Origin of the sequence: Ferranicluibacter rubi, from assembly GCF_011603255.1 — a bacterium.
GTDB classification, from domain to species: Bacteria; Pseudomonadota; Alphaproteobacteria; order Rhizobiales; family Rhizobiaceae; genus Ferranicluibacter; species Ferranicluibacter rubi.
In genome coordinates this window covers 284991-341743 of sequence record NZ_JAANCM010000001.1, presented here as the reverse complement: position 1 = coordinate 341743, position 56753 = coordinate 284991, and the positions used below count along the sequence as shown (strand labels likewise).

50 protein-coding genes, 1 tRNA gene and 1 riboswitch (2 of these 52 cut by a window edge) are annotated in these 56753 nt (G+C 64.1%); of the genes, 28 read left to right on the top strand and 23 right to left on the bottom strand.

The genetic code is table 11. The features are described from left to right. On the bottom strand, positions 1–98 hold the 5' end (the start) of the coding sequence (locus G8E10_RS01575; protein WP_167126226.1) for a GcrA family cell cycle regulator. The gene continues 475 nt to the left of window position 1, outside the view; the window shows 98 of its 573 coding nt (coding positions 1–98); it begins with the start codon at positions 96–98; its stop codon lies beyond the left edge, outside the window. A gap of 437 nt (positions 99–535) precedes the next feature. Here G8E10_RS01575 and G8E10_RS01570 point away from each other — a divergent pair, with 437 nt between their 5' ends. From G8E10_RS01570 to G8E10_RS01560, 3 genes are all read left to right on the top strand, one after another. Then, positions 536–1735 (top strand): aspartate aminotransferase family protein, encoded by a 1200-nt coding sequence (locus G8E10_RS01570; RefSeq protein ID WP_167126223.1) that lies wholly within the window; start codon positions 536–538, stop codon positions 1733–1735. Positions 1736–1826: 91 nt separating this feature from the next. Continuing rightward, positions 1827–2744 (top strand): ornithine carbamoyltransferase, encoded by a 918-nt coding sequence (gene argF, locus G8E10_RS01565; RefSeq protein ID WP_110727133.1) that lies wholly within the window; start codon positions 1827–1829, stop codon positions 2742–2744. Between the two features lie 206 nt (positions 2745–2950). After that, entirely contained in the window at positions 2951–3937 is a 987-nt protein-coding gene (locus G8E10_RS01560; protein ID WP_167126220.1) for an Hsp33 family molecular chaperone, read from the top strand. A gap of 52 nt (positions 3938–3989) precedes the next feature. On the opposite strand, the gene apaG is transcribed toward G8E10_RS01560, so the two are convergent. Further along, complete coding sequence (gene apaG / locus G8E10_RS01555; RefSeq protein ID WP_110727130.1) at positions 3990–4382, bottom strand: Co2+/Mg2+ efflux protein ApaG; 393 nt, start codon at positions 4380–4382, stop codon at positions 3990–3992. Between the two features lie 155 nt (positions 4383–4537). Beyond that, the gene (locus G8E10_RS01550; protein ID WP_167126217.1) at positions 4538–5731 is read right to left on the bottom strand and encodes an O-succinylhomoserine sulfhydrylase; all 1194 of its coding nucleotides are present in this window, start codon (positions 5729–5731) and stop codon (positions 4538–4540) included. A 45-nt stretch (positions 5732–5776) separates the two neighbouring features. Then, positions 5777–5855: riboswitch (SAM riboswitch) on the bottom strand. A gap of 73 nt (positions 5856–5928) precedes the next feature. Here G8E10_RS01550 and G8E10_RS01545 point away from each other — a divergent pair. Together G8E10_RS01545 and G8E10_RS01540 are read left to right on the top strand one after the other, a co-directional pair. After that, positions 5929–7023, top strand: a complete 1095-nt coding sequence (locus tag G8E10_RS01545; protein WP_110800201.1) for a 2'-deoxycytidine 5'-triphosphate deaminase — start codon at positions 5929–5931, stop codon at positions 7021–7023. Positions 7024–7099: 76 nt separating this feature from the next. After that, positions 7100–7173, top strand: a tRNA-Gly gene (locus G8E10_RS01540). Positions 7174–7501: 328 nt separating this feature from the next. Here G8E10_RS01540 and G8E10_RS01535 read toward each other — a convergent pair. From G8E10_RS01535 to G8E10_RS01525, 3 genes are read right to left on the bottom strand one after another with little or no spacing between them, the layout of a single operon-like run. Beyond that, positions 7502–9187, bottom strand: coding sequence for a glycerol-3-phosphate dehydrogenase/oxidase (locus G8E10_RS01535; RefSeq protein WP_281517389.1), 1686 nt, complete (start codon positions 9185–9187; stop codon positions 7502–7504). A 35-nt stretch (positions 9188–9222) separates the two neighbouring features. Continuing rightward, positions 9223–9999, bottom strand: a complete 777-nt coding sequence (locus G8E10_RS01530) for a DeoR/GlpR family DNA-binding transcription regulator (RefSeq protein WP_167126211.1) — start codon at positions 9997–9999, stop codon at positions 9223–9225. After that, positions 9996–11534, bottom strand: a complete 1539-nt coding sequence (locus tag G8E10_RS01525) for an FGGY-family carbohydrate kinase (protein ID WP_167126208.1) — start codon at positions 11532–11534, stop codon at positions 9996–9998. The genes G8E10_RS01530 and G8E10_RS01525 overlap by 4 nt, the downstream gene beginning before the upstream one ends. 267 nt (positions 11535–11801) lie before the next feature. On the opposite strand from G8E10_RS01525, the gene G8E10_RS01520 reads away from it, so the two are divergent. Further along, the gene (locus G8E10_RS01520; protein WP_110800198.1) at positions 11802–13244 is read left to right on the top strand and encodes a sensor domain-containing diguanylate cyclase; all 1443 of its coding nucleotides are present in this window, start codon (positions 11802–11804) and stop codon (positions 13242–13244) included. A 60-nt stretch (positions 13245–13304) separates the two neighbouring features. Here G8E10_RS01520 and G8E10_RS01515 read toward each other — a convergent pair whose 3' ends face one another. Next, complete coding sequence (locus tag G8E10_RS01515) at positions 13305–15227, bottom strand: glycosyltransferase family 2 protein (RefSeq protein WP_110800197.1); 1923 nt, start codon at positions 15225–15227, stop codon at positions 13305–13307. Positions 15228–15385: 158 nt separating this feature from the next. Between G8E10_RS01515 and G8E10_RS01510 the strand changes: the two genes are divergently transcribed. Then, entirely contained in the window at positions 15386–16159 is a 774-nt protein-coding gene (locus G8E10_RS01510; protein WP_245420029.1) for a transporter substrate-binding domain-containing protein, read from the top strand. A 20-nt stretch (positions 16160–16179) separates the two neighbouring features. Here the strand turns inward: G8E10_RS01510 and G8E10_RS01505 are convergent, their stop codons facing one another. The 3 genes from G8E10_RS01505 to G8E10_RS01495 all read right to left on the bottom strand — a co-directional run bounded on the left by G8E10_RS01505 (position 16180) and on the right by G8E10_RS01495 (position 18134). Beyond that, the gene (locus tag G8E10_RS01505) at positions 16180–16590 is read right to left on the bottom strand and encodes a tellurite resistance TerB family protein (RefSeq protein ID WP_110800195.1); all 411 of its coding nucleotides are present in this window, start codon (positions 16588–16590) and stop codon (positions 16180–16182) included. Between the two features lie 118 nt (positions 16591–16708). Then, positions 16709–17461 (bottom strand): hypothetical protein, encoded by a 753-nt coding sequence (locus G8E10_RS01500; RefSeq protein WP_110800194.1) that lies wholly within the window; start codon positions 17459–17461, stop codon positions 16709–16711. A gap of 13 nt (positions 17462–17474) precedes the next feature. Beyond that, complete coding sequence (locus tag G8E10_RS01495) at positions 17475–18134, bottom strand: S24 family peptidase (RefSeq protein ID WP_110727112.1); 660 nt, start codon at positions 18132–18134, stop codon at positions 17475–17477. A 255-nt stretch (positions 18135–18389) separates the two neighbouring features. Between G8E10_RS01495 and G8E10_RS01490 the strand changes: the two genes are divergently transcribed. Next, the gene (locus G8E10_RS01490) at positions 18390–19484 is read left to right on the top strand and encodes a calcium:cation antiporter (protein ID WP_343289617.1); all 1095 of its coding nucleotides are present in this window, start codon (positions 18390–18392) and stop codon (positions 19482–19484) included. A gap of 90 nt (positions 19485–19574) precedes the next feature. Here G8E10_RS01490 and mntR read toward each other — a convergent pair whose 3' ends face one another. Further along, positions 19575–20024, bottom strand: coding sequence for a manganese-binding transcriptional regulator MntR (gene mntR / locus G8E10_RS01485; RefSeq protein WP_113149243.1), 450 nt, complete (start codon positions 20022–20024; stop codon positions 19575–19577). A gap of 262 nt (positions 20025–20286) precedes the next feature. On the opposite strand from mntR, the gene G8E10_RS01480 reads away from it, so the two are divergent. The 4 genes from G8E10_RS01480 (at position 20287) to G8E10_RS01465 (ending at position 24523) form a co-directional block, all read left to right on the top strand. Further along, the gene (locus G8E10_RS01480) at positions 20287–21654 is read left to right on the top strand and encodes an Nramp family divalent metal transporter (protein ID WP_110800192.1); all 1368 of its coding nucleotides are present in this window, start codon (positions 20287–20289) and stop codon (positions 21652–21654) included. A 76-nt stretch (positions 21655–21730) separates the two neighbouring features. Then, positions 21731–22162 (top strand): DUF4174 domain-containing protein, encoded by a 432-nt coding sequence (locus G8E10_RS01475; RefSeq protein WP_167126205.1) that lies wholly within the window; start codon positions 21731–21733, stop codon positions 22160–22162. 101 nt (positions 22163–22263) lie between these two features. Next, positions 22264–23295 (top strand): glycerophosphodiester phosphodiesterase family protein, encoded by a 1032-nt coding sequence (locus G8E10_RS01470; protein WP_167126202.1) that lies wholly within the window; start codon positions 22264–22266, stop codon positions 23293–23295. A 175-nt stretch (positions 23296–23470) separates the two neighbouring features. Then, positions 23471–24523 carry a Tim44 domain-containing protein gene (locus G8E10_RS01465; RefSeq protein WP_167126199.1) on the top strand — a complete coding sequence of 351 codons (1053 nt, stop codon included), beginning with the start codon at positions 23471–23473 and terminating at the stop codon, positions 24521–24523. A 132-nt stretch (positions 24524–24655) separates the two neighbouring features. On the opposite strand, the gene G8E10_RS01460 is transcribed toward G8E10_RS01465, so the two are convergent. The 3 genes from G8E10_RS01460 to G8E10_RS01450 all read right to left on the bottom strand — a co-directional run bounded on the left by G8E10_RS01460 (position 24656) and on the right by G8E10_RS01450 (position 30025). Then, a complete protein-coding gene (locus tag G8E10_RS01460; protein WP_167126196.1) occupies positions 24656–26869 on the bottom strand; it encodes an FAD-dependent oxidoreductase in 2214 nt (737 codons plus the stop codon). Positions 26870–26882: 13 nt separating this feature from the next. Further along, positions 26883–28091: an acetyl-CoA C-acetyltransferase gene (locus tag G8E10_RS01455; protein ID WP_167126193.1), complete on the bottom strand. Its 1209-nt coding sequence runs from the start codon at positions 28089–28091 to the stop codon at positions 26883–26885. 137 nt (positions 28092–28228) lie between these two features. Continuing rightward, entirely contained in the window at positions 28229–30025 is a 1797-nt protein-coding gene (locus G8E10_RS01450; protein ID WP_167126190.1) for an acyl-CoA dehydrogenase C-terminal domain-containing protein, read from the bottom strand. A gap of 380 nt (positions 30026–30405) precedes the next feature. Between G8E10_RS01450 and G8E10_RS01445 the strand changes: the two genes are divergently transcribed. From G8E10_RS01445 to G8E10_RS01430, 4 genes are all read left to right on the top strand, one after another. Next, a complete protein-coding gene (locus G8E10_RS01445) occupies positions 30406–34218 on the top strand; it encodes a peptidoglycan-binding protein (RefSeq protein ID WP_425530808.1) in 3813 nt (1270 codons plus the stop codon). Between the two features lie 195 nt (positions 34219–34413). Next, a complete protein-coding gene (locus tag G8E10_RS01440) occupies positions 34414–35340 on the top strand; it encodes a sulfite exporter TauE/SafE family protein (RefSeq protein WP_092931993.1) in 927 nt (308 codons plus the stop codon). Then, positions 35340–36140 carry a TIGR02186 family protein gene (locus G8E10_RS01435; RefSeq protein ID WP_110727094.1) on the top strand — a complete coding sequence of 267 codons (801 nt, stop codon included), beginning with the start codon at positions 35340–35342 and terminating at the stop codon, positions 36138–36140. Before G8E10_RS01440 ends, G8E10_RS01435 begins: the two co-directional genes overlap by 1 nt. Positions 36141–36262: 122 nt before the next feature. Beyond that, positions 36263–36499 (top strand): Lrp/AsnC ligand binding domain-containing protein, encoded by a 237-nt coding sequence (locus G8E10_RS01430; protein ID WP_110800183.1) that lies wholly within the window; start codon positions 36263–36265, stop codon positions 36497–36499. Positions 36500–36709: 210 nt separating this feature from the next. Here G8E10_RS01430 and pdeM read toward each other — a convergent pair whose 3' ends face one another. From pdeM to G8E10_RS01415, 3 genes are all read right to left on the bottom strand, one after another. Beyond that, the gene (gene pdeM / locus G8E10_RS01425; RefSeq protein WP_167126184.1) at positions 36710–37438 is read right to left on the bottom strand and encodes a ligase-associated DNA damage response endonuclease PdeM; all 729 of its coding nucleotides are present in this window, start codon (positions 37436–37438) and stop codon (positions 36710–36712) included. Continuing rightward, on the bottom strand, positions 37438–40035 hold the full coding sequence (locus G8E10_RS01420; RefSeq protein ID WP_167126180.1) for a ligase-associated DNA damage response DEXH box helicase: 2598 nt from the start codon (positions 40033–40035) through the stop codon (positions 37438–37440). Before G8E10_RS01420 ends, pdeM begins: the two co-directional genes overlap by 1 nt. A gap of 84 nt (positions 40036–40119) precedes the next feature. Continuing rightward, positions 40120–40758, bottom strand: a complete 639-nt coding sequence (locus tag G8E10_RS01415; RefSeq protein WP_245507100.1) for a YitT family protein — start codon at positions 40756–40758, stop codon at positions 40120–40122. A 148-nt stretch (positions 40759–40906) separates the two neighbouring features. Here G8E10_RS01415 and G8E10_RS01410 point away from each other — a divergent pair, with 148 nt between their 5' ends. Next, positions 40907–41116 carry a hypothetical protein gene (locus G8E10_RS01410; RefSeq protein WP_110727088.1) on the top strand — a complete coding sequence of 70 codons (210 nt, stop codon included), beginning with the start codon at positions 40907–40909 and terminating at the stop codon, positions 41114–41116. Positions 41117–41178: 62 nt separating this feature from the next. Continuing rightward, a complete protein-coding gene (locus G8E10_RS01405) occupies positions 41179–41478 on the top strand; it encodes an Rmf/CrpP family protein (protein ID WP_167126176.1) in 300 nt (99 codons plus the stop codon). A gap of 32 nt (positions 41479–41510) precedes the next feature. On the opposite strand, the gene G8E10_RS01400 is transcribed toward G8E10_RS01405, so the two are convergent. Beyond that, positions 41511–42143 carry a YitT family protein gene (locus G8E10_RS01400; RefSeq protein ID WP_132446125.1) on the bottom strand — a complete coding sequence of 211 codons (633 nt, stop codon included), beginning with the start codon at positions 42141–42143 and terminating at the stop codon, positions 41511–41513. Between the two features lie 199 nt (positions 42144–42342). After that, the gene (locus tag G8E10_RS01395) at positions 42343–43302 is read right to left on the bottom strand and encodes a class I SAM-dependent methyltransferase (protein ID WP_167126174.1); all 960 of its coding nucleotides are present in this window, start codon (positions 43300–43302) and stop codon (positions 42343–42345) included. A 207-nt stretch (positions 43303–43509) separates the two neighbouring features. Between G8E10_RS01395 and G8E10_RS01390 the strand changes: the two genes are divergently transcribed. Genes G8E10_RS01390 through G8E10_RS01380 form a run of 3 tightly spaced genes read left to right on the top strand, consistent with a single transcriptional unit; the run spans position 43510 to position 45698 of the window. After that, positions 43510–43776 carry a DUF6460 domain-containing protein gene (locus tag G8E10_RS01390; protein ID WP_132663956.1) on the top strand — a complete coding sequence of 89 codons (267 nt, stop codon included), beginning with the start codon at positions 43510–43512 and terminating at the stop codon, positions 43774–43776. 1 nt (position 43777) lies between these two features. Further along, on the top strand, positions 43778–44284 hold the full coding sequence (locus G8E10_RS01385) for a CAP domain-containing protein (protein ID WP_132663954.1): 507 nt from the start codon (positions 43778–43780) through the stop codon (positions 44282–44284). 43 nt (positions 44285–44327) lie between these two features. Further along, a complete protein-coding gene (locus tag G8E10_RS01380) occupies positions 44328–45698 on the top strand; it encodes an MATE family efflux transporter (protein WP_167127083.1) in 1371 nt (456 codons plus the stop codon). Here G8E10_RS01380 and G8E10_RS01375 read toward each other — a convergent pair. Further along, the gene (locus tag G8E10_RS01375) at positions 45677–46762 is read right to left on the bottom strand and encodes a quinone-dependent dihydroorotate dehydrogenase (protein WP_167126170.1); all 1086 of its coding nucleotides are present in this window, start codon (positions 46760–46762) and stop codon (positions 45677–45679) included. The genes G8E10_RS01380 and G8E10_RS01375 overlap by 22 nt on opposite strands. Beyond that, positions 46759–47109, bottom strand: coding sequence for a DUF952 domain-containing protein (locus G8E10_RS01370; RefSeq protein WP_167127081.1), 351 nt, complete (start codon positions 47107–47109; stop codon positions 46759–46761). Before G8E10_RS01370 ends, G8E10_RS01375 begins: the two co-directional genes overlap by 4 nt. A 205-nt stretch (positions 47110–47314) precedes the next feature. On the opposite strand from G8E10_RS01370, the gene G8E10_RS01365 reads away from it, so the two are divergent. Both G8E10_RS01365 and G8E10_RS01360 read left to right on the top strand, forming a co-directional pair. Next, positions 47315–47782 carry a hypothetical protein gene (locus tag G8E10_RS01365; protein ID WP_425530807.1) on the top strand — a complete coding sequence of 156 codons (468 nt, stop codon included), beginning with the start codon at positions 47315–47317 and terminating at the stop codon, positions 47780–47782. A gap of 85 nt (positions 47783–47867) precedes the next feature. Continuing rightward, on the top strand, positions 47868–48515 hold the full coding sequence (locus G8E10_RS01360) for a response regulator (protein ID WP_167126167.1): 648 nt from the start codon (positions 47868–47870) through the stop codon (positions 48513–48515). Positions 48516–48556: 41 nt separating this feature from the next. Here G8E10_RS01360 and G8E10_RS01355 read toward each other — a convergent pair whose 3' ends face one another. Further along, a complete protein-coding gene (locus G8E10_RS01355) occupies positions 48557–52054 on the bottom strand; it encodes a hybrid sensor histidine kinase/response regulator (RefSeq protein WP_167126164.1) in 3498 nt (1165 codons plus the stop codon). A gap of 213 nt (positions 52055–52267) precedes the next feature. On the opposite strand from G8E10_RS01355, the gene mscL reads away from it, so the two are divergent. Together mscL and G8E10_RS01345 are read left to right on the top strand one after the other, a co-directional pair. Further along, positions 52268–52705, top strand: a complete 438-nt coding sequence (gene mscL / locus G8E10_RS01350) for a large conductance mechanosensitive channel protein MscL (protein ID WP_110800171.1) — start codon at positions 52268–52270, stop codon at positions 52703–52705. A 107-nt stretch (positions 52706–52812) separates the two neighbouring features. After that, positions 52813–54021, top strand: coding sequence for a pyridoxal phosphate-dependent aminotransferase (locus G8E10_RS01345; protein ID WP_167126161.1), 1209 nt, complete (start codon positions 52813–52815; stop codon positions 54019–54021). Between the two features lie 33 nt (positions 54022–54054). On the opposite strand, the gene G8E10_RS01340 is transcribed toward G8E10_RS01345, so the two are convergent. Beyond that, positions 54055–54369, bottom strand: a complete 315-nt coding sequence (locus G8E10_RS01340) for a chorismate mutase family protein (protein WP_110800169.1) — start codon at positions 54367–54369, stop codon at positions 54055–54057. A gap of 619 nt (positions 54370–54988) precedes the next feature. Here G8E10_RS01340 and G8E10_RS01335 point away from each other — a divergent pair. From G8E10_RS01335 to secD, 3 genes are all read left to right on the top strand, one after another. Further along, entirely contained in the window at positions 54989–55867 is an 879-nt protein-coding gene (locus G8E10_RS01335) for a dimethylarginine dimethylaminohydrolase family protein (protein ID WP_167126158.1), read from the top strand. Between the two features lie 188 nt (positions 55868–56055). Further along, complete coding sequence (locus G8E10_RS01330; protein ID WP_167126155.1) at positions 56056–56541, top strand: hypothetical protein; 486 nt, start codon at positions 56056–56058, stop codon at positions 56539–56541. Positions 56542–56630: 89 nt separating this feature from the next. Further along, positions 56631–56753: the start of a protein translocase subunit SecD gene (secD, locus tag G8E10_RS01325; protein ID WP_132446149.1), read on the top strand. 2412 nt of this gene lie beyond the right edge of the window; the window shows 123 of its 2535 coding nt (coding positions 1–123); the start codon lies at positions 56631–56633; its stop codon lies beyond the right edge, outside the window.

The following is a 56753-nucleotide window of genomic DNA, read 5'->3' as shown; positions in this document are numbered from 1 at the left end:
CGGCTGACGCCGCCGAGCTGCGCCGCGATCTGGCTCGCGCTCAACCCCTCGGCCCAGAGCTTCTTCAGTCTCTCAACCCGCTCGTCAGTCCAATTCATGGTCGTCTCCGTTCCAGGCCGTTCATGAAGGACGAATCCCTCACCGCGCCCCGGATGGCTCCGAAGCTGCAACGCCTTGACTCTTTTGGTGACTAGGTCCGCCGCATGCGTCTAGCAATTATTTGCTAACCTAGAGACGGGGTGACTCCCTGACAAGAGTCCGGTGAATCGACCCGAATCGATTTTTGGGTTTTCCCCAACTTGCTGTCACCGCGTGATATATTTGCAAGGCCTTTTCTCCAGAAAGCATCGCGCCCGAAAAACGCGCGACAAGGCTGTAATTCCGGGACTTTTGTTGACAGCGGCACCTGAAATACCGATAGTGCGCTCGCCGCCGTCAGGGCGGTATTTTTAATTTCGGGCCGGCACTGCCGGTCTCTGCAAAACAGATCGAACCTTCCCGCAGCCCGCGCGGACAGGACGAGGAGATTGGCACGATGGCCGAGACAACCCCGCTTTACGAGACCTACATGCGCGCGCCGCTGCGCTTCGAGCGCGGCGAGGGTGTCTGGCTGGTGGCGGAAGATGGCTCGCGCTATCTCGATTTCGCCGCCGGCGTCGCGGTCAATTCGCTCGGCCACGCCCATCCGCATCTGGTGGCGGCGTTGAAGGATCAGGCCGAAAAGGTCTGGCATCTGTCGAACCTCTACGAAATTCCCGGCCAGGAAAAGCTTGCCAAGCGCCTGACCGACAACACCTTCGCCGACAAGGTCTTCTTCACCAATTCCGGCGCGGAAGCGCTGGAATGCGCCATCAAGACCGCGCGCCGCTACCAGTTCGCCAAGGGCCGGACGGAGCGTTTCCACGTCATCACCTTCGAAGGCGCGTTTCACGGCCGCACGCTCGCGACGATTGCAGCCGGCGGACAGGCGAAGTATCTCGAAGGCTTCGGCCCCAAGGCGCCCGGCTTCGTGCAGGTCCCCTTCGGCGATCTCGATGCCGTCAAGGATGCGATCACCGAGGAGACCGCTGCGATCCTGATCGAGCCGATCCAGGGCGAGGGCGGCATACGCCCGGCACCCAAGGCCTTTCTGCAGGCGCTGCGCGACCTCTGCGACGAATACGGCCTGATGCTGATCTTCGACGAAGTCCAGTGCGGCGTCGGCCGGACCGGCAAGCTCTTCGCCTATGAATGGTCCGGCATTGCGCCGGATATTCTGGCGGCCGCCAAGGGTATCGGCGGCGGCTTTCCGCTTGGCGCCTGCCTTGCGACGGAAGAGGCCGCATCCGGCATGGTCGCCGGCACGCATGGCTCCACCTATGGCGGCAACCCGCTCGCCATGGCCGTCGGCAATGCCGTGCTCGACGTGGTTCTGGGCGACGGCTTCCTTGAGCACGTCCGCGATGTTTCGCTCGTCTTCCGCCAGGGCCTGGCGTCGCTTGCCGACCGCTTCCCCGACGTGATCGAGGAAATCCGCGGCGAAGGCCTCATGCTCGGCATCAAGGCGGTGGTTCCCTCCGCGGACCTGCTGAAGGCGATCCGGGCGGAAAAGATGCTGGCCGTTCCTGCCGGCGAAAACGTCATCCGTCTGCTGCCACCGCTGATCACCACCGCGGAGGAAGCCCGCGAGGGCCTCGCCCGCATCGAGCGCGCCAGCGAGACGCTGACGGCCGTGAAGCAGCGCGCGACCGCTTAAGGCCGCGCCACCCCACACCCAGGATTACCGACACCCAGGCCCGGACAGGGGGCTGAAGCCCCGATGGGACAAGGACAGGACACGCATTTCCATGGCTGATACCCGGCACTTCCTCGATCTCTCCGCCATGTCGGCCGAGAACCTGCGCTCCATCATCGATGATGCGCGGGTGCGAAAGGCAGCGACCAAGGCCGGGACAGCCGAGAAGCCGCTGGCCGGCAAGATGCTCGCCATGATCTTCGAAAAGCCTTCGACGCGGACCCGCGTGTCCTTCGACGTCGGCATGCGGCAGCTTGGCGGCGAGACGCTGTTCCTGTCGGGCACGGAAATGCAGCTCGGTCGCGCCGAGACCATCGGCGATACCGCCAAGGTCCTGTCGCGCTATGTCGATGCGATCATGATCCGCACGACGGACCACAGCCGCCTTCTCGAACTTGCCGAACACGCCACCGTGCCCGTCATCAACGCGCTGACGGATACGACGCACCCCTGCCAGATCATGGCTGACATCATGACCTTCGAGGAGCATAACGGCCCCGTAAAGGGCAAGACCATCGCCTGGACCGGCGACGGCAACAACGTGCTGCACTCCTTCATCGAGGGCTCCGCCCGTTTCGGTTACACGATGAAGATGGCCGTGCCGCTCGGCTCCGAGCCCGACGACAAGATCCTCAACTGGGCGCGCAACAATGGCGGTAACGTCGTCCTGTCGCACGATCCGGAAAAGACGGTGGCCGGAGCGGACTGCGTGGTGACGGACACATGGGTGTCGATGAACCAGGAACATCGCGCCCGCGGCCACAATGTCTTCCAGCCGTATCAGGTCAATGCCGCCCTGATGTCGAAGGCGGATGAGAACGCACTGTTCATGCACTGCCTGCCGGCGCATCGTGGCGAGGAAGTGACCGACGAGGTGATCGACGGCCGCCAGTCCGTCGTGTTCGACGAGGCCGAGAACCGCCTGCACGCGCAGAAGTCGATCCTTGCTTGGTGCCTCGGCGCGCTCTGAGGTTTGCCATCGGCTCGCAGGGCTCAAGCCTTGAAAACCGGCATCCGGCTCCCGATCTAGGGCCAAGCGGGATGCCACGGTTTTTTGCTGGCATTTCATATCAATCCAATAGAATGGAGTTGCGGCTTGCGATTCCCGGACCTGTCCGGGGAGCCGTCATCTGCGTTCGGGCTCGCCGTGGCGGGTCTTGCATGAGGAGTATGGACATGGTGGACAAGGGACCGGATCTCGGCGAATTCGGCTATGCGGGCGATGACCGCGTCGTGCCCTTTCAGGTGGAAGGTCTCGATGTGCGCGGCCGCGCCGTCCAGCTCGGGCCGATGCTGGACGCCATCCTCGAACGTCACAATTATCCGCTTCCGGTCGCGCGCCTCGTGGCCGAAACGGTGGTGCTGACGGTGCTGCTCGGTACCTCGCTGAAGTTCGACGGCAAGCTGATCATCCAGACGAAGAGCGACGGTCCTGTCGATCTCGTCGTCGCCGATTTCTCGACGCCCGACCGCGTGCGGGCCTATGCCCGCTACGACGAGGAGGCCTTGGCCAGCGCCATCGAGAAGGGCGAGACCGATTCACAGGCTCTTCTCGGACAGGGCGTTCTCGCCTTCACCATCGATCAAGGCGAGTTCACCCAGCGCTATCAGGGCATCGTGCCACTCGACGGCGCCTCGCTCGAGGAGATCGCCGGCGTCTACTTCCGCCAGTCGGAGCAGATCCCAACCAAGGTGCGCCTCGGCGTCGCCGAGCTTCTGGATCGCGACGAGAATGGAAAGCCGCGTCACCGCTGGCGTGCCGGCGGCATGGTCGCGCAGTTTCTGCCGGAAGCGCCGGACCGCATGCGCCAGCAGGATCTGCATGGTGGCGATGGTGACGAGAGCTTCGATGGCAGCGTGGACGATCTGTGGGACGAAGCCCGCGTGATGGTGGAGACGATCGATGCCGACGAGCTGACCGACCCCACGGTCGGTACCGAACGGCTGCTCTTTCGACTGTTTCATGAGCGCGGGGTACGGGTCTATCCGCCGCAGGCGGTCTACGACCAGTGCGCCTGCTCGCGCGAGAAGCTTCGCGATGTCCTCGCTAGCTTTAGCCAGGAGGAGATCGAAAGCACCGTGGAGGATGGCGTCATTTCGGTGACCTGCGAGTTCTGCTCGACCACCTACACCTTCGAGGCGACGGAAGTCCGTCCGCAGTAAGCCGACCCGGCGAGACCTCGCCGAATAGGCTCCCGGCTCTTGCGGCCGGGGGTCAGTTCAGCGTGCGGCTGAGGCCGGGCAGATCCAGCGAGAAGGCGGGAATATCCACCGTGAAGGTCTCACCTTCGGGCGTCTCCATTGCGTAGTGGCCGAACATCACGCCGGATGGCGTGTCGAGCGGGCAGCCGGAGGAGTATTCGAACGTGTCGCCGGGGTTGAGCACCGGCTGCTCGCCGATCACGCCGGGGCCGTTCACCTCGTCCACCTGCCCGTTTTCATCGGTAATGTGCCAGTAGCGCGTCATCAGCCGCACCGTCTTGACGGAGCGGTTGGAGATCAGGATCCGGTAGCCCCAGACGTAGCGCCCGTCTTCGGGATCGGACTGATCCTCCAGATAATAGGGCTCTACGGTGACCTCGATGTCCCGTGTCAGCGCGCGATACATGATGCAAAACCTTTCCAGTCGCTGAGCTCTATTCTAGAGCCAGATGGTTTCCCGAAGAATAACGCCCGCGGAAAGTGTGTTGCAGCGCGGCACAAAGAAAAATCGCGCCCGTGAGGCGCGATTTTCAAGCGTTTAGCGATGGCAGAAGAGGTGACTCAGGCCGAAACGGCCTTGAGCGCCCGAGCGAAATCCTCGATCAGGTCGTCGCTGTCCTCGATCCCGGCCGAGAGGCGCACGGTGCCGTCGGAAATCCCGAGCTCGGCGCGGGCGTCCTCGGCAAGGTTCTTGTGTGTCGTCGTCGCCGGATGCGTGATCAGGCTCTTGGCGTCGCCGAGATTGTTGGAAATCTTGACGATCTCGAGCGCGTTCTGCAGCGCGAACGCCGCATCCTTGCCACCCTTCATCTCGAAGCAGACCAGCGTGGAGCCGCCTTTCATCTGCTTGGCGATAATGTCGGCCTGCGGATGATCTTTCCGGCCGGGATAGATCACGCGGGCGATCTGGTTCTGCTCGGCAAGAAAATCGGCAACCTTCGCCGCGTTCTCGCTCTGCTGGCGAACGCGCAGCGGCAGGGTTTCGATGCCCTTCAGAAGCGTCCAGGCGTTGAACGGCGACAGGGCAGGGCCCGTGTGGCGGAAGTAGTCGTGCAGATGCTCGTCGATCCAGTCCTTCGACGACAGGATGACGCCGCCGAGGCACCGGCCCTGGCCGTCGATATGCTTGGTGGCGGAATAGACGACGACATGCGCGCCGAGTTCGAGCGGCTTCTGCAGCAGCGGCGTCGCAAAGACGTTGTCCACCACAAGCTTGGCACCCGCTGCATCGGCAAGCTTGGCCACGGCCGCGATATCGACCACTTCCAGCGTCGGATTGGTCGGGCTTTCCAGGAAGAAGACCTTGGTGTTCGGGCGGATCGCCTTTTCCCAGTTCTCGATGAACCGGCCATCGACCAGCGTGCATTCGATGCCATAGGACGGCGCCAGCGTTTCCACGACCCAGCGGCACGAGCCGAAGAGCGCGCGGGCCGCAACGATATGATCGCCGGCCTTCAGCTGGCAGAGGATGGCCGCCGAGACCGCCGCCATGCCCGAGGCCGTGGCGCGCGCATCTTCGGCGCCTTCCAGCAGGCACATGCGCTTTTCGAACATGTCATTGGTGGGGCTGCCGTAGCGGGCATAGATGAAGCCGTCCGTCTCGCCCTTGAAGCGCGCTTCCGCGGCTTCCGACGTCTCGTAGACGAAGCCCTGCGTCAGGAAGATCGCCTCGGAGGTTTCGCCGTGGCTGGAGCGGGTGGTGCCGCCGTGAACGAGCTGTGTCGCCGGGCGCCAGGTGTTGTTTGCCGTGCTCATCAATTGTCTCCTTCCAGAAACAAAAAAACCGGTCGCGTAAAGCAGACCGGTTCGAGCCCGGTCTTTTTAGCCATTTGTTTAACGTGGCTGCAAGCCGACCGGCCAAATCACCACGGGATAAGTTCCCATACGTCTTCGCCCCGCTTGCGTCAATCGGCCGTATTTGGTTTTGTCGGCCTCTAAAAAAGGATGATGGCATGGCGCGCGAAACGGGCATTCTGGCGGATAGCGCAATCGCTTCGCTGTTCGAGCAAGGCCGTCTTCTCAGCGAAGGGCCGCTGGACGACGACCAGATCCAGCCGGCGAGCCTCGACCTGCGGCTCGGCGCCCGGGCCTTCCGCGTGCGCGCGAGCTTCATGCCCGGCCCGGGACATCTCGTCGCCGACAAGCTCGATCGCCTCAAGCTGCATGTGATCGACCTGAGCGAAGGCGCGGTGCTCGAAACGGGCTGCGTCTACATCGTGCCCCTGATGGAAAGCCTCGATCTGCCGCCATCCATGTCGGCCTCGGCCAACCCGAAAAGCTCTACCGGCCGGCTCGATATCTTCACCCGCGTCATCACCGATCGTGCGCAGGAGTTCGACAAGATCCCCGCCGGCTATCGCGGCCCGCTCTACCTCGAAATCAGCCCGCGCACCTTTCCCATCATCGTGCGGCGCGGCTCGCGCCTGTCGCAGATCCGCTTCCGGATCGGCCATGCACTGCTGACCGAGACCGAAGTTCTCGAGCTTCACCGCACCGAGACGCTGGTGGCGAGCGATACTCCGAACGTGTCCGGCGCCGGCATCGCGCTGTCCATCGACCTCAAGGGCACCGGCCCCGACGGGCTGATCGGCTATCGCGGCAAGCACCACACGGCGGTGGTGGATGTGGACCGCAAGGGTGCGCACGGGATCTACGATTTCTGGGAGCCGCTCTACAGCCGCGGTGCCGACGAACTCATCCTCGATCCCGACGAGTTCTACATCCTCGTCTCGCGCGAGGCCGTGCACGTGCCGCCGCTCTTTGCAGCGGAAATGACGCCGTTCGACCCGCTGGTCGGCGAGTTCCGCGTCCACTATGCCGGCTTCTTCGACCCCGGCTTCGGCCATGCGCAGGCCGGCGGCACCGGCAGCCGCGCCGTGCTCGAAGTGCGCAGCCACGAGGTGCCCTTCATTCTCGAACACAGCCAGATCGTCGGCCGCCTCGTTTACGAACACATGATGGAGCGCCCGAAAGGGCTCTACGGCCTTGGCGTCGGCTCGAACTATCAGGCGCAGGGCTTGAAGCTTTCCAAGCATTTTCGCGGCTGATAAGCGCGTTTCGAAGCCTCGTATTCTCGCTTGAGGATTGACACGCCGCCGCATCTGTTGGATGTCTGGCGCATCGGCGGGTGTAGCTCAATGGTAGAGCAGCAGCTTCCCAAGCTGAATACGAGGGTTCGATTCCCTTCACCCGCTCCAGCTATCTCAGGGGTTCGAGCGAAACGGCGTATCACTGAGCCGCTTCCTGGAACAAAAATCTCGATCAGAATGATTCTGCGAAGAAAATTCGGCTTCGACTTGAAGTCGTCACATTCGGCTCCTATATCTCTCTCATCGGCAACCGGTCGAGCGTTTCGAAAAGAGATGTTCTCGGGTCCGATACAAGCTTTCGTCGATTTGACCACGGATGTACTGGCAACTTGATAAAAGCGAATGAGGAAGGTCGGTGCGGTTTCGCCCCGGCCTTTTTTATTGTCCGAGGCGATCTCGAGATATTGGCGCACATCAAGCGATGGGACCCCGGCGACTAAGCCAGGGTCACGCCATGCAGTCGCGAGAGTTCGTCTCTGACGCTCTCGATCTCCTGCTCTATCCTCGCCGCATTCCAATCGAGCGCCTGCCCGGCAATCTCCGCGATACGGCGAAGGAGACGCAGCGTCAGCGTGCCCGTGACGGCAAGCGCCGTGCGGCGAAGCACGATATCGGCGAGCCGTCCCACCTGCTCGTGGCGTACGAGATAATCGATCTCGCCCTCGACATGGTCCGGCGCGTCGGGAAGGGGCGCTGCGCTCGATGCGGCGATGTGCAGAGCGACAGTGCGCGCCGTCGTTCCGTAGCGGGCAAACAGCGCCACCGTTTGCGCCTGGGAAAGGCCTGACGTCGCGGCGATATCGGCCACCAGCCGGTGGCGTGCAGCATTGTCACCCGGATAGTCGCGGCCTCCGCCGATGGGCATGGCTTCCGTCGAAACCGTGCGCACCCGACCAAGACGTTTCAGCACGGTGTCAGCCACCTCTTCCGCATAGCCGCGAAACGTCGTCCACTTGCCGCCGACCAACGACAGAACGGGGAACGGACGGTCGCCCGTTGGCTCCAGCACCGGCGTCACGTGATCGCGGCTGATCAGGCCGGGATCGCTCGCATTATTAGCCGGCAAAGGACGGATGCCGCTATAGGTGTAGACGATCTGGCTGCGGTCGAATTGCATCTTCGGCAGGAGCTTGCCAAGGCTGTCCAGAAGATACTCGATCTCGTCATCTTCGCAGCGCACGCTGTCCGGCTGGTCGGCCTTGATGTCGGTCGAGCCGACCATCGCGCGGCCGAGATAGTCGAAGACGAGGCAGATGCGGCCGTCATCGGCCTCGAAGTAGATCATCCGGCCGGCGAGTTCCTTCAGCAGCGCATCGTGGCGCAGCAGGATGTGCGAGCCCTTGGTGCCCCCGATCATGCGGGAGGTCTCGCCGAGCGTCGCATTGACCGTGTCGATCCAGGGCCCGCCGGCATTGACCACGAGCTTCGGCTTCACGCGCAACTGCGCGCCGTCGAGCAGGCTGGAAATAATAAGCGTATCGCCGGCGCGGCTTTCCAGACGTGCATGATTGACGGCCGCGGAGGTGGGGCTCGCCGCGAGGCCGTCGCGCACCAGTTCGGCCACCAGTCGCTCGGGATGCGTTACGGTCGCGTCGTAATAGGTGCCGGTGGCCACGATGCGCGGCGTCAGCGCCGGCAGGCTGCGCAGCGATGCGGCCTTGCCGGCCATCGTGTGCCGCGGCATCACCCGCTGGCGGGCGCCATAGGCGTCATACATCGAAAGCCCGGTCTTGATCAGAAGCGCGCCGCGGCTGCGCGGCGTTCCCTTGGCACCGAAGAGCGTGCGCACGGCCGACCAGACGCCTTTCGTCCACGAGAAGATCGGAATGACGGTCGCGAGCGGCTTCACATAATGTGGCGCGTTGCGCAGCAGCAGGTTACGCTCATAGGTGGATTGCGCGACCAGCCGCAGCTCGCCCGTTTCCAGATATTTCAGCCCCCCATGGATCAGCCGCGAGGGTGCGGCACTCGTGCCGGAGCCGTAATCCGACTTGTCGAGGATGAGGCAGGTGAGCCCCTGTGCGCAGAGATCGCGAAACAACCCGGCGCCGTTGACGCCGGCGCCGATGATGACGACATTGACGGTGCCGGTTCTGGCGATCGCTTCCATGCGCTCGGCCATGCCGCCCGGCCAGCGCGTCTCGTTGACGGTTTCGCTCATGATGTCCTGCCTGTCTTGGTGATGCTGAGGGGAACGCCGCGTGCAAGAAGATCGGCGCGGACGCTGTCTGCCAGCCGGTCGGTGGCCAGCACGGCATCGAAGGCCGTGAGGTCGGCAAAGACGTTCAGGGCGACCTTGCCGAATTTGGAGGAGTCGAGCAGCAGGATGCGGCGCGAGGCCGCGGCCATCATCGCCTGCTTGACCTTTGTCACCTGCGCATCCTGGATGAAGGCCGTGCCGCCTTCCACCGCCGAGGCCGAGCAGAAGAACACGTTGGCCCGCAGCGCTGCCACGGCGCGCTCGGTTATCAGGCCGATGAAAGCATTGAACGTGCGGTGATAGGTGCCGCCGAGGCAGAGCACCTCGATTTCGTCGTTGTCGATCAGCCTGTTGGTAGAGACGAGCCCGTTGGTGATCACCGTCAGCGGCCGCACGCCGACGAGAAGGTCGGCAAGGGCGGCACCGGTGGTGCTGTCGTCGAGCATCACCGCCTGTCCCGGCTCCACATGGGCAAGCGCGGCGCGCGCCAGCGCTGCCTTCTCCGCTTTGCCCACGGTCTCGCGGTAGCGGAAGGCGCTCTCGTAAAGGCCTGATGGCTGAACGGTGACGGTGCCGTGCAGCTTGCGCAGCACGCCCTGATGGGCGAGGCGATCGACATGTCGGTGGATGGTCATGCGCGACACGCCGAAATGCGTGACGAGATCCTCGATGCGTGCCTGTCCGGCCTGCATGATGTAGTCGGCGATCTCGTCCCGGCGCGCATCGGCTTTCATGTCGCGATGGCCTTCCGCGAGCCTTCCGCCAGCCGTTCGATGGCCCGCCAGTGCGGCTGCATCGCTTCCGCCATCTCGCGGTAAAGGGTGTACCGTGCCGCAAGGGCCGCCCTTCGCTCAGCGTTCGGCGTGTGGCTGCGCAGGATCGTCGTGGTCTGGCGTGCGCCGGCCTGCGGGCTGTCATAGAGGCCGATGGCTGCCCCTGCCGTCAGTGCCGCACCCCAGGCTGCGGCCTCATCCGCCGAGGTCACATGCACCGGCAGGTCGAGCGCGTCGGCAAACATCTGCGACAGCGCAGGGTTTCGCGCGCCGCCGCCCGAAATCCGCGCCTCCGTGATCGGCATGACGCTCCGCAGGTCGTCCACATGAGCCTTGTGGTTGAAGACGATGCCTTCGAGCACGGCCTTCAGCATGTCGCCGCGATCGTGCCAGCCGTGAACGCCGAAAAAGCCGGCGCTCGCCGTGCTGCCATAGGGCGAACCGAACAGGTAGGGGTGGAACAGGATATCGGACGGACGACCGAAGGCGGCATCGAGTTCCGGCTTCAGAAGCTCGTGAACGCCAGCGCCGCTTTTCGCGGCTTCGCTCTGCTCGGCGCGGCAGAACTGGTCGAGGAACCAGTCGTAGTTGGCCGTGGATGCCGGGGAAACGGCCATGTTGTTCCACTGTCCGGGCTCGATGGCGCTTCGGCAATGCCAGCGCGGATCGGTCACCGGCCGGTCCGTTACCACTTCGTTGATCGAATAGGTGCCGGCAACGATCGACAGCAATCCCGTCTCATGCCCGCCGATCCCCAGAGCCGAGGCCGTCACGTCGTGCAGCCCGGCAGCGACCGGCGTTCCCTCCAGAAGCCCCGTCAGCGCAGAGGCCGCGGCCGTGACGCCGCCGACGATCGCGGCCGATGGCGCCATATCGGGAAGCGCGTTCCACAAGGCATCCAGGCCGAACAGCGCCAGCGCGTCGCGGTCGAAGGCCTGTGTCGCGACATTCGTGAAGGAGATGCTCGCCTCCGTCCGGTCCGTACCGATCGTGCCGGTCAGGCAGAAGCGGAGCCAGTCCTTGCAGGCCAGCACATGACCGATGCCGGCGAACCGTTCCGGCTGGTTGTCGCGAATCCAGGCAAGGATGGCCGATGGCGCGGAAGCATGCGGAGACTGGCCGGTGAGTTCGAGTGCCTGCGCGGCGATCTCCGTCGCGTTCCACGCATCGGACAATGCACCGGCGCGGCTGTCAAGCGACAGGATGCCAGGCCCGAGCGGCCGGCTGTCGCGGCCGAGCACGTAGACGCCATCGCCATGCGCCGTCGCAGCAACTGCTTTAATGTCTGACGGACGGCAGCCGGCTGTCGTGATCGCTTCGCGGATCGCCTCGGCCGTGGCCGTCCAGAGCCCATCCATATCGCGCTCCACCCAGCGCGGATGCGGAAGGGACTGCGCGACCCGGCGCCGCGCCACGGAAATCGGCGTTCCATCCGGCCGGAAGACGACGGCCTTCGTCACCGTCAGCCCATTGTCGATGCCGAGCAGGCAATCCATCGTATCGTCCTCCCATCCCCACCCGAAAGCTGCAGCCTTCGGTATGGGGGTAACATACGGATGTGTGATATTCCCGTCAATTGGCGTGACACGACCGTGACTTTCAAAGGGATGTCACGCAAGTTCTTCAAGGCAATACCCCGAAAGGCCGGTTTTGCGTGCGGCGCAGCATCGGTCGCGTTGCAAGATCGTCTTTTCTTGGTTACGGCTTTAAGGGTCAGTCAAAAATGACACATCGATTCAACAAGGATCCATGATTTCGTGACGATGGAAGACGATGTAGCCCAAACGTTCGATCTGGCGCCTGTCGCCATGTGGATCGAGGATTTCAGCGGCGTCCACGCCTTGTTCGAGACATGGCGTGGAGAGGGCGTCGAGAACATCTCCGCTTTTCTTGCCGAAGATCCCGCGCGTGTCGCAGCCTGCTCCAGCCGCATCAAGGTACTGAAGGTCAACAAGCGGACGCTGGACCTGTTCGAGGCGCGCGACCTCGATCATCTCGTCGAAAACCTCGGCCTCGTCTTCCGCGACGACATGCTGACCAGCCATATCAGCGAACTCTCGCAGCTCTTCGACGGCAAATCCGCCTTTTCCAGCAATGCCATCAATTACACATTGGGCGGGCGCAGGCTCGACATCCAGCTGAGAGGCAATGTGCTTCCGGGCCACGAAGGAACGCTGGCCCGGGTCCTTCTGACCACGGAAGACGTGACGGCGCGCGAAACAGCAGCCCGCGCGGAGCGGGAAAGCCGCCAATATGCGGAAGGGATCTTCGAACACTCCCCGGTCTCGCTCTGGGTGGAAGATTTCAGCCGGATCAAGATCTTGCTGGACGACGTGCGCCGGCGCGGCATCGTGGACTTCCGCGTGTTCACCGATGTTCATCCCGAGTTCGTCACGCAGTGCATGAGCGAGATCCGGGTGATCGACGTCAATCAGGCGACGCTCGATCTTTTCGGGGCTCCCGACCGCCGGACGCTGTTCCATCGGCTCGCCGAGATCTTCCGCGGCAACATGCAGCAGCATTTTCGCGAGCAACTGATCGAGCTATGGAACGGCAATCTGTTTCACCATCGCGAAGTCGTCAACTATGCGCTCGACGGGTCCGAGCGGTTCGTGCTGCTGCAGTTTTCCGTGCTGCCGGGGCACGAGGACGACTGGTCGCTGGTCCAGGTCGCCCTGACCGATATTACCGCCCGCAAGAAGGCCGAAGCCTATCTGGAATATCTCGGCAAGCACGACGTTCTGACCAAGCTGCACAACCGTGCCTTCTACATGGAGGAGCTGAACCGGATCGAGCGGAAGTCGCTACGCCCGGTGTCCGTCGTCATTCTCGATCTTAACGGTCTGAAGGAGGCGAACGATCAGCGCGGCCACGATGCCGGCGATGCGCTGCTGCGGCGTTTGGGTGAGGTGTTGAATGAGGCGGTGAGCGGGCCCAATCGCGCCGCGCGCATCGGCGGCGACGAATTCGCCCTGCTCATGCCCGGTGCCGACGAGATGGCGGTGGCCGCGATGATCGAGAGCATCGACGATCTCCTGAAGATCAACAACCAGTTCTATCCCACGGGCACGCTCAGCGTCTCCATGGGCCGCGCAACCAGTTCGGCCACGGAGAGCATGGAAGCCCTGGTCAAGCGCGCCGATATCGACATGTACAAGCAGAAGCAGGCCTATTACAGCCGCGCTGCGGCCAATCGGAGGCGCTGAGCGGCCGGCTCTCGTCCGCATTGTCCGACGCCGAAACGATTCCGCTCCGGCTGGAATGCTCTATGGCGCCGTCGGCCGATGCGGGGTCTTGTTCCAGACGAACGGCTTGCGATAGAGCTCGATGATGGCGGCCCAGGCCGCGCCGGAAATCATCAGCCAGTAGACGGATACGGCCCGCCATCGTCCACCCACCGCCCGCCACTCGTCGGCGCTCATCGACTTGCGGCCGAGCTGGATCACGATGGCGTAGCTTCCGATGACATTGAGGATATCGAGGAGCATCAGGCAGGAGGCAAGGATCGTGTCTCCGCTCGAAAGGTTGCCGGCCAGCAACGTCCAGCCGAGATAGAACAGGAAGGCGATGGTCAGCGGATGGCTGAGCGCCGACAGGATCATGCCGGCCACGAGGATCTGCGAGGTTGCGAAGGCCTTCCATCCCATCTGTCGATGGAGATGTCCGGGGTCGCGCATCATCACGAGCCACGTCTGTAGCCAGCCCTTGTACCACCGCGTCCGCTGAGCAAACCAGGCTGCCGTGTCCGTCGGCGCGTCCTCAAGCGTCGGGCGGAGGATCATCTGCGACCGGTAGCCTAGCCGATGGAGCCGCATGCCGAGATCCGCGTCCTCCGTCGTATTGAAGGGATCCCAGCCCCCGACCGCCTTGAGCACATCCACACGAAAATGGTTCGAGGTGCCGCCGAGTGGCAGAGGGAGACCGGCAGAGGACAGGAAGGGCAGGAGCCCGCGAAACAGCGCGGCATATTCGAGCGCGAACATCGCACTGAGCCAGCCCGCTTTAGCATTCGTGACGACCAAAGGCGACTGGAGGCACGCAACGCGCGGATCCGCGGCAAGAAAAACGGCATGAGCCTCCCGCAACTGCCCCGGGTCCGGCCGGTCCTCCGCGTCGTAGATGGTGAGAAACGCACCGCGCGCACCGGGCAGGGCATAGCTCAGCGCCTTCGGCTTCGTGCGCGGCCCGGCCGGGGGAACGCGCACGATCTCGTATTCGGAGGACAGCGAAAGGGCTTCCAGCGCCGCAAGCGTTTCGCCATCGTCAGCCTCGCAGATCAGCTTGATATCGAGGCGCGACCGGGGCCAGTCGAGACGGTCGAGGGCTCCGACCAGTTGCGCCACCACCTCCGTCTCGCGGTAGAGAGCGACGAAGATCGAGTAGACCGGGAGAGGCCCCGTCTGCTGCCCCTCGAGCCTCTCGACGGATGGCAGCTTTGTTACGGCTTTTTTCACATGGAGGAGAGCTCGCGCACGCAGGAAAAGCTGGCAGAAATAGAGGCTGGTCAACAGGAGATGCGTGACCAGCAGCCAGACGAGAGGCGCGAGAAAAGCGGAGAAAACGAAAAGCGAAAGCCCGAGCCCGGCATAGAATCCTTGCTTGCCCCAGAAGACGATGCGGGCGCTATGCAGCGGCGCTGCCTCGAAGAGAAGGCTGACCGTGTCGCGCACGCGCCGCTCCCGGCCCGCCGCCCAGGCAGCTGTCCGCACCGCACGCGGCGTCGACACGGCCAGGATCTCGGCAAGCGCCGGTCGTCGATCAAGCGTCAGCGCGAGGTCGTGGATCTGGCTGAGTTTGGGCACGATGACGGTGATCGCCGGACGGCTGGAATGGTAGAGGCGCAGCATGTCCGGTAAGACGAGCTGCGCATCCAGCGTCTCGGCATCATGAACCTGATCGACATCGATCTCCGCCATGAAGGGTAGCCCGAGCAGATCCGCCAGCGCCTCGAAATACAGCGTATCGACGATCTCGCCGGAGGCCAGAAGCTCTTCCTCGGCGGTTGTTCCGTTTTCCTGTGCCCTCAGCATCATGCGGGCGATCGTCGGCTTGCCGATGCCGAGCTTGAGAAGCAGGCGTCCTTCGCGCAACAGATCGACCGAAAAGGCGGGTAGAGGCGTGTTTTCCGAAACGGCACGCGCTCTTCGAGTAGCCATTCCCGGCAGCGACGGGTAGTCTAGGACACGCATGAACACCTCGTCGCAGACAGCGTCGGCCCTTGAAGACCTGAAGCCGGAATTTGATGAGAATGATACGGATTTTCTCAATTCAACCGATCATTAGGATAATCTTAATCATCTTTGTGACGGCTTGGATAGGGGGTATCGCAGTGCACGCGGCAGAGCCCATGCGCGAGCTGCCTTTGTCCTTCGACGCCCGCGAGCGGATCGCAAAGCCGGATCTCAGTGGGCTTGCACGCTTGCGGTTCCTGACCACCGTCGATTTCCCGCCGTTCAACTTCATCGATCAATCGCAGAAGCTGTCCGGCTTCCACGTCGATCTCGCCCGCGAGATCTGCCGGGTTTTGGAGATCGAGACGAAGTGCCAGATTCAGGCCGTAACCTTCGAGGAACTGCAGCCGGCGCTGGAGGAGGGGCAGGGCGAGGCTGTCCTTGCGGGCGTTGATATGACGGACGACCTTCGCCAGCGCTTCGCCTTCACGCGGCCGTTCCTGCGTCTCCCCGCCCGCTTTGCCGCTCGGACATCACCCAGCGCGGCAGCCAAAGTCGAGCTGTCGGCAATCCTTGCAAAGCCGGTCGGCGTCGTCGCGGGCACGACGCATGAGGCCATGTTCAAGGCGTTCTTTCCGGCAGCCACCGCACAGGCCTTTCCCGATCGGGCGGCCATGCTGCAGGCCTTGAAGGCGGGCACGGTGAATGCGGTCTTCTCGGACGGCATGCAGCTGTCCTTCTGGGCAGCCTCGGCCGATGCGGCAGCTTGCTGCACGCTCGTCGGAGGCGCCTATGTCTCCGAGCACTTCCTCGGCGAAGGCCTGGCGATCATGAACCGGAAGGGCGATCCGGCCCTGACGCAGGCGCTGGATCACGCGCTTCTTGAGCTATCCCGCAGCGGCCGCCTCAACGAAATCTATCTGCGGTATTTCCCGACCGGTATCTACTGATCGCGCTTCCGGGCGTCTATTCAGTGCCGCATGCGGGCCTGCGCGCCACGCTCGATGGCGGCGCAGACGAGCTTGTCGAGGCCGAGACGGTCGCGCAGCAAAGCAAGGAGCCGCAGCTCCTCCGTGCGGATATTGAGATCGACCGCCGCAATATCGACGGCCAGCGCATAGGCCGTCTCGAACAGCCGCGGCGGCAGTGCTTCCCGCACCAGCTCCAGCAGAATATCCAGCCCCTCGGGTGCCGACAGCAGGGTCGCGCAGCGCTGTGCCACGGGCACGAGGTCGTCTGCGTCGAAGTCGTCGAAGACGGGCAGGATACGGGAGAGCTTGCCGATCCGCTCCAGCTCCTCGTCGCTCATGGCGCTATCGACCGCGGACATCATGACCATGACGTGGATCAGGGCTTCCTGGTGGGTCAAAGTTTGGGACATGCGATCTCCGGGGTTCATCCGCCCCGCACGTATAGTCGCTGAAGGCCTGTTGCAAGACATCTGCCGGAGACGCCGAGCCTTTGGAAGGTCTACCTCAGGCGGTACCTCGTTCGAGACATCAAGGCGCAACACCCTGAGAAGGCAGTGAGGGCTCCGTGCCGACGCGGTAGAAACCCTTTGCCGTAGTCTTCGCGGATGCTACCGCTGCCGTCAGGGCGGTATCGTCTCCGTCCACCTCCGCCCAGCCATTACGGGCAAGCCAGAGCGCGGGATCATCGGTGCCGACCGTGCAGCGCGCCGTCACCGTTCCGCTCCATCCGCCTTTCGGCGTCTGGCAGGTGAAGGCCCGGGCGCGAATGAAATTGCGAAAGGCGGTGCGGGCAACGGTGCCACACGGCCAGTCACCCGTCGTCGCCCGGCAGATCCGGCCGGCCGATTGCGGCTTGACGCCCGCGATCTGGATCGTTCGTCCCTCGAACTGGACAAGACCGGCCGACAGAGCAACGGGATGCCGGAGAATGGTCTCCTCCAGCGTGGCCGGATCGACCGGCACCTCGCTTGGCGGCTCCAGGGATTCCGAGTCCACCGCCGGCGGCTCGGGAACCGGGACCGGTGTCACGTCAACCTCCGGCGTCTGCACGTCGGGAGAAAACGGCATCGCCTCCGTGTCGGGATCGGCGGGGACATCATTACTGACAGCAGGATCTTCGCCGATCGTCGGCACGTCGCTGAGATCGGGCGTTTCCAGCGTCATTTCCGGTACGGCCGTGCTCTCCGCTCCCGTGATCGCCGACTTGCCCGCCAGAAGCAGGCCGAGGGTCAGGACGACGCAGAGCGTGGGGCCGCCAATACGAAGCAGGGAACGTTGCATGAGGAAAACGGTCCTACTGGCTCGCCCAGATGATCCGGGCAATCCACTCCACCTCGGAAAGGTCGAAGCTGCGGTTCGGATGTTCGGGATTGAGGGAGTGAAGATCGATACCGCGCGCGCTTTGCCGCATCAGCACCTTGGCCATGACCTCGCCTTCGGTGGTCTTGACGACGACACGGTCGCCACGGCGAACCTGCGCGCCTGGCTCCACGATCAGCACATCGCCATCCCGGTAAAGCGGCTGCATGCTGTCGCCCTGAATCTCCAGCGCGTAGACGCCCGTTTTCGTGCCGGCCGCGGGAAAATCGACCACATCCCAGCCCTGGCCCGCGGGAAAGCCGCCATCGTCGAAAAAGCCGCCGGCACCCGCCTGCGCAAAGCCGAGGAGCGGAATGGCACTGGACGGAGCCAGCGTTTCCGCGCTGTCGTAGCCCTTGCCGCCGTCCGGCCGCAGGAATTCCATGAACTGCCCGATGGTCGAACCTGTCGCGTCGAGAACCTTGGCGATGGATTCCGTGGATGGCCAGCGCTCACGTCCATCGGCGGACTGGCGCTTGGATTTGTTGAACGACGTCGGATCGAGGCCGGCACGCCGGGCAAGTCCCGACGGCGACATCTGGTGCCGCTCCGCCAAGGCGTCTATCGCATGCCAGATACGCTCATGTGACAGCATCGTCCCGGGGTCCTGGTAATCTTGGTGTCCTGGTCAAGGTGTCCGGATGACATGTCCGGGGAAGCGGAACCTCTCCTCTATCCGGCAGGAGACTAGCCAAAAAACAGCATTAAGTAAAGAATGCGAGGAAAATAATCCTTGTCCGTCCACGCGCAGCGCTTTTAATGAAATGCGTCTGCCGGCACCTATACTTGCATTTCTCGACGACGTCAGGCCGACCCAGTCGCATTCCAGCATCCAGACGAGCGAGGCGCCGTGCTCTCTACCCTCATCCGCTCAGAGCGGCTCATCCTCGTTGCCATTGCTGCCGGTATCGCCGGTTTTTCCGCAGAGCACACGCTGATCGGCATGGGGCAAGTGGCATCGCTCGCCGGTGCCGTGTTCCTCATCGCCGCCATCATTCTCGCCTCCATGCGGGTGGCGCACCATGCGGAAATCCTCGCGACCAAGGTTGGCGATCCCTATGGCACGATGATCCTGACGCTGTCGGCCGTGCTGGTCGAGGTGGTCATCCTCGCGATCATGATGAGTTCGCCCGAGAGTTCGCCGACGCTGGTGCGCGATACGATCTATTCCGCCGCCATGCTCGATATCAACGGCATTCTCGGCATCGCCGCGCTTCTGGGTGGCCTGAAGCATGGCGAGCAGCCCTATAACGATGATTCCAGCCGCACCTATTGCGTCATGATCCTGACGGCCATGAGCATTTCTATGATCGTGCCGGAATTCATTCCGCAAGCGAAGTGGCACTTCTATTCCGCCTTCACCATCGTCGCCATGATCATGCTCTACGCCGTGTTCCTGCGCATGCAGGTCGGTGCACACAGCTATTTCTTCAGCTACAGCTATCCGAAGACGCGTCGCGAAAGTGCTGGCGGCCATGTCGAGGAGCCCGAGAGCACGACGCTCTCCATCGGCGTTCTGGTTTTCGGCATCGTCGTCATCGGTGTTCTCGCCGAGATCATGTCGACGCTGCTCAATACGGGCCTGGAGGGCACCGGCGCGCCGCCGGTTCTCGCCGCCATCGTGGTCGCTGCCATCTCGGCCGCGCCCGAGATCATGACGGCCATGCGCTCGGCGCTCGCCAATCACATGCAATCGGTGGTCAACATCGCTCTGGGTGCCTCACTATCGACGGTCATCCTCACCGTCCCGGTCATGGAGGCCATCGCGCTTTACACAGGCCAGCCGTTCATCATGGCGATGACCCCGGTGCAGACGGTCATGATCACCATCACGCTGATCGTCGCCGCCATCAACCTCAACGATGGCGAGACCAATGCCATCGAAGGCATGACCCATTTCGTGCTGTTCGCCACCTTCATCATGCTGTCCTGCCTCGGGCTCTAGAGAAATTCCAGCAAAAGTGCGCAGCGGTTTTGCGTCCGGAATTGCGTTAAAACAATGAGATAGAGCGTTTCCGCGATTCGCGGAAACGCTCTAGGACCTGTCCGCAATCAGACGGCGGAAAGCGGCGAGCGTCTCGTCGCTGACATGGTGCTCGATGCCTTCGGCATCGATGCGGGCCGTCTCCGGGCTGACGCCGAGACAACGCAGAAACTGCTCCACGGTCTGGTGACGCTCGCGGCTTTCGGCCGCCATCTTCTGCCCGGCCTCCGTCAGGAACACGCCGCGATAGGGCTTGCGAGAGACGAGGCCATCGGCGGCGAGCCGTGCCAGCATCTTAGCAACGGTCGGTTGCGCCACGCCGAGACGGGCGGCGATATCCACCTGACGCGCCTCGTTGCCGTCATCGATCAGGTCGGCGATGAGCTCGACATAGTCCTCGACCAGAGCGCCGCGCCGCGCTTCCCGTGTCTGGCGAAAGCCCTCGGAGTGAATGTCGGCGTCCGGAAGGGGATCCGCGCGGGGAATGGTTCGACGCGCCACGTATTCCTGATCCTTCCAGTTCGTATGCCTGAATGGGCATGGCATCGGTTTTTGCGTGTCTAGCATGCGCGCCGGATTTGCCGAATGGCTTTATCCGCTCTTCCACCGTCACAATTCGGGCACCGCCACAATGCGTGCACCGCTACAATGACACCGCACTGCGGAAAAAAGCAAGATCGATGAAATATAGCATATTGCATAATGTTGGGGCCTGCCCTAATTTTCCGCCTTTGACGCCTTGCCGCATCCGGAGACTGCCCCGATGGCCACCCCCGACGCTTCACTGAACCAGCGCGAGACCCGCTCCAGCTGGCGGTTCAACCATTCGGAAGAGGAGGGACGCCAGAGTCTCGCCGATGTGCATTCGACCGTCGCGGTGCCCACCGGCGGCACGTGGTTCCGGCGGTTCCTTGCATTTGTCGGCCCGGGTTACATGGTGTCGGTCGGCTACATGGACCCCGGCAACTGGGCGACCGACATCGCCGGCGGCGCCCAGTTCGGCTACACGCTGCTGACCGTCATTCTGCTCTCCAACCTCATGGCTATTCTGCTGCAGGCGCTGGCGGCGCGCCTCGGCATCGCCACGGGCCGGGATCTGGCGCAGGCCTGTCGCGATGCCTATCCAAAGCCCGTCGGCTTCGTTCTCTGGATCGCCTGCGAACTCGCCATCATCGCCTGCGACCTTGCGGAGGTCATCGGTACGGCGATCGCGCTGAAGCTGCTGTTCGGCATTCCCCTGATCGCCGGCGCGCTGATCACCGCGCTCGATGCCATCCTGCTTCTTTATCTGATGCAGAAGGGCTTCCGCTTCCTGGAAGCCTTCGTCATGGCGCTGCTCGGCATCATCGCCCTCTGTTTCATCGTGCAGATCGCGGCGGCGGCCCCGCCGGTCGCGGCCGTCCTGCAGGGCTTCCTGCCCTCGACGGAGGTCGTCACCAATCCGGCCATGCTCTACATCGCCATCGGCATCATCGGCGCCACGGTCATGCCGCACAATCTCTATCTCCACTCGTCCATCGTCCAGACGCGCCAGTTCGAGCGGACCGAGCCGGGCAAGCGCGAGGCCATCAAATGGGCGACCCTCGACAGCACGATCGCGCTCATGCTGGCGCTGTTCATCAATGCCGCCATCCTCATCGTCGCAGCCTCCGTCTTCCATGCCAATGGCCGCACCGACGTCGCGGAAATCGAGCAGGCCTACGAGCTTCTCTCGCCCCTGCTGGGCCTCGGCATCGCCTCGACGCTCTTCGCCGTGGCGCTTCTTGCCTCCGGCCTCAACTCCACCGTCACGGCGACCCTTGCCGGCCAGATCGTCATGGAAGGCTTCCTGCGGCTGACGATCCCCAATTGGGCACGCCGTCTCATCACCCGGGGCATCGCCATCGTGCCCGTCGTCGTCATCACCTATCTCTATGGCGAACGGGGCACGGCCGAGCTTCTGGTGCTGAGCCAGGTCGTGCTCTCCATGCAGCTGCCCTTCGCGGTTATCCCGCTCGTCAGCTTTGTCACCAACCGGGAAAAGATGGGCACTTTTGTCGTCGCCCGCTGGGTCGGGGTGCTTGCCTGGCTGGTCGCCACGATCATCGTCGTGCTCAACGTCAAGCTGCTTTACGATACCTTCATCGCCTGACCGCCACGAGCGCTGACGGGGATGTGAAGGAACGCCGCGCCGACGCACGGCGTTTGCCGCATGAAGGAGATCCCCGATGATCCGCAGTCTCAAGACGGTCGCACTCACCCTTCTCGTCGCCACCGGTACATCAGCCGCCAGCGCCGCTGGCCTCGATGCCTTCGGCTGGAAGAACCGTGTGCTCATCGTCTTCGCAAACCCCGGAGATCCCGATGCGACAGAGCAGCGGCGGCTTCTTGTCGACGATACGAAAGCCCTCGCAGATCGCGATATGGTGGTCCTCGAAGTTGTGGGCGACACCGTAAAACCGATCTACGGCAAGGCGGCTGCTGTCACGGCGCAAGAACTTCGCAACGACGCCGGCATCGATGAGGGCAGGCGGTTCACTGCGATCCTCGTCGGCAAGGACGGCGGCATCAAGTTGCGGGCAGATAAGCCGGTGGCGCCGGATCAGCTCTTCGGCCTGATCGACAGCATGCCGATGCGGGCGAACGAGGCGTCCCGCTAAGGCCGCATCACACTTCATGCTCCCGTCATCGCAGCTTCACGGCGCTGTCACGGCTGGATTCTAAGCCCAGCGGACACGCAACCGTCCAAAGGGCTTGCACGATGCGCCGGACCGGTCTTCTTATCTCCGCATTCGCCTTCTGCATCGCTATGGTCTCGACCTTTCCCGCCCAGGCGGTCGATAACACGCGGACCGCCCGCGTCCTCGACCGGTTGAAGAACGCCAATGCCTGGCGCAGCCACATCATGGTCGTCGCGCACCGGACGGGCTGGAAGGAAAACGGCCGCATGATCCGCGCGGAGAACTCCCTCGATGCGATCCGCAACGCCATCGCGCTCGGCGCAGAGATGATCGAACTCGACGTCCGCAAGTCCTCCGATGGCACGCTGATCCTCATGCACGACGATTTTCTAGATCGCACCACGACCTGCCGCGGCGAAACCCGCATGACACCATTGGCCACGCTGAAAACCTGCCGCCTCGTGGTCGAGGCTGACGGTCACGCGACGGATGAGACAGTGCCGACGCTGGAGCAAGCCCTCATCGAGACCCGCGGCCGCATCCTCGTCAACATCGACAATAAGCTGACGCCGGACATCCTGCCGGAGGTCGCCACGCTTGCCCGTCGCCTCGGAATGGCGGAGCAGATCCTCGTCAAGGAAAACCTCTGGGACGACAGGCGCATCGCCGACGCCAGGGCGCTGATGACAGCGATCGGTCCCGACGTCACCTTCCTGCCCATCCTCGCCGACGATGCCGTACACGATGCGGATTTCATGGCGAAGGCAACGTCGAGCTTCAGTGCACCGGCTGCGGAACTCGTCCACTGGCACGCCGACGATGCACCGCAGACGATGGATGGCGGCGTGCTGTTCTCCGCCAAGGCCCGCGCCGCCGCCATCCGGGGCAACTGGCACCAGTGGGTCAACACCTACACGATCATCAACCGCGCACCGGGCATGCAGGCGGGCGGACGCGGGGATGAGCGCGCCGTCATCGACGGCAAGCCGCTCGAAAGCTGGGGCTTCTGGATCGACCGTGGCGCGACCATCATCCAGACCGACGAGCCGAAGGCCCTGATCGCCTGGCTGGAAAAGACCGGCTATCGCATTCCCTACGACCTGACGAATTGACCGAACGGCGAGAGTGCCGACTGCGGCATGGGATGGACGATTGTGCCCAGCTGTTCCGTCACGGCCGATGCCGTTTTCGTGAACGACGCTTAAAAGCCTTTCAACGCGCTACATCCGTGCCCATATATCAGCGTAAGGGTCTAGCGACCCGGTTGAACGATAACGGGGATGAGGCATGTCAGGATTGAAGAAATTTGCAGTATTGTCGGCGGTCGCGATGACGCTCGTCATCACGGCGACGGATTTCGCGGAAGCACGCCGTGCAGGCGGTGGCTTCGGTAGCCGCGGCACGCGCACCTTCTCCGCACCGCCCGTCACGCGTACGGCCCCGAACACCACGGCGCCGATCGACCGGACCATGACCCCGCAATCGACCCGCCCGAACGCGGCACAGAATCAGCCGGGTGCTGCCCAGACCGCGCCCGCGCGTCGTCCCGGTGGCTTCTTTGGCGGCTTTGGCGGTTCGCTGCTCGGCGGCCTTGCGCTCGGCGGCCTGCTCGGCATGATGATGGGCAACGGCTTCGGCGGCGCTGCCGGCTTCCTCGGCATGCTGCTTCAGCTCGCGCTGATCGCCGGTGCTGCAATGCTGCTGATGCGCTTCCTTCGCAATCGCCAGCAGCAGCCCGCGACCGGCCGCGCAGGAGCCGGCGGTGCTACCGGCAGTTCGTACAACGGCTACGCCCGCGAAGCAGCAAATTCACCGGCGCAGGGGCCGGCACAGGCAAATGCGCAAGCTTCGCGCGGCCCGGGCTTCTCCATCCCGCGCATCGGTGGCGGTCCTGCACCGCAGGCCCAGCCGGCGCGCTCCGCAGCCGTTTCGGATGAACTCGGCATTGGCCCGGCCGATCTGGAGCGATTCGAGACCATGCTGAAGGACGTGCAGACAGCTTACGGCGCCGAAGACTACGGTGCCCTGCGCCGCCTGACGACGCCGGAAGCCATGTCGTGGCTCGCCGAGGAACTGAGCGAGAACGCCACCAAGGGCGTTCGCAACGAAGTTCACGACGTCAAGCTTCTCCAAGGTGACCTGGCCGAATCCTGGCGCGAGGAAGCCGGCGAATTCGCAACGGTGGCGATGCGCTACGAGAGCATCGACGTGACCCGCGACCGCGACACCGGCAAGGTCGTCGAAGGCGATCCGGATCGCCCGACCGAAGCGACCGAAGTCTGGACCTTCTTCCGCCGGCCCTCCACCCAGTGGCAGGTCTCGGCCATCCAGGCATCCTGATCCCGTTGCGGCGGCTCTGCCCCCGAGAGATATAGGTCCCAAAAGAGAAGGCCGGCGCACAATGCGCCGGCCTTTTTCATTATCGACTTCGTCCGGGCCGGGTTCCATCAGCAAGCCCGCTGACAGCTTCTATCAGGCAGCGGCAGCGACCTTTGCGTAAGGGTCGAAGCGGCCGTAGAAGGTTTCGCCCTTGGCTGCCATGTCCTTCAGCAGCGGTGTCGGCGCGAAGTGGTCGCCATAGCTTAGCGCCAGCTTCTCGCAGAGGGCGACGAAGGCCTTGGCGCCCATGCCGTCGATGTAGGACAACGTGCCGCCGGTATAGGGCGCAAAGCCGAAGCCGAGGATGGAGCCGACATCGGCCTCGCGCGGATCGGTGACGATGCCCTCTTCGATGGTGCGGGCGGCTTCCAGCGCGATAGTGACGAGGAAGCGGTCCTTGAGCGTCTGGACGTCGAGTTCGTCCGCAGACTTCTGCGGGTAGAGATCCTTCAGGCCCGCCCAGATGTGCTTCTTCGCCGGCTTCTCCGGATAGTCGTAGAAACCCTTGCCGTTCTTGCGTCCGCGCCGGTCGAGATCATCGACGAGCTTGTTGACGAGTTCGAGATGTGCCGGATCGACCGCCTGTTCGCCGAGATCGGCAACGGTCGCTTTGAGGATCTTCTGCGACAGGTCGATGGCGACCTCGTCGTTGAGCGAGAGGGGGCCGACCGGCATGCCGGCCATCTTGGCCACGTTCTCGATCATCACCGCCGGCACGCCTTCGATCAGCATGTCATAGGCTTCGTGGATGTAGCGGAAGACGCAACGGTTGACGTAGAAGCCGCGCGTGTCGTTGACGACGATCGGGGTCTTCTTGATCGCGGCGACATAGTCGAGCGCCCTGGCAAGCGCCGCGTCGCCGGTTTCCTTGCCGAGAATGACCTCGGTCAGCATCATCTTCTCGACCGGCGAGAAGAAGTGGACGCCGATGAACTGGGCCGGACGCTTGGAGTTCTCGGCAAGACCGGTGATCGGCAGCGTCGAGGTGTTGGATGCGAAGATCGCGTCGGGAGACAGCACGGCTTCGACGGCTTCGATCACGTCCTTCTTGACCTTGCGATCCTCGAACACGGCCTCGACCACGAAATCGGCGGTCTTCAGGTCGGCATAATCGGCGGACGGGGTGATCAGCGCGAGCAGCTGTTCGCCCTTCTCCTGCGTCATGCGGCCCTTGGCCACGCTGTCCTTCACCAAACCTTCGGAATGCGCCTTGCCCTTGGTCGCCGCGTCGATGTCGCGGTCGATGAGGGTGACGGGAATGCCGGCGGCGGCTGTGACGTAGGCAATGGAGGCGCCCATGAAGCCCGCGCCGATGACGCCGACATGCTTGAAGTCCGACTTCGGAACGCCGGCCGGCCGGCGTGCGCCCTTGCCGAGTTCCTGCATGGAGACGAACAGCGAGCGGATCATCGAGAAAGCCTCGGTGGTCTGCAGGATCTGCGTGAAGTAGCGCTGCTCGATCTTCAGCGCCGTGTCGAAGGGAACCTGAAGGCCTTCATAGACGCACTTCACGATGGCCAGCGCGCCGGGATAGTTGCCATAGGTCTCGCGGCGCAGGATGCCGGAGGCCGCCGGCCAGAGCTGGGCACCGGCCGCGCTCCACATGGAGCCGCCGGGCGCCTTGAAGCCCTTTTCGTCCCAAGGCTGGACAGCCTTCAGGCCGTTCTTGATCATGGCCTTGGCAGCATCGATCAACGCCTCGGGAGCGGCAAGCTCGTGTACGAGGCCGAGTGCCTTGGCGCGCTGTGGTGTCAGAGTCTGCCCGGTCGTCATCATCTGTAGCGCATCCTGCGCATTGGTGAGACGCGGCACGCGCTGTGTGCCACCGGCGCCGGGGAAGATCCCGACCTTCACTTCAGGCAGGGCGATCTTGACCGCCTTGGAATTGGAAGCGACGCGGCCGTGGCAGGCGAGCGACAGCTCGAAGGCGCCGCCCATGCAGGTGCCATTGATGGCGGAAACCCACGGCTTGCCGGAGGTCTCGATCTTGCGGAACAGGCCCGTCATCTCGCCGCAAAGCTCGAACAGCTTCTGCGCTGCGGTTTCCGGGTTCTTCTTCTTCTCTTCCGCCTGGAAGGTGAACATACCCTTGATCATCGAGAGATCGGCGCCGCCCGAGAAGGTCGCCTTGCCCGAGGTGAAGACGACGCCCTTAATGGCTTCGTCCTTCACGACCGCGTCGTTGACGGCGGCAAGTTCCCGCAGGACCTCGGCCGTGAACACGTTCATCGACTTGCCCGGCATGTCCCAGGTCACGAGAGCGATGCCGTCGGCGTCCGTTTCGATGGTGAAATTGGTGTAGGTCATGGTTCTCTCCCCCTCAGACGCGTTCGATGATCGTAGCGGTGCCCATGCCCGCGCCGATGCAGAGCGTGACGAGGGCGGTGTTGAGGTCGCGGCGCTCCAGTTCGTCGAGCACCGTGCCGAGGATCATCGCGCCGGTGGCGCCGAGCGGATGGCCGAGCGCGATGGCGCCGCCATTGACGTTCATGATGTCGTGCGAGATGTCGAAAGCCTGGAGGTAGCGCAGCACCACGGCGGCAAAGGCCTCGTTCAGCTCGAACAGGTCGATATCGCCGATCGTCATGCCGGCACGCTTCAGCAGTTTTTCCGTCACGTCCACAGGGCCGGTCAGCATCAGCGCCGGGTCGGAGCCGATGTTCGCGAAGGCCTTGATGCGGGCGCGGGGCTTAGCGCCGAGGCTCTCGCCGCCAGCCTTGGAGCCAAGCAGAACGAGGCCGGCGCCATCCACGATACCCGACGAATTGCCGGCATGGTGCACGTAGTTGATCTTCTCGATTTCCGGATGCGCCTGGATGCCGACGGACTCGAAGCCGCCCATCTCGCCGGGCATCTGGAAGGAGGGGTTGAGGCCGGCGAGGTTCTGCATCGTCGTCGTCGGACGCATATGCTCGTCCTTGGCGAGGATGACGATGCCGTTCTGGTCCTTCACCGGAACGACGGACCGGTCGAAATAGCCCTTCTCCCAGGAAACACCGGCACGGCGCTGGCTCTCGACGGCATAGGCATCCACGTCATCGCGCGAGAAGCCGTACTTTGTCGCGATCAGATCGGCCGACACGCCCTGCGGCATGAAGTAGCCGGGGAAGCTGACGGAGGGGTCCATGTACCAGGCGCCGCCCGACATGCCCATGCCGACGCGCGACATGCTCTCGACGCCGCCGGCGATGACGATGTCGTCTGCGCCCTGCGCGATTTTGCCGGCCGCAAGATTGATGGCATCGAGCGCCGATGCGCAGAAGCGGGAGATCTGGATCCCCGGTGCGCGGTTGGAATAGCCCGCCTCGAAGGCCGCGGCCTTCGGGATCACGGCGCCGGCTTCGAACACCGGATCGACGCAACCCATGATGATGTCGTCGACGGTATTCGTGTCGAGGTCGTTGCGGTCGCGCAGCGCTTCGAGCATGCGTGCGGCAAGGCGGGGCGTCGGCACCTCATGGAGGGCGCCGTCCTTCTTGCCGCGACCGCGTGGCGTGCGCACATGGTCGTAAATGAATACGTCAGTCATGATCCCGTTCTCCCAATCGGCTCAAAGCCGTCGATCTATCCGTGGAGGCGATAAAATTATGCAGCAAGCTTAAAGTGTTAGAGCGACCTTAGCGCGTCATGAATGACGCGCGGCGCTCTAAGGTACAATCTCGAGTTTCAGAATGCGGCGGCGTCGAGTGCCATCAGCGTATCCGATCCCGCCTCGATGCGCGAGCGGCGCAGGGCCGTCTCGGGCAGGATGCGGTCCATGTAGAAGGTCGCCGTCAACAGCTTGTTCTTCAGGAAGTCCTCGCGGTCGCCGGCGCCCGAGGCAAGCAGCCCCTGTGCGGTCTTGGCCATCTTCGCCCACATGTAGCCGAGCACGACGAGGCCGCTAAGGTGCATGTAGTCGGTCGAGCCGGCACCGGCATTGTCGGGCTTCGCCATGGCGTTCGACATGAACCACATGGAGGCCGATTGCAGGTCGTTGAGGCTTTTCTTGAGCGCGTTGGTATAGGCGGTCATCTGCTCGTCGCCGCGGTTCTCGTCGCAGAAGTCGCCGATCTCCTTGAACAGAGCCATCACGGCGCGACCGCCGTTGAGGCCGAGCTTGCGGCCGACGAGGTCGAGCGCCTGGATGCCGTTCGCACCCTCATAGATCATGGCGATGCGCGCATCGCGCACATACTGGCTCATGCCGTGCTCTTCGATATAGCCGTGCCCGCCGAAGACCTGCTGGGCCATGACGGCGTGGTCGAAGCCGCGGTCGGTCAGCACGCCCTTGAGGATCGGCGTCACGAGGCCAAGCAGGTCGTCCGCCGTCTGACGTTCGGCCTCGTCCTCAGAGCGATGCGCCACATCCGACTTCAGCGCGGTCCACAGCGTGAAGGCGCGGCTGGACTCGTTGAAGGCGCGGATGGTCATCAGCACGCGGCGGATGTCGGGGTGGACGATCAGCGGATCGGCCTTCTTGTCCGGCGCCTTGATGCCCGACAGCGAGCGGCCCTGAAGGCGCTCGCGGGCATAGGCAACCGCGTTCTGATAGGCGATTTCCGAAACGGAGAGACCCTGAAGACCGACGCCGAGGCGGGCCTCGTTCATCATGATGAACATGGCGTTCAGGCCGCGATTGGCCGTGCCGATCAGGTAGCCCGTCGCATCGTCGTAGTTCATGACGCAGGTCGAGTTGCCGTGGATGCCCATCTTGTGCTCGATGGCACCACAGGTCGCGCCGTTGCGCGTACCCGGCGTGCCGTCGGCTTCCACGATGAACTTCGGCACGATGAAGAGCGAGATACCCTTCGTCCCCTCGGGCGCGCCTTCGATGCGGGCGAGAACGAGATGGATGATATTGTCGGCCATGTCGTGTTCGCCGGCGGAGATGAAGATCTTCTGGCCGGAGATCTTGTAGCTGCCGTCCGGCTGCGGCACGGCCTTGGAGCGCAGGAGCCCGAGATCGGTGCCACAGTGCGGCTCCGTCAGGTTCATCGTTCCCGTCCATTCGCCGGCGATCATCTTCGGCAGGTAGGTGGCGCGCTGCTCGTCCGTGCCATGCTCGATGATGGCAGCGATCGCGCCCTGCGTCAGGCCGGGATACATGGTCAGCGACATGTTGGCGGACGACATGTATTCGCCGATCGCCGTGTGCAGCGTGTAGGGCAGGCCTTGGCCGCCGAATTCTTCCGGTGCGGCAAGGCCGAGCCAGCCGCTTTCGCGGTAGAGCTCATAGGCTTCCTTGAAACCCTTGGGCGTCGTGACCGAGCCGTCCGGGTGGCGCACGCAGCCTTCCTGGTCGCCGGAGAGGTTCAGCGGGAAAAGCACTTCCTCGGCAAGCTTTGCAGCTTCGCCGACGATGGCGTCCAGCATGTCGGGCGTCACGTCCGAGAAACCGGGAATATTGTTGTAGCGCTCGATGCCGAGCACGTCGTTAAGAATGAAAAGCGTATCCTCGACCGGAGCCTTGTAGATGGGCATCGACTGTCTTCCTCCCTGCGGCCTAACCTCATAAGGCCATTCATGAGGGCACTCTATTAAAAACTGACGTGCGCGTAAACGTCAAAATTCAGGTTCGCGGTATTTTGCCCGAACAATCTGGCGTGAACGGCACCCTAAGGCGTGGCGTCGTCCGGGATTTTCGAAGGCCGAATCCGAAATCCTCCCACAGGTTAACGGCTTGTTTACCACGTTCCGGGAAAGTGGCGCGAGAGGTCAATGCTGCTTGTTCCGTTCCGAGTCGTCCGCAGCCTTGTCCACCGGCTCAAGGGGCCTGATCCTTCAGTCGTGTTCGGGGAATGCCAGGCGAAGAGGCGAAAGCAAACATGAACGGATCGCGATCAACTCCTCCCCGGATGGGCATGCCGGCCGACGAGCGTCTTGACGGTCGGCACGGCGAGCGCTCCTCGCTGGAAGCACTCAACCGCACGATCGAAGGCCTGGAAGCCCGGATCGAAGGCCTGATCGCGCCCGCCAAGCGCGAGGCCCGTCCGCCGGAAGCGGCAAGAGTGGAGCCACGTCCCGCCATTGCCGAACGCCCGGTTTCCCGTGCCGATGCCATTTCCGAAATCCTGCAGCGCCAGCGCGCGCTGAGCGCCACCCGTCTGGAAAAGGCGACCGAGCGCCATCAGATCCAGACGCGCGCGCCCTCCACGCCAGCCACGGCACCGGCCCCCGCCGTCTCCCGTTCGCCCGACCGCTACGTCATGCCTGCCTATGACGATCGCCAGCCTCCGCGCCGTTTGCTGGACGATGATCGTTCCGCACGGATCGCGGCCGAGCCGGTGCGCGCCGTATCCCGTCCCGTTCCGCAGGCTGCACCCGCCGCCATGTCGGATGTCGCCGTTCGCGACATCGCCACGGCTCTGGTCGGCCTTCGCCAGGACCTGAAGCGCGATATCGAGCAGGGGCTTTCCCGCGAAATGTCGTCGCTGCGCAGCGAGATGCACGGCATCGCCGCCGCCGCCACGCAGGGCGATGCGCTCGCACACGATATCCGTCAGGACCTGCAGCGTCTCTCGCTCTCGCTGGCCGATCTCGGCCGCCAGCCGACGACCTCCGACAGCGATGCCCTGCGCGCCGATCTCGACGAGATGCGCGCCATGATCGACGGTCTCGCACGCGAGGAAAGCGTGCGCCGTATGGAGAGCCGCTGGACCGGCGTCGAGGACCGGCTGAACGTGTTCGATGCCGCCCGCGACGACGAACTCGTTGCGCTGGCCTATCGCCTCGACGAGATCAAGTCGCAGCTCGGCACCATGAACAATGGCCCGGCGCTCTATGCGCTGGAGGACAAGCTCGTGGCCGTGGCACAGGCCATCGACCTGATCGGCCGCCATATGCAGCCGGACGACCGCCGTTTCCAGGAGCAGTTCGCCGATCTCGATGCGCGTCTGGACGAGATCAGCCGCGCCATCGTTGCGAGCGGCCGCACGGCGTCCACGTCCGACAGCCCGGGCGTCACCCGCGTCGAAAGCCGGCTCGTCGACCTGTCGCGCCAGATCGACGATCTCGCCTTTCCCGCCGACAATGGTCTCGCTTCCCGCATCGAAGCGCTGTCCGCGCGCGTGGAAGATCTGGTCAACGCCGAAGCCGCCGCCCGCCTCGAAGAGCGCCTCGATCATCTCTCTGCCATGATGGAACGTGCCGAGCGCGCGTCCCCGCAGCCCGATCTCAGCGGTCACCTCGCCGAAATCTCCGCCAAGATCGATGCACTCGATACCGGTGATGTGAGCGACACGCTGGCCCGCCGTTTCGACGATCTCGCCCGCCGTATCGATGGCCTCGACAGCCCCGCACCGCTGGTCGACGATCGCTTCCTGCGCCTCGAAGACCAGCTGTCGGGCATCGCCCAGCGTCTCGATGAGACCCATGCCGCACCTTATGACGATGGCCAGGTGCTGCGCAGCCTGCAGGACCAGATCGCCAATCTCTCCTTCCTCATCAGCGAGCCGCGCGAGGTCGCAGCCGCCGTGCCCGCTGAAGTCGAGGGCCGCATGAACGCCCTGGAGGATTATCTCGCCTCCAGCGACGAATACATCATCGAAGCCGCCCGCCAGGCCGCCGAAGCCGTGATGGAAGCCTATACGCGCAACGGCATGACGCAGTCGGCATCCCCGGCCATTGCCGATATCGCCGCCATCTCGGCGCTCGCCGACGACCTGAAGACGCTGGAAGATCTCAGCCGCTCGAGCGACGAGCGCACCGCCCGCACCTTCGAGGCGCTGCACGAAACGCTCGTGCACATCGCCGACAAGCTGGAGCGCATCGAGGAGCGGGCTTCCGCGCCCATGCTCCGTGATGACATGCTCCGCGACGAGCCCGCCCCCGCCTTCGGCCGCCGCGATACGGCGGCACCGATGCCGCGTGCCGAAACGCCTGCCTTTCTGGAGCGCGAAGAGGTCGGTAGCAGCTATGACGACGTGACGCGCAACATGCGCGCCACCGTCGCGATGCCTGGGGAACGCGACCACCGGGTCGCCGAGAACATCGGCATCGATGCGCCGCATGCCGCCGACGCCGAACGCCGCGAGCCCGCAACATCGGCGCCGGTCGATGCCGCCGCCGCCCGCACCGGCCTTCTCTCCGGCCTCACCAGCCGCTTTTCGGCCAAGCGCGGCAAGCAGGCAGCACCCGTGGAGCGCCAGTTCGTCGAGCCGACGCCGTCGATCGATGCGTTGGAAACCATCAATCCGGACGCCGCCAACCAGCTGCTGGAGCCGGGCTCCGGCACGCCCGATGTCAAGCGGATCCTCGAGCGCGTCCGCGCCGGACAGGCGGCATATCCGGCTGTTTCGGGAGACGGCGACAAGTCCGATTTCATCGCGGCAGCCCGCCGTGCAGCCCAGCAAGCAGCGCAGGAAGTGGACACCGGCAACCGTATAGCGGCCCGTCCGGGTGCCGCCCCGAGTGCCCTTGCCCGTCATCGCCGCCCGATCCTCATGGCCGTCGGCGCGGTCCTCCTCGCCATCCTCTCCTATCCGCTCGTCAGCACGCTGATGAAGCACGAGCAGGCGGCGGCACCCGTCACGACCATCGAAACGCCGGCCGCGATGGAAACGGCCCCCGCAGACGCCGCATCGGAAATCCCCTCGGACGCGGCGCCGGCCTTGGCTGCGCCCACCAGCGAACCCGCGCCACAGGCGTCGGACGAAGGCGTTGCACCGTTGAGCTCGCTGCAGCCGCAAGGCGAGGCGACCGGTAGCGAAAGTGCCGCGGTCTCGCAGCCAGAGGCGACAGCACCGGCAGCGGAGAATGCACTGGCCGAAACACCCGTTGCGCAGGCATCCGTGGCAGAGGCACCGGCGTCCGTAGCTCCCGTCGAGGTGCCGGCTGAAATCGTGCCGGCAGCGCTTGCCGATGCGGCCCGTGCCGGCGATCCCAAGGCCTACTTCGAAATCGGCGCGGTCTATACCGAAGGCCGCGGCGTCAAGGCCGACTTCGCAAAGGCTGCCGAATGGTACCAGCGCGCGGCGGATGCCGGCGTGGTTCCCGCGCAGTATCGCCTCGGCAGCCTCTATGAAAAGGGCACCGGCGTTCCGCGCGATCCCGCCCGGGCCCGTGCGCTCTACCAGCAGGCGGCCGAGAGCGGCAATGCCAATGCCATGCACAACCTCGCGGTCATGCTGGCCAGCGGCAGCGGCGCCAATCCGGACTTCACGCTCGCCAGCATGTGGTTTGCGAAGGCTGCAGACCTCGGCCTGCGCGACAGCCAGTTCAACCTCGCCATTCTCTATGCCCGCGGTAACGGCGTCGCGAAGGACCTCTCGGAATCCTACAAGTGGTTCTCGGTCGCGGCAGCCGATGGCGATACGGATGCGGCCCAGAAGCGCGATCAGGTGGAAAAGGAACTGTCTCCGGACCAGCTGACGGCCGCCAAGGCCAAGGTCGCCGCCTGGAAGCCGGCAACGCTCGATCCGAAAGGCAACGACACGACGGTTCCGGACACCTGGGTCGGCAAGGGCACCAAGACGTCCTCGGTCGACATGAAGAAGGCCGTCCGCAACATTCAGGCCATCCTCAACAATAACGGCTTCGATGCAGGTACGCCGGATGGCGCGCTCGGCGCCAAGACCGTCAACGCCATCAAGGCCTTCCAGACCTCGATCGGCCAGGAGCCGAACGGCCGCATCACCGACGCCCTCGTCAAGGAACTGCTGAAGCGCAACGGCTGATCTCAGCGTGACGCAATCGGACGCGCGTTCCGCTGCGTCCGGGGCCAAAGTTCTAAAAAGCCGGACGTCGTTTAGACATTATGCAGCAGCCCGGTGCATACTGAGGCAAATGGCGCGGTCTCCTGCGGTTCGCGCTGCCTTCGTTTGAGAGCGTCCGTCAGATGCGCCGCTCTGTTCGACGTTTGAGGTCCGGCCGTGACGATCTACCTGCCCATTGCGGAACTGTCGGTGAACGTGCTGATCATCCTCGGCATGGGGGCGGCCGTCGGCTTTCTCTCCGGCATGTTCGGCGTCGGTGGCGGGTTCCTCATCACGCCGCTGCTGATCTTCTACAACATCCCGCCGGTCGTCGCCGTCGCCACGGGCGCCAACCAGGTCGTCGCTTCCTCCATCTCCGGCGCCATCACCCATTTCCGCCGCGGCACCATCGATATCAAGCTCGGCACCGTTCTGCTGCTTGGGGGCTTGGCGGGCGCGACGCTCGGCATCTGGATCTTTGCCGCCCTGCGCCGCATCGGCCAGCTCGATCTGGTGATTTCGCTTGCCTATGTGCTGCTGCTCGGCTCCGTCGGCTCGCTGATGCTGGCCGAAAGCATCAGCGCGTTGCGACGTGCCAAGCGCAACGAGACCATGCCGTTGCGCCGTCCCGGCCACCACGGCTGGATCCACCGCCTGCCCCTCAAGGTGCGGTTCAAGAAGTCGAAGATCTATCTCAGCATCATCCCGGTCGCAGGACTCGGCTTCTGCATCGGCATCCTTACCTCCGTCATGGGGGTCGGGGGCGGCTTCATCATGGTGCCCGCCATGATCTATCTCCTGCGTATCCCCACCAATGTCGTCGTGGGAACATCGCTGTTCCAGATCATCTTCGTCTCCGCCTACACTGTCATCGTCCAGGCGACGGCCAACTACACCGTTGATATCGTCCTTGCCTTCGTGCTGATGATCGCCGGCGTCATCGGGGCCCAATATGGCGTGCGCGTCGGCCAGAAGCTGCGCGGCGAGCAATTGCGGGCGCTGCTGGCTCTGCTGGTGCTGGCCGTCGGCATCCGGCTCGCGGTCGAACTCGTGCTGCCGCCGGCCGACATCTATTCGGTCATCTCGTCGGGGTCCGGCTTCTGATGCCCCGTCTTGTACCCAGCCTTCTCGCAAGCCTCCTCGTGGTTCTCGCTCTCGCGGCTTCCGCCGCCGCCCAGAGCCGCGTGGACGAGTTCACCGAAAAGCTCGACATCGGTATCTCCACCGACGAAATCGCCATCACCTCCGACTTCCGCGGCGCCGACCTCACGATTTTCGGCGCGATCGACGGCTTTGCGCCCGACCTTCTGGCGCAGGGCAAATACAACATCGTCGTGTCGCTGGAAGGCCCGAAGGAAAGTGCCACCGTGCGCAAGAAGCGCCGCGTGTTCGGCATCTGGGTCAACACCCAGTCGATGACGTTCGAACTCGTGCCGGAATCCTATTCCCTGTCGAGCACGCGCGACATCGATGCCATCGCCCCTGCCAACGAGATGAACAATATGGGCATCGGCGTCGCGCACATGACGCTCAGCCCGATCGGCTATATCGGCGACGGCAGCAGCGTCACCGAGTTTCGCAGCGCCTTCCGGCGCCTGCGTGAAACGAGCGGCGTCTACCAGCGCGATCCCGGTGGGGTGCAGTTCATCTCCGCCAGCCTCTTCAAGGCCTCCGTGCGCCTGCCGGCCGACGTGCCCAACGGCGTCCATGTCGTGCGCGCCTATCTCTTCCGCGATGGCGTGTTCGTGGCCGCCAAGGCCCTGCCGCTCCGGGTCATCAAGACCGGCCTCGAAGCCGCCATCACCGAGGCCGCCCACAAGCACCCCTTCTTCTACGGCCTCTTCGCCGTCCTCCTCGCCGTCATCACCGGCTGGGCCGCCAGCGTCGCCTTCCGACGCGACTAGGGAGAAAGGCGTCGCCTTCCGACGCGACGGAAGGAAAAGTCCCGTCACCTTCCAGAACGCCACGGTTCCACAGACCGCGATTCTGCCCTATGTCGTGCAGAAACATATGAGGACCAACCGTCATGAAGCCGATCTTCGTCCAGCTCCAATGCGCCCCCGGCAAGACCTACGAGGTCGCCGACGCGATCTACCGCAAGGAAATCGTCTCGGAAATGTATTCCACCTCCGGCGACTACGACCTGATCATCAAGGTCTACATCGAAGAAGGCCAGGACATCGGCAAGTTCATCAACGACCACCTCGCCACCGTCCCCGGCATCACCCGTTCGCTGACCACGCTGACGTTCAACGCGTTTTAGATTGCTACCTCCGAGCGGCCCCTCATCTGCCTGCCGGCATCTTCTCCCCGTTTTGACGGGGAGAAGAGATTTGTGGCGGCCCTCGATCTGACTCTTATTGGTAAGCCCAAAGGGCGCCAAGTGTCCCTTCGCCCCGCTCGCGGGGAGAAGGTGGCGGCAGCCGGATGAGGGGCGGCCACACCCGCTACACCCGCCGACCACACACCCCACTCACCCCCGCAAATTCGCAAACCGCACCGAATAGATCCGATCCCGACCGAGCATATGGGCGGTCAGTCTCGACTGGTCGAACAGGCGGCATATGTTGGGGTGGGCGAGGTCCATGCCGCCGGTGGTGACGCCGAAGGCGGGCATGACGAGGCGTGTGCCGTCGGTGGCGAAACAGGCGCGGCGCACGGATTTCTCGCGGCGGCGGACGATGGCGGCGGGGTGAAGGTGGCCGGCGATTTCGCCTGGGATCGCCTCTAGGCTCGGCTCGTGCCGGAATGTGAGGCCGTTAAGCCGCAATTCGTCGAGGGATGTGCCCGGCAGGGTCGCGGCACCGTCCGGGTCGTGGTTGCCGTTGATCCAGATCCATTCGCGCCCGCGCGCCATGTCGACGATCATCTGACGAAACATCTCCGGCATCAAAGCGGAGCCGACGCGATCATGGAAATTGTCGCCAAGGCTGATGACGGTCTTCGGGTTGTGGCGGGCGATGATAGCCTGCAGGATCTTCAGCGTCGAAAGCGTGTCGTAAGGCGGCAGCATCATGCCGCGCCGGGCGAAGGCCGAGCCTTTTTCGAGGTGCAGATCGGAGACGACGAGCACGTCGTGATCCGGCAGGTGAAGGCCGCCAAGCGGATCGCAGACGGCGGCGACGCCGTTGATGGCGATGCGCTCGGAGAGGGCAGGGTAGGCATCGGCCGCGGTGCGGCTGGCATGGTAGAGGCGGTGCATCAGCGCGTCATTCCCACCGGTCGATCCACCGGCTTGTCAGAGTCTTTCGAAAGAGCCGGCATGTCGGCGTGTTCGCCCATCGCTTCGAAGATCAGCTCGTCGGCGGCTTCCGCCAGCAGCGCGTCCGGCGCCTGGCCCGGCACGGATTCCCGGCCGATTTCCAGCATGATCGGGACGGCGAGCGGCGAAACCTTTTCGAGCGGCCGGTGGACGATGTGGCTCTTGATTCGCACCAGCATATCGCCAAGCCGGCCGATATCCAAAAGCCCTGTTGCCGCATCGTTGCGCGTTGCCTCCAGCAGGATATGGTCCGGCTCGTGGCTGCGCAGCACGTCGTAGATCAGGTCGCTGGAAACCGTGACCTGCCGGCCGGTCTTCTCTTTGCCGGGATGGCGCGGTTCGATAAGTCCAGCGATGATGGCGCAGTTGCGGAAGGTGCGTTTCAGGAGATAGCTCTCGTCCAGCCACGCCTCAAGATCGTCGCCCAGCATGTCCTCGTCGAAAAGCTCGGCTAGCGACGGGTGGCCGGCTTCGAACGCCTGCGTCATGTCCTCCATGCACCAGATGGCCAGCGAATAATCCGTGGCGACGAAGCCCATCGGGTTCAGCCCCGCTCGGTCGAGCCGGCGCGTCAGCAGCATGCCGAGCGTCTGATGGGCAAGCCGCCCCTCGAAGGCATAGGCGACCATGAAGTGGCGGTTGCCATAGGGGAACGTCTCGATCAGCAGCTCGTCCTCGCGCGGCAGCATGGACAGGTCACGCTGGATCGCCAGCCAGTCGCGCACCTGCTCCGGCAGGTTGGCATGTGCTTCCGGGTCGGCGAGCATCCGGCGAACCTGGGCTGCAAGATAGGTCGAGAGCGGGAACTTGCCGCCGGCATAGGAAGGGATCTTCGGGTCGAGCTTGTACCCCTGCGTCACCAGACACTCGTTCTCATGGATGCCCTCGAAGCGGATGACCTTGCCGCCGAACAGAAACGTATCGCCCGGCGACAGCATCTCCAGGAAGAACTCCTCCACCTTGCCGAGTGACAGGCCGCCGCGCCCCATGCGCGCCTTGCTGGCCATCTTGCCGACGAGCCGCACGTTCAGCGTCGGCGATTCGATGATGGTGCCGATGTTCAGCCGGTACTGCTGCGCGACCTTGCCGTTCGACACGCGCCACAGTCCGTCCTCTGTCTTGCGGATGCGGGCATAGCGCTCGTAGGTGCGCAGCGCATATCCACCTGTCGCCACGAAATCGACGATGCGCTCGAAGGTTTCCCATGTCAGCTCGGCATAGGGCGAGGCGCTGGTAATCTCATCGTAAAGTTCCAGCGGATCGAACGGGGCGGCGCAGGCCATACCGAGCACATGCTGGGCAAGCACGTCGAGCGCACCCCGGCCGACCGGCGGCGTGTCCTGCGCCCCGAGATAATTGGCATCGAGCGCCGCCTGGCACTCCATCACTTCGAAACGGTTCGCCGGCACGAGGATCGCCTGGCTCGGCTCATCCATGCGGTGGTTGGAGCGGCCGATGCGCTGGGCGAGGCGGCTCGCCCCCTTCGGTGCGCCGACATGGATGACGAGATCCACATCGCCCCAGTCGATGCCGAGATCGAGCGTCGATGTGGCGACCACGGCACGCAGGCGGTTTTCCGCCATGGCCGCCTCCACCTTGCGCCGCTGGCCGACATCGAGAGAGCCGTGATGCAGGGCAATCGGCAGGTTGTCGTCGTTGATGGTCCAGAGCGCCTGGAACAGCCGCTCAGCCTGATTGCGCGTGTTGACGAAAAGGAGGGCGGTGCGGTGCCGCTTGATCGCCTCGTAGACCTCCGGCATGGCATAGCTCGCCGTATGCCCGGACCAGGGCACGCGAACCTCGCTCGCGAGAATGGAAATGTCGGGCTTTGCTCCGCCCGAAACCGTGATGAGGCCAGCAGCCTGCTCCTGATCCGGCGCTTGCGGCACCAGCCAGCGCTGAAGGTCCATGGGGTCGGTGACCGTCGCGGAAAGACCAATCGTCTTCAGTCCGGGCGCAAGCCGCCTCAGCCGCGCAAGCCCGAGCGCCAGCAGATGGCCGCGCTTGGACGTAACCAGCGAGTGCAGCTCGTCGAAGATGACATATTCCAGATTCTTGAAGAAGCGCTCGGCCTCGCCGTTGGCGATCAGCAGCGCCACTTGCTCCGGCGTCGTCAGGAGAATATCCGGCGGATCGAGCTTCTGGCGCTGGCGCTTGGATTGCGGGGTATCACCGGTGCGGTTCTCCACCCGGATCGGCAGCCCCATCTCGCCGACGGGCATCATCAGGTTGCGCTCGATATCGACGGCCAGCGCCTTCAGCGGCGAGATGTAGAGCGTGTGGATGCCGTGAAACCCCGTGCCGGGCGGTATCCGGCCGCGCTCGGTGAGCGACACCAGCGAGGGCAGAAAGCCTGCAAGCGTCTTACCGGCCCCGGTCGGCGCGATCAGCAACATGCTCTCATCCCCGCGGATCCGCGCGAGCAGATCGAGCTGATGTGCACGCGGCTGCCAGCCCTTGCGCGAGAACCAGCGCAGGAACGGTTCGGGCAGGGCGAAGGCCGGCGATGCGGGCTGAACGGACGGGATCTGTTTCACGGGTACGAATGTAGAACGCAGCCCCTGTTGTTTCCAGACGCCAGGGCACGCAAGCCTTGCCAAATCGACGCGCGGCTTGCGCCGTCAGAACGCGATGTAGCGGTCCTTGCGATGGTTCACGGCGATGGTGAGGTTGAGCACCAGCGCGCCGAGGACGGAGCAGAGGATGATGAAGGGGCTGGCCAGAAAAACGGCGAAGGCGAGGATCACGGCATCGAAGCCGAGCTGCACGAGTCCTGCCCGGAAACCAAAGCGATCCTGAATGTAGACCGCGAGGATGCCGATGCCGCCAAGGCTGGCCCGGTGCCGGAACAGCGCCAGCATGCCCGCCCCGATCGCCAGCCCGCCGAACAGGCCACCCACGAGCGGATCGACGCTGGCAAGACCGAGCTGCGCCGGCACGATCTCGGACAGGAGCGCCGTCAGCGCGATCGCCGCAAAGGTCTTCAACGTGAAACCCATGCCCAGCCGGCGATAGGCGAGATAGGCAAACGGCAGGTTGATCGCGAAGAAGCAGGCGCCGAAGGATAGTCCGGTCGCATAGTGCAGCAGAAACGCCGCGCCGGCCGTGCCGCCGGTGAACAGACCGGCGCCCTGCAGCAGCGCAACGCCGAGCACGGCCAGCATGCTGCCGGCCACGATGCCCTGCGCATCCTCCAGCAGCGAATGCCGCTCCGCCCGAGAATGGATCAGCGCCGTGAACGCTCCTCTGACTGCCGTCATGTCCTGCCTCTTTGTTTGATCAAGGAGAGGCATACGGCTTTGCAGCGGAAACGGAAAGGTGTGGAGCCATTCAAGGAACCATCGATGTGGCTGCTCGTTTCCTCTCGTTGATAGAAGTCAGTCTTCGCAAAAACGAAAGGACGACATCATGGACGAGAAAGATACGGCACCGACCGACAACAAGATCCTTCAGGAACCCGCCGAAGGCGACCGCGCAACGATCGACCGCGAGCTGGAACGCAAGGACGGTGGCAATGCGGCGCACCACGAGGATGACAAGGATCACGACATCCACGAGACTGTCCGCAAGGCAATGGACGAGGCGGCACCCCAGACAGGCGTCCGGCCGGGCCCATGAAGCGAAAAATGTATTTCATATTTCGATGATAGAAGAGGATCAACAGGAGTAGGAGACCGCAAATGACCTTCATCGTGCCGGGACAAAGAGGAGAGAACACCACCGCACGGACCATCGATGCGACAGCACCGGTCCTTGCCACGTTGCGCAGCATCGAAGCGAGGTTGAAACGGGAGATGCCGCCATCGTCCGACGACCTCCGCGAGGCTGAGCCGGCGCTGACGCCGGAAGAGGCGGCGCGTCTGCGATGCGAGGGACGGAATGCCGCCTTCGAAGGTATGGCGCTCCGGTCCTGCCCTTATGCAGCGTCGAGCCGCGCAAAGCGCGAGGCCTGGATCGAAGGCTTCAACACGATGAAGTGACGCCCGCAGGATGACGGTTCGGTGTCGGCTGACTAGAGGGCGATGTAGCGATCGGACCGATGGTTGATCGTCACGAAGAGGTTGAGCGCCACGGCGCCGAGGACCGAGTAGAAGACGACCGAGGGAAGCGTGACGAAGAAGGCTGCGGTGAGCACGCAGAGATCGATGACAAGCTGCACGAGACCGGCGCGGATGCCGAAACGTTCCTGCAGATAGATCCCGAGAATACCGACGCCGCCGAGGCTGGCGCGGTGGCGATAGAGCGCCAGCAGGCCATAGCCGAGCAGCAGGCCGCCCAGAAGGGCCGCCCAGGCTGGATGGATGCTCGAAATCACAAAGAAGCGCGACTGCATGTCGGCGATGACGGATGTCAGGCCGATGGCGATAAAGGTCTTGATGGTGAAGGCCCATCCCAGCTGCTTGAGCGAGAGATAGAAGAACGGCAGGTTGAGCAGGAAGAAGGCAAGGCCGAAGTTCACGTCCAAGGCATAATGCAAGAGGAAGGCGACGCCTGCAGTGCTGCCCGTGAGAAGCCCTGCACTGGCCAGAATATAGAGCCCGAGCGCCGAGACGACACTGCCGGTGAAGACACCCTGCACATCCTCGATCGGCGTATGGCGCGCCGCATTGGTGTTCCAGAAGCCGAGGGCCGAAATCAGGGACATGGCATTCGCTCCGAAAAAGCGTTGAGGTTGGTATCGACGGGCGTGGTGCCCGAGAGGGTCAGAAGATGCGGTTGTTCAAGACGTCAGCGCACGCGGCCGCATGCCCTGGAAACACCGATATCATCGGCGTTTCCAGGTGCTTTGCAAGGCGAATACGTAAGGAATGCTGACCTATTTCATCTTCGCAATAAAGCGTCGTTCAGAGGCTCTTGCGCGAAAGAAACAGAATGCCGGCGACGTCATGCGCGCCATCTTTGCGAATGGTCGCACGCGTCACCTCAAGCACCTCGAGCCCGGCCGTTTCGCAGAGACTGCGGACATAGGTCTCCGTATGCGCATAGCGCAGCGACGGGCGCAGAATGAAACCCTCGGCGGAGCTGTTTCCCGCGCCGTCCTCCGCGTCCTCGACGGAGAACGCGAAGAGCCCTTTCGCCTGCAACAGATGCGGGACGATGGCAAAGACTGCCACGAGATCACCGAGATACATCAGGACGTCGGCCGCTGCCGCAAGATCTGCGCGATATTCGGGGCGATCCGGAGCGATCAGACCGGAGGCGACAAGCGCCTTGGAAAGATCGGCTTCCCCGAGGTGATCGTAAAGATGCTTCTCGGCCGCTTTCGCCAGCATGTTGGACGAGAGATCATAGCCCTCCAGCGTGCCCACCCGATGCCGGATTTCCGCGCCGAAGAGGCCTGTGCCGCAGCCGAGGTCGATGGCGTGCTCAAGTGTCGCGCCGCCCGTAAAGCGCTCCACCATCCCCGCCAGCCGCCCGGGCACCGTGTATGCCAACCGCTCCACCAAAGCCGCATCGAACCGGTCCGCATAGTCGTCGAACAGCCGCGCGACATAGGCGGTGGGCGCCTGTCCGGGCACCTCACCGGCACCGAGGACGGCGCGCTTCAGGCGGGCGCCGAAAATGTCCTCGGGATTGAGCTCGAGCACTCGGGCAAGCGAGGCCACGGCCGCTTCGCGTTCTCCAGCCTTCTCCTCGTGGTCGGCAAGGCGAAACCAGCCGGCCGCCCAGTCGGGCACCAACTCCAGCGCCTGCCGCATCAGGTCCGCCGCTTCCGCATGATCGCCGCTCGCCGCCAGCATCTGGGCATATTCGGCGCGCCGGTCGGCGATGAGGTCGCCGGAGGACAGTTGATGCGGGTTCATGACGGAGCTCCTGCGCCGGATGCCGGATGGCGAGCGATGACATAGGCGGTCGCTGGATGCGTGAAAAGCGAATTCGCAGGGTTGCTCGGATGCGCCGCGATTCCGCCCACAATCCTTGCGACAGAAGTCCGTGACCGCTACATGCTGGGCAGGGACGTTTGAGCCCGGCGCAGATACGCGTGAGACAGCCCAGGGAGACGGATAGACATGGCGGATGGTGTGAACAGGTTTCTTGGCGATACGCCCGGCCGGGTGATCGTAAAGCTTCTGGTCCTGTCGCTGATCGTCGGCTTCCTCATGACCGTTTTCGGCTGGACGCCCTATGGCATCTTCCGCAGCATCCGCGATTTCTTCGTCGAGCTCTGGTACACCGGTTTCGATGCGCTCGGCGATGTCGGCGAGTACCTTCTGATCGGCGCCGCTGTTGTCGTTCCGATCTTCATCGTCCTCAGGCTCCTGAGTTTCCGCCGATAACATGCCCGTTTCCTCCGCGCAGAACCGCCGCACGCTCCTGAAGACGGCGGCCATCCTCACGCTGGCCGGTCTTGCCGGCTGCAGCACCACCTCGGTGCTGGCGCCGCCCGGAGACGGCAGCGACCAGACCGAAGCGACGCTCGGCCTGATCAACGGTCTGCGCAAGGAGCGTGGCCTGAGCCCCCTGTCGCGTGATCCGGCCGCGGCCAGCGCCGCCCTTTCCCAGGCCGGCCGTATGGCGAAGGCGGGCAAGATGGCGCATTTGATCGGCATTACTGACAGCTTCGGCGGTCGTATGAAAAGCCAGTCGGTGGCCTTGCCGGCGGCCGAGAACATCGCGGTCGGTCAGGCCGATGCGCAAAAGGCCTATCTTGCCTGGCTGAACTCGCCGAAACATCTCGAAAACATGCTCGGACCCGGCTATTCAGGTCTCGGCGTTGCCGTCATGCGCAACCCCGCCTCCGGCAACCGGCCCTATTGGGCGATGGTGCTCTCCTCGGGCACCTGAGAGGCCGAGGAAACGCCGCTGCATGACGTCGGGAGACGAGCATATGCAGGCAGGTAGCATCGATCGTGACGTGAGCGGCCTCGACCGGCAAGGGGCGGGTGCCTTCCACGTCACCAACCGGCTTATTCTCTCCATCGCTGTCCCCATGACGCTCGGCTTCCTCACGACGCCGCTTCTCGGCCTTGTCGATACCGCGGTGGTCGGGCGGCTTGGCGACGCCACGCTACTCGCGGGCCTTGCCGTCGGGGCCGTGGTCTTCGACCTCATCTTCGTCACGTTCAATTTTCTCCGCTCGGCAACGACCGGGCTCGTGGCGCAGGCCTATGGCCGCGGCGACCAGCGCGAGGAGCAGACGGTGTTCTGGCGCTCGATGATCATCGCGCTGACGGCCGGCGTCGCGACCATCGCTGTGTCGCCGCTCCTCCTCTGGGCGGGGCTGAAGCTGCTCGATCCAGGCGATGCCGTGGCCGAGGTCACGCGCACCTATTTCCTCTGGCGCATCCTCGCCGCGCCCGCGTCCCTCGCCAATTACGCCATCCTCGGCTACGTGCTCGGTCGGGGCCAGGCGACGCTCGGCCTCCTGCTGCAGACGCTGATCAACGGCGTCAACATCGTCCTGTCGATCACACTCGGGCTCTATATCGGCTGGGGCGTGGCGGGCGTCGCCATCGCCACGCTGACCGGCGAGGTGGTGGGTGCCCTCGTCGGCTTCGCGCTCGTCGTCTCCCGCTTCGACCCAACGGCACGGCCAGCATGGCGCGGGATCGCCGAGCGCGCCGGTCTGACGCGCCTCTTCGCGCTCAACCGCGACATCATGATCCGGTCCTTCGTGCTTCTCGCGGTCTTTCTGGTGATGACGCGGGTCGGCACGGCTTTCGGCCCGGTCACGCTTGCGGCCAATGCCGTGCTGATGACGATCTTCCTCGTGGCCGGCTATTACCTCGACGGCCTTGCCAATGCGGCCGAGCAGCTGATCGGCCGCGCCATTGGCGCAGGGTACCGCCCTGCCTTCGAGCGTGCGCTGAAGATGACGGCCCTCTGGTGCTTCGGGCTCGCCGCGCTGACCACGCTCGGCTTCTTCCTGTTCGGAAACGACCTCGTCGATCTTCTGACCACGGCGCCGGATGTGCGCGCCATCGCTTATGACTACACGCCCTGGGCGGCGCTGACCGCGATGACCGGTGCGCTTGCCTTCCTCATGGATGGCGTCTTCATCGGTGCGACCTGGTCGCGCGACATGAGAAACATGATGCTGGCGGCATTCGCGATCTACATCGCGGCGCTCTGCGCCCTCGTGCCGGTTTTCGGCAATCACGGCCTCTGGGCGGCGCTGAACCTATTCCTGCTCTGCCGGGGCTTGCTGCTTCTGTCGCGCGTGCCCCGGCGGTCGGCTCAGACCTTCGCGGCCCAGTAATCGGTTCGCGAATCCCGGATGTCGCGGATCGAGGCCAGGCCCTCGCGGTCGCAGATGCGCGACAGGCCGCGTACGATCCGGCCGGGCAGGGCAGGTCCTTCATAGATCATGCCGGAATAGAGCTGGACCAGATCGGCCCCGGCCCGGATCTTCTCGGCAGCTGTCTCGGCCGAATGAATGCCGCCGACGCCGATGATCGGCAGGTTGGGCCCGACGCGCTGGCGCATTTTCGCGAGCACGACGGTCGAGGGATCGAAGAGCGGCTTGCCGGAGAGGCCGCCGGCCTCCGCCGCTTGGGGCCCCTCGCTCAGCCCGGCGCGCGAGAGCGTCGTGTTGGAGATGATCAACCCGTCGAGCGGATGGGCGAGCGCTTCCGCGGCGATATCGTCCATGCCCTCGTCGCTGAGGTCCGGTGCGATCTTCAGGAACACCGGCAACTTGCGTTTCAACTTGCGCACCTCGATGTCCCGCGCCTCCAGTACGGCGGTCAGCAGCGCCGACAGGCTTCCCCGCGCCTGCAGGTCGCGCAGGCCGGGCGTGTTGGGAGAGGAGATGTTGGCGGTGAAGTAGCGGGCAACGGGCGCAAAGCAGCGAATGCCGAGCACATAGTCGTTCACCCGATCGGTGCTGTCCTTGTTGGCACCGATATTGACGCCGATCAGCGGATCGGCCCGGCAAGCCTTCAGGCGCTCCAGCGCTGCGGCATGGCCCTCATTGTTGAAGCCCAGCCGGTTGATGACGGCCTCGTCGCGAACCAGTCGGAAGATGCGCGGCCGGTCGTTGCCTGCCTGCGGGCGCGGCGTCACGGTGCCGATTTCCGTGAAGCCGAAACCGAGGCGCAGCAGCGCTTCCGGCACCTCGGCATTCTTGTCGTAGCCGGCGGCCATGCCGACCGGGTTGGGAAAACTGATGCCGGCCACCGACTGACGCAGCCGCGGATCGGCCGGAGCCGCATGAGACGGCACCAGGCCGGACCGCAGGGCCTTGATGGAGAGCCCATGGGCCGTCTCCGGATCGGCGAGAAACAGCGCGCGTCGCGCCAGCGCTTCCAGATTGAGCCTCATGCGCGAAACTCCGGAAAAACGTGGGTGCCATCCGACGACAGCGGCAAGGGCTGCTCGGAGATCACGGCCGTCAGGGGAAGCGGGCCGTAAAGATGGGGAAACAGCGCCCCGCCGCGCGATGTCTCATAGACGAGCGCCTCGCCCAGCGCCTCGCCGTCGATGCCGACCAGCAGCAGATCGTCCTGCCCGGCAAAGTGCCGCCGCGCGGTTTCCTGCACCTGTTCGGCCGTGGAGAAATGAATGAAGCCATCGGCAAGATCGACCGGCGCGCCCTCGAACGTTCCGGCTGCCTGCGCGTTTCGCCACAGGGACGATGGCACGATTTTGTAGATGATGCCGGACATGATGCTCGCTCCTCGTCTCTCTGGTTCGTGCCATGGCGCACGGCGGCTCGATGGTCCGCGACGCTGGATCGACGGTGCCGGCCCGGACAGACCGGACAGGCCCTGATGCCGTGGACTTGCCGCAAAGCGCCGTAAAAGTCCACCACTCGTGTAACATGCGTGTCACAGATGCGCTCGACCAACAACGGCTCAAGGGAGATTTGCCGCCATGCTGAACCGTCGCCTTCCACCGCAGAGCTTGTCCCTTGCCGTCCTCGCGATGCTGGCGGGCATCGCACCGGCCCTTGCGCAGGAGCCGGCGCCCGGCCGCTACAGCATGCAGAAGACCGACACCGGCATCGCCCGCCTGGACACGCAGACGGGCGAGGTCACGCTCTGTCAGGAAAAGGCCGGCGATCTCGTCTGCCGCATGGCCGCCGATGAGCGGACGGCCTATGATCTGGAACTCGATCTTCTCGAAAAGCGCGTGGAAGCGCTGGAAAAAGTCGTGACAGACGCGCCGGCCGGCTTTTCCCCGCGACTGCCGACGCAGGAAGAGATTGACCAGACCATGGGCATTATGGATAGAATGATGCGCAGCTTCATGGGGATCGCCAGAGACTTCGGGCGCGAGTGGCAGGGGGAGGAGAAAACCCCGCCGGCGACCGAGCCCGAGGGTGATCTCCGCAAGACGTGATCCGGACAATCTCCGGAACGATAGGACATGAAGCCGGCTGGCGGGTTGGAGGACCTGACGGCCGGTCGCTCGAGGAGGGGGCATCATGGCAGTGGGAATGACCATCATCGTTGCAGACGACCACCCGCTTTTTCGCGGGGCGATGCGTCAGGCGCTTGCCGCCATGCCGGGCGCACCCGATATCGTCGAGGCCGGCGACTTCGGTGCCGTGCGCGAGGCGGCCGAGTGCCACCCGGATGCCGATCTCCTGATGCTCGACCTCACCATGCCCGGCGTCAGCGGCTTTTCCGGCCTAATGGTCCTGCGCACCGAATTTCCCTCGCTGCCGATCCTCATCGTCTCCGCCCATGACGAGCCCGCCACCATCACCCGGGCGATCGATCTCGGCGCTTGCGGCTTTCTGTCGAAATCGGCGGGTATCGAGGATATCCGCGGCGCGATCGATACGGTGATCGCCGGCAATCTCTACACGCCGGACGGTTTCCGGCGCGGCATGAGCCACGAGCCCGATGTGGCCGACCTGATCCAGCGGCTGAACACGCTGACACCGCAGCAGTCCCGTGTGCTGGCCATGCTGGCGGAAGGGCTGCTCAACAAACAGATCGCCTATGAGCTCAGCGTGTCCGAGGCGACCATCAAGGCGCATGTCTCGGCCATTCTCCTGAAGCTCAACGTCGATAGCCGCACGCAGGCCGTCATCCAGCTCGGCAAGGTCACTGCCGTCGCGGCGTAGTCACTACGCCGTCGCGGCGTAACCACGCAGCCGCAGCGTAATCATTCGGCCGCCGCCTTCGGCATCGCTGCCGAGCGCGTCAGCCACGCCCGTAGCGCGGCGGGCCGCACCGGCTTGTTCTGTAGCGCAATCCCGTCGCGCTCGGCCGCAGCGCGCACCTCGACCGACCGGTCCGCGGTGATCAGGAGCGCCGGCACCTTGTGACCGCAGGCAGCCCGGATGTCACGGATGGCGTCGATCCCCGTCGCGTGATCGAGATGGTAGTCAGCGATGATCGTATCCGGCATGTCGCCGATATCGCCCGACAGCCACGCATCTGCCGAAGCTGCGGTCATTACACGGCATCCCCAGTTTTCCAGAAGGCTGCGCATGCCTTCGAGGATCCGTGGCTCATTGTCGATGCAGAGCACGGCCAGCCCGTTCATCGGCGCGGCAGGACCGGAGGCCGCGATATCCGCAACGGCCCCCACTGGCCGCACCGCGCCCGCCTCGATCGGCAGCGTTACCCGGAACCGCGTGCCCTTGCCGGGAACCGACTGCAGATCGACGCCGTGATGCAGGACGCGCGAGATGCGGTCCACGATCGAGAGGCCCAGTCCGAGGCCGGAGGCCGTCCGCGCGCCTTCCTCCAGTCGCGCGAACTCCTTGAACACCGTGCGGAATTTCGAGGCGGGAATGCCGATGCCGGAATCGATGACCTCGATCACCGCCTCCGCACCACGCCTCCGCACACCCACCAGCACGCGACCGCTCGGCGTATATTTCACGGCGTTCGACACGAGGTTCTGCACCAGCCGGCGCAGGAGGTTCGGGTCGGTGCGAACGCTGAGCGAAGTCGGCATGACGGTGAGCGTCAGTCCCTTCGCCTTGGCCACGGGTGCAAAATCCGTCTCGATCCGCCGGAGGAAGTCGTCGAGCGGCACGGTCTGCAGTCGCGCCTTCATCGCGCCCGTGTCGAGCCGGGAAATATCGAGCACGGCACCGAGAATAGCTTCGACGGACTCCAGCGAGGAATCGATGTTCTGGACGAGAAGCCGGTTTTCGGAGGCGCCCAGCCGCTCGACCAGTGAGGAGGAATAGAGCCGCGCGGCGTTCAGCGGCTGCAGGATGTCGTGGCCTGCCGCGGCGAAGAAGCGCGTCTTGCCGTTGTTGGCCTCTTCGGCCGCCGCGCGCGCTTCCGCCACCTCGCGGTTCACCCGCGTCAGTTCCGCGGTGCGCTCGGCGACGCGCGCTTCCAGCGTTTCGTTGGCCTGCAGCAGCGCCATGTCGGCGGCCACGCGCTGGGTGATGTCGGTATAGGTGGTCACCAGCCCCTTGTCCGGCATCGCATTGCTGCGCACCTCGATGATCCGCTCGCCGCCCGAAAGGACCAGTTGAAACGGCTTGTCGAGGACCAGAAAGCTCGTCAGCAAAGCCGGCTCGCCATCGCGCACCCGGTCTCCCCGCTGCGTCAGGATCGCGACGATCTCCGACAGCGGAAAGCCAACCTGGCCCGAAGCCTCCGGCAGATCGAGCAGCTGGCGGAAACGTCGGTTCCAGATGATCAGGTGGTTGGAACTGTCGAAGACGGCAATGCCCTGATCCATCTGCGAGAGCGCCGTTTGCAGCATGTCTTGATTGTATTGCAGCGCTTCGCTGGCCTGATCGAGCAGGATAGCGGTGTCCGGCGAGGTATCGTCAAGCCTTTGCAGGACGAGCGACAGCACGAGGCGGGCCGAGGACGAGCCGATGGCGCTGCCGAGGATCTGTTCGGAGAAATGGATGAGCGCCATGTCGGCCGGCTGCCCGTCTTCGAGCCGCCGCCCGCTCTTCTTCGCATAGGTCTCGAACGACCGCTGCATGCGCTCCTCGCCGAGATAGCGCGCGATGGTGCTTTTCAGGTCGAGCACGGTGATCTTGGTCTTGCGACCGCGAAAGGCGCGTTCCGTGCGCGACGCCCGGTGGATGAAGAACCCCGCTTGCAGCCGCTCCAGCGGCTTCGGCGACCGCGACAGCGAGAAGAGCACATAGGCGGTCGTGTTGAAGAGCAGGCTGAGCGCCGTGGCGTTGACCAGCGGATCGGCGGTCTGCGCGGTGAACATCTCGGCAAAGGGAAACAGGAAGCCGAGAATGGTCGCTGCGACCTGCGAATTGTCGGGACCGCCAAGGCTCGGCAGGAAGAGCAGGTAGGCCCAGACGAAGAAACCGATGGTCATGCCGGCAATGGCGCCGCGCGCATTCGCCTGCCGCCAGACAAGCCCGCCGAACATGGCCGGCGCCATCTGGGCGATCGCCGCAAAAGACAGAAGGCCGAGTGAGGCGAGACCGGCGCTCATGTCGGCCGCGCGATAATAGCCGTAGCCGAGCAGCAGCACGGCGAAGATCGCCGTCCGGCGAACGTTGAGCAGCGTGGCGCCGACATCCTTGGAGCGCCCGCGCCCGGTCAGGTTACGCCGCAGGAAGATCGGCATGACGATGTCGTTCGACAGCATGATCGACAGCGCGACGGAGGCGACGATGACCATGGCGGTGGCGGCCGAAAAACCGCCGATGAAGGCGACGAGCGTGAGAACCGGCAGATCGTGCGACAGCGGCAGCGTCAGGAGGTAGAGATCGGCAACGCCGTTCCCCTGGAACGTCAGCATGCCCGCGATGGCAACCGGCAGGACGAAGAGATTGATGCCGACGAGATAGAGCGGAAACAGGATGCCCGCCATCCGCAGCTCGCCCGGCGTCCGGTTCTCCACCACCGTCACATGGAACTGCCGCGGCAGCATGATGATGGCGATGGCCGAGAGGAGGGTGAGCACGATCCACCGCGCCATCGGCGTGCTGTAGGTCAGGGCCTCCATGACGGCGCTGTTTTCCCGGGCGCGGGCCAGCATGTCGGCCGGGCCATCGAACAGGAAGAAGACGACATAAAGCCCGACGGTGACCAGCGCCACGAGCTTGACGACGGATTCCATGGCGATGGCGAGGATCAGCCCGTCCTGATGCTCCGTCGCATCCGTATGGCGGGTGCCGAAGACGATGGCAAAGCAGGCGAGAAACAGCGTGACGAGCAGCGGCAGATCGATGAACGTCGTTCCGCTGTCGAGCCCGTAGGGCCGCGTGTCGACCAGCACGGCCATGGAGCTCGACACGGCTTTTAGCTGCAAGGCGATGTAGGGAATGGCGCCGACCAGCGAAATCAGCGCGACGATGCCGGCGACCGTGGGGTTCTTGCCGTAGCGCGCCGCCATGAAATCGGCGACCGATGTCAGCTTCTGCGATTTGGCCAGCGTGGTGATGCGGCGGATGATCGGCAGGCCTACGGTAAACATGAGGATCGGGCCGATATAGATGCCGGTGAATTCCAGCCCCCGCTCTGCCGCAAGGCCGATGCCGCCGAAATAGGTCCAGCTGGTGCAGTAGATCGCCAGGCTGAAGGCATAGACGAGGGGCCGGCCACGGGCGGCAAGACCACTGGACGCCGCCTTGCGGTCGCCATAGGTGGCAACGGCAAAAAGAAGCAGCAGATAGGTGAATGCGGCCGCGAAGACGACCGTGCCGGATAGCATGGGTCCCTCCCTCTGCTTGCGTCCCTCTTCTCAAGCATAGGCCAAAGGCACGCCCAAGAGAATTGCCTTGGCTTTCGTCTTAAGTCGAAGCCCGGCTCGGATCGAAAGACAGGGATCACGAAAGCGTGCGGTTACGGCTTTTCTTTCGCGAAGAGGACGATAGGTTGTGTATCGGGGTCCGGAGCGTCCGGTGCACGTCAAAGGAGAGTTGGGATGTTGAACGAGTTCAAGCAATTTATCGCCCGCGGCAACGTGATGGATCTGGCCGTCGGTGTCATCATCGGCGCGGCCTTCAGCAAGATCGTCGACAGCGTCGTCAACGACCTCGTCATGCCGGTCGTCGGCGCGCTGACGGGCGGCGGCTTCGATTTCTCCAACTATTTCCTCGTCCTCAGCGGCAATGTGACGGCGACGACGCTGGCGCAGGCGCGCGAGCAGGGCGCCATCTTCGCCTACGGCAATTTCATCACCGTTTTCATCAACTTCCTTATCCTCGCCTGGATCATTTTCATGATGATCAAGGGCGTGAACAGGCTGCGCGCCTCCGTCGAGCGCGACAAGCGCGAGGGCAAGGAAGAGCAGGCTCCGCCGCCGGCAGACGTCCAGCTGCTGACCGAAATCCGCGACCTGCTGCGCGCACCGCGCGTTTAAGCCGATCCATCACGAAAATCGATCGGACGGCCAGCGATTATCGCGTGATCGTCCGGTCGAAAGGGTCTAGGACGTCCGGGTCGTCGTCAACCGGACCGCAGCCAGCCATGTCGTCATTCTCGTCGCTTCCCCAGTCTTCCCGCGGTTCAACCGCCGCCGCAACCGGCCTCAGCGCCCGGGCGCTCGCCGCACCGCAGAGCGGCATTGTCGAGGTCGTGAACTATGCGCGCGGTCGCGAAGGGCTCATTCCGCTCTGGGTGGGCGAGGGCGATCTGCCGACGCCGGACTTCATCTCGCAGGCGGCACGGGCATCCCTGACGGCGGGCGAGACCTTTTATACCTGGCAGCGCGGCATCCCCGAGCTGCGTCAGGCGATCGTCCGCTATTATGACCGGCACTTCAACAAGACGCTCAGCATGGACAATGTCTTCGTCACCGGGTCCGGCATGCAGTCGATCAAGCTCTCGGTCGAGGCCGTGGCGTCTCCGGGCGACGAGCTTCTCTATCTCACACCGGCCTGGCCGAATTTCGCGGCCTCGGCCGAGCTTTCGGGTGCCTGCGCCATCGGCGTGCCCCTGTCGTTCACGGACGGCAAGTGGCAGCTGGATCTCGGTCGCATCGAGGCGGCGATCACGCCGCGCACCAAAGCGATCTTCGTCAACACGCCGTCGAACCCGACCGGCTGGACGGCAACGCAGTCCGATCTCGTCGCCCTTCTCGATCTCGCCCGCCGCCATGGGCTGTGGATCATCGCCGACGAAATCTACGCGCTCTACTTCTACGCCGATGCCCGCGCGCCGTCCTTCCTCGACGTGATGGACGACGAAGACCGGATCATTTTTGTCAACTCGTTTTCCAAGAACTGGTCGATGACCGGCTGGCGGGCAGGGTGGATCGTCGCTCCGGCAGAGATCGGTCAGGCGCTCGAGAACCTCATCCAGTATTCCACCTCCGGCGTTGCACCTTTCATCCAGGCCGGCGCCTGCGCCGCCCTCGATCACGGCGACGAATTCGCTCGCCAGAACGTCGTCAAGGCAACGATGTCGCGCGATATTCTGTGCGATGCGCTGATCGCGACGAACCGCGTGGAAACGCTGCGCCCGGATGGCGCCATCTATGCCTTCCTGAAGATCGACGGCATCACGGATGTCCGTGCGGCAGCGCTCGATATCGTCGATCGGACGTTGGTTGGCCTCGCACCCGGCACGGCGTTCGGTGCAGGCGGGGCGGGCTTCATGCGCGCCTGTTTCCTACGTGATCCGCTCCACATCCGCACCGCAGCCGACAGGCTCGCGAGCTATATCGCCGCGCTCTGATCCCGGAATGCACCGAAGGGGCTTGAGGTTGTGTCAGGTCCCTGAATGGGGCCCCTGCGGCGCGAGAATTTCTTCCTCCCGCACAATGCTGTGGCGGATCAGCTGTGCCCAGATCGCATCGTAGAATGCAGGATCGAGGCCGAGATCGGCGGCGTGGCGGCGGACATTGGCGCGGACCTCATCGACGCGGCTTGGGATGTCGGCGGGAAGGCCGGCTTTCGTCTTGATCTCGCCCGCCCTGCCGATATAGCTCCAGCGTTCTGCCAGAAGCTGCATGAGGGTCTCGTCAAGCCGATCGATCTCCGTCCGGATATCCGCCATCGATTGGCATTCTGCCGCCGTTTTCATCGCTACCATCCTTCTCGCCATCCGCCGAAACGACCGGCGCGGTCGTAACGCATGTCGCCTGACATATGAACCGAGGCAAGGGGAAAATGATCCCGTCGCTGACGACGCGTGCCAGCCGTTGATGATGAGGAGGGAGGGGAATGCCGGCGGGCGGATCGGGATCCGCATGGGTGCGGACATGCTGGATGCCGTATGCCCGCCGGCATGTGGCAAGAGATATCGTCGCAATCTTGAGCGAAGCTGCAGCCTACTGCATAATTCCTTAAATCGAAATCGATTTCAGGATAAAATTATGCAGAAGATACAAAGTGCTACAGCGAACCTGAGTGCGTCATATATGACGCACGGCGCTGTAGAAGCGAAAGACCAAGGGATGGAAATACCACGATCCGTAAAATTGTCCCGAACCGCTTAAGCCGATGCTGAGGGCCGTCGGCTATGGTCAGCCATCGACACCGTGCTTGCGGTGTCGCCTGATAGACTGTCCCGATTTTGAGCCGCAGGATCGTCCCGTCCTGCGGCCCTTTTTCGTCGGCCTTGCTGCCGTCCATATCCTGCCTATGATGCGCTATATGATGCATGCCGCGCTGTCGGGTGCTGTGCCCAGACAGGAGACACCATGGCGGAATTCGGCGTTCGGGATATGTCGGCCCCCCTCAAGCGCGTCCTCATGCGCCGCCCGGCGAAAAGCCTCATCGATGCCGACGCCGCCACGTGGCATTATGGTGCGGCTTTCGACGCTGAAAAAGCCATCCGTCAATATGGCGACTTTGCAAACTTCGTGGAGCAATCCGGTGCCGAAATCCTCTGGATCGAGGACAGAGGCGACGGTCTCGCCGATGCGATGTTCACGCAGGATCCGCTGTTGATGACGCCACATGGCGCGGTCCTCCTGCGGCCGGGCAAGGCGGAGCGGCGCAAGGAAGTCGCGCTGCACGAAGCCGCCTGCAAGAAGGCGGGCATTCCGATTCTCGGCCGCATCGACGGTTTTGGCACGGTCGAGGGCGGCGATGTCGTCTGGCTGGATGCGGAAACGTTGCTCATCGGCCGCGGATTGCGCACCAATGACGAAGGCATTGCCCAGCTAGCGACGATTCTTGCCGCACAAGGCGTCGATGCCCTCAGCTACGACGTGCCGCTCTGGAATGGCGACGATGCCTGCTTCCACCTGTCCTCGATCGTCAGCCCCTTGAGGCGCGATCTGGCGCTGGTCTTCGCGCCGCTTCTTCCCGTCGCGCTCTACCAGATCCTGCAGGAGTGGGGCATCAGCCTCGTCGAGGCTCCCGCCGACGAGTTCCATGCCAGCAATGGCGGCAGTCTCCAGGTTCTCGCGCTGAAGCCGGGCGAACTGGTGATGCTGTCAGGCTATCCGAAAACGCAGGCCGCGCTCGAGACAGCTGGCTGTACGGTTCAAACCTTCGAGGGCGACGCGCTCTGCGTGCCGTGCGAAGGTGGCCCGACCGGGCTGGTTTGCCCGCTCTTGCGCAGTGCCGGCTGAGGCGGCAAACGTCGTGCCTTGGCCTTCCGGCCATCTCTGCGGATAGAGCGTGATTTGACTTTGGTTGCCGGGAATGGTTGTAAGGCCCGCATCGACGGAGCGCCGCAACGCGACCAAATCAACGGAGCGCCGGGACGCGACCACGTTGAACAAGCGCCGGGACGCGACCCGCAGGGAAGGACAGGCCCGTGAACGACGGGATCGGCAGAACAAGCCGCCGCCAGCTATGGCGACAGGGCCGCCAGGAATGGCGCCGGGCAGTGTGGGGAGCCTCGACCAGGCTTCTGGCGCTGTTCTGGCTGTTTGCCGCCGTGCTCGCGATGCCGCTCGTCGCATCTGCCCAGATCGTCGCGTCGGGAACCGGCGCATCCTTGCGACCGGGCGACGTCTCCGACCGTGAGAACAGGGATGGCCGCGCGGCCGATACCGCGCTCTCCCGTCAGGCTTTGCGGGCGGCGCAGCCGGCAGACATCCGGTTCACCGCCGAGCGCGTGGACGCAAAGCCCGTTCCCGGCGGTCCCGACCCGTTCTTCCTCCCGGTCTTCCGCACACCAGCGCTTCTCCATCCGGTCACCGTTAGCGCCCCTTCAGGCCGCAGCCATCGTCTTGACGGCGGTGTCTCCGAGGCCGCCGAGGCCCGGGCGCCACCGGTTCGGGCGTCGTTCGGCCGCTGACGCGCCGGCCCCTTGCGCGTCATACCCTTTGCCTTCACGACCCGCCGCACCCATCAGGGGTTCAGGGCGGACGATATTGGAAACCCTTCATGCGCACATCGAAATGGGCCATTCTGGCCTATGTCGCGATTACCCTCTTCGGGATCATCGCGGCGCTTCCCAACGTTCTCTCGGTGGAAACGCAGCAGCGTTATGCCGCCTATCTCCCGGTC

What these genes read in the sequence shown, in the direction of transcription:
- G8E10_RS01570 (WP_167126223.1), top strand. Translation starts at nt 536, where the DNA reads ATGGCCGAGACAACCCCGCTTTACGAGACCTACATGCGCGCGCCGCTG.
- argF (WP_110727133.1), top strand. Translation starts at nt 1,827, where the DNA reads ATGGCTGATACCCGGCACTTCCTCGATCTCTCCGCCATGTCGGCCGAG.
- G8E10_RS01560 (WP_167126220.1), top strand. Translation starts at nt 2,951, where the DNA reads ATGGTGGACAAGGGACCGGATCTCGGCGAATTCGGCTATGCGGGCGAT.
- apaG (WP_110727130.1), bottom strand. Translation starts at nt 4,382, where the DNA reads ATGTATCGCGCGCTGACACGGGACATCGAGGTCACCGTAGAGCCCTAT.
- G8E10_RS01550 (WP_167126217.1), bottom strand. Translation starts at nt 5,731, where the DNA reads ATGAGCACGGCAAACAACACCTGGCGCCCGGCGACACAGCTCGTTCAC.
- G8E10_RS01545 (WP_110800201.1), top strand. Translation starts at nt 5,929, where the DNA reads ATGGCGCGCGAAACGGGCATTCTGGCGGATAGCGCAATCGCTTCGCTG.
- G8E10_RS01535 (WP_281517389.1), bottom strand. Translation starts at nt 9,187, where the DNA reads ATGGCCGAGCGCATGGAAGCGATCGCCAGAACCGGCACCGTCAATGTC.
- G8E10_RS01530 (WP_167126211.1), bottom strand. Translation starts at nt 9,999, where the DNA reads ATGAAAGCCGATGCGCGCCGGGACGAGATCGCCGACTACATCATGCAG.
- G8E10_RS01525 (WP_167126208.1), bottom strand. Translation starts at nt 11,534, where the DNA reads ATGGATTGCCTGCTCGGCATCGACAATGGGCTGACGGTGACGAAGGCC.
- G8E10_RS01520 (WP_110800198.1), top strand. Translation starts at nt 11,802, where the DNA reads ATGGAAGACGATGTAGCCCAAACGTTCGATCTGGCGCCTGTCGCCATG.
- G8E10_RS01515 (WP_110800197.1), bottom strand. Translation starts at nt 15,227, where the DNA reads ATGCGTGTCCTAGACTACCCGTCGCTGCCGGGAATGGCTACTCGAAGA.
- G8E10_RS01510 (WP_245420029.1), top strand. Translation starts at nt 15,386, where the DNA reads ATGCGCGAGCTGCCTTTGTCCTTCGACGCCCGCGAGCGGATCGCAAAG.
- G8E10_RS01505 (WP_110800195.1), bottom strand. Translation starts at nt 16,590, where the DNA reads ATGTCCCAAACTTTGACCCACCAGGAAGCCCTGATCCACGTCATGGTC.
- G8E10_RS01500 (WP_110800194.1), bottom strand. Translation starts at nt 17,461, where the DNA reads ATGCAACGTTCCCTGCTTCGTATTGGCGGCCCCACGCTCTGCGTCGTC.
- G8E10_RS01495 (WP_110727112.1), bottom strand. Translation starts at nt 18,134, where the DNA reads ATGCTGTCACATGAGCGTATCTGGCATGCGATAGACGCCTTGGCGGAG.
- G8E10_RS01480 (WP_110800192.1), top strand. Translation starts at nt 20,287, where the DNA reads ATGGCCACCCCCGACGCTTCACTGAACCAGCGCGAGACCCGCTCCAGC.
- G8E10_RS01475 (WP_167126205.1), top strand. Translation starts at nt 21,731, where the DNA reads ATGATCCGCAGTCTCAAGACGGTCGCACTCACCCTTCTCGTCGCCACC.
- G8E10_RS01470 (WP_167126202.1), top strand. Translation starts at nt 22,264, where the DNA reads ATGCGCCGGACCGGTCTTCTTATCTCCGCATTCGCCTTCTGCATCGCT.
- G8E10_RS01465 (WP_167126199.1), top strand. Translation starts at nt 23,471, where the DNA reads ATGTCAGGATTGAAGAAATTTGCAGTATTGTCGGCGGTCGCGATGACG.
- G8E10_RS01460 (WP_167126196.1), bottom strand. Translation starts at nt 26,869, where the DNA reads ATGACCTACACCAATTTCACCATCGAAACGGACGCCGACGGCATCGCT.
- G8E10_RS01455 (WP_167126193.1), bottom strand. Translation starts at nt 28,091, where the DNA reads ATGACTGACGTATTCATTTACGACCATGTGCGCACGCCACGCGGTCGC.
- G8E10_RS01450 (WP_167126190.1), bottom strand. Translation starts at nt 30,025, where the DNA reads ATGCCCATCTACAAGGCTCCGGTCGAGGATACGCTTTTCATTCTTAAC.
- G8E10_RS01445 (WP_425530808.1), top strand. Translation starts at nt 30,406, where the DNA reads ATGCCGGCCGACGAGCGTCTTGACGGTCGGCACGGCGAGCGCTCCTCG.
- G8E10_RS01435 (WP_110727094.1), top strand. Translation starts at nt 35,340, where the DNA reads ATGCCCCGTCTTGTACCCAGCCTTCTCGCAAGCCTCCTCGTGGTTCTC.
- G8E10_RS01430 (WP_110800183.1), top strand. Translation starts at nt 36,263, where the DNA reads ATGAAGCCGATCTTCGTCCAGCTCCAATGCGCCCCCGGCAAGACCTAC.
- pdeM (WP_167126184.1), bottom strand. Translation starts at nt 37,438, where the DNA reads ATGCACCGCCTCTACCATGCCAGCCGCACCGCGGCCGATGCCTACCCT.
- G8E10_RS01415 (WP_245507100.1), bottom strand. Translation starts at nt 40,758, where the DNA reads ATGACGGCAGTCAGAGGAGCGTTCACGGCGCTGATCCATTCTCGGGCG.
- G8E10_RS01410 (WP_110727088.1), top strand. Translation starts at nt 40,907, where the DNA reads ATGGACGAGAAAGATACGGCACCGACCGACAACAAGATCCTTCAGGAA.
- G8E10_RS01405 (WP_167126176.1), top strand. Translation starts at nt 41,179, where the DNA reads ATGACCTTCATCGTGCCGGGACAAAGAGGAGAGAACACCACCGCACGG.
- G8E10_RS01400 (WP_132446125.1), bottom strand. Translation starts at nt 42,143, where the DNA reads ATGTCCCTGATTTCGGCCCTCGGCTTCTGGAACACCAATGCGGCGCGC.
- G8E10_RS01395 (WP_167126174.1), bottom strand. Translation starts at nt 43,302, where the DNA reads ATGAACCCGCATCAACTGTCCTCCGGCGACCTCATCGCCGACCGGCGC.
- G8E10_RS01390 (WP_132663956.1), top strand. Translation starts at nt 43,510, where the DNA reads ATGGCGGATGGTGTGAACAGGTTTCTTGGCGATACGCCCGGCCGGGTG.
- G8E10_RS01385 (WP_132663954.1), top strand. Translation starts at nt 43,778, where the DNA reads ATGCCCGTTTCCTCCGCGCAGAACCGCCGCACGCTCCTGAAGACGGCG.
- G8E10_RS01380 (WP_167127083.1), top strand. Translation starts at nt 44,328, where the DNA reads ATGCAGGCAGGTAGCATCGATCGTGACGTGAGCGGCCTCGACCGGCAA.
- G8E10_RS01375 (WP_167126170.1), bottom strand. Translation starts at nt 46,762, where the DNA reads ATGAGGCTCAATCTGGAAGCGCTGGCGCGACGCGCGCTGTTTCTCGCC.
- G8E10_RS01365 (WP_425530807.1), top strand. Translation starts at nt 47,315, where the DNA reads ATGCTGAACCGTCGCCTTCCACCGCAGAGCTTGTCCCTTGCCGTCCTC.
- G8E10_RS01360 (WP_167126167.1), top strand. Translation starts at nt 47,868, where the DNA reads ATGGCAGTGGGAATGACCATCATCGTTGCAGACGACCACCCGCTTTTT.
- G8E10_RS01355 (WP_167126164.1), bottom strand. Translation starts at nt 52,054, where the DNA reads ATGCTATCCGGCACGGTCGTCTTCGCGGCCGCATTCACCTATCTGCTG.
- mscL (WP_110800171.1), top strand. Translation starts at nt 52,268, where the DNA reads ATGTTGAACGAGTTCAAGCAATTTATCGCCCGCGGCAACGTGATGGAT.
- G8E10_RS01345 (WP_167126161.1), top strand. Translation starts at nt 52,813, where the DNA reads ATGTCGTCATTCTCGTCGCTTCCCCAGTCTTCCCGCGGTTCAACCGCC.
- G8E10_RS01340 (WP_110800169.1), bottom strand. Translation starts at nt 54,369, where the DNA reads ATGAAAACGGCGGCAGAATGCCAATCGATGGCGGATATCCGGACGGAG.
- G8E10_RS01335 (WP_167126158.1), top strand. Translation starts at nt 54,989, where the DNA reads ATGGCGGAATTCGGCGTTCGGGATATGTCGGCCCCCCTCAAGCGCGTC.